This is a genomic window from Flavobacterium galactosidilyticum, assembly GCF_020911945.1.
In the GTDB taxonomy this organism is placed as follows: domain Bacteria; phylum Bacteroidota; class Bacteroidia; order Flavobacteriales; family Flavobacteriaceae; genus Flavobacterium; species Flavobacterium galactosidilyticum.
Map to the genome: position 1 here is coordinate 3,485,858 of NZ_CP087135.1, position 44,538 is coordinate 3,530,395.

The following is a 44,538-nucleotide window of genomic DNA, read 5'->3' on the forward strand; positions in this document are numbered from 1 at the left end:
ACCAAAGCATTTTCCCATTAGCATCAGTCGCATCTTTAAACTGAGTAATATCTAATGATGTTGGAAAAACATTTAATAGTGAAAATGGGTTACTACTGTTAGCGCCATTTGAAGTTCTATTATTGGCTTTTGCATTAGTATATTGTACTTTAGTATCTAAAGTCCAACGATCAGTATCTCCAAATTTAGTTAGCGCTTTAGCCATTAAATTCGTTCTAGCTAATCGAGCTCCAGGAATCATGCTCTCGTCTTCCATTCGGTTCAAAGAGGCATAAATAGAAGTTTTTTGGACTGCTTGCTGAAAAGATATACTATTGTTTTTAGTAATTCCAGCACTATTGAAGTAATTTTCCACGTTGTCGTAAGAACGTAATTGCTCAGTAGCACCATTCCAGTTTGTTACATTTTGTCCTTCAATTTTAGGTCCCCAACTTAAACCTGAAAGCGGTTCAAAAAGATTATTATTACCTTGACCATAACTACTTTGCAGTTTAGGCTTAGTAAAAATACTTTCAAAACCAAGTGAAGAAGAAACAGTGATTCCTAAACCTTTCTGTTTCTTACCTGATTTAGTAGTAATTAAAATCACACCATTACCTGCCCTAGATCCATAAAGCGCTGATGCAGATGGCCCTTTTAAAACCGAAAGACTTTCGATATCTTCTGGATTGATGTCTGATATACCATTACCCATATCAAAACTTGGGTTCCAATAATCATTGTTAGATGCTCCTGTAAAGTTATCCATAGGAACTCCATCTACAACAATTAAAGGTTGGTTATCACCTGTTAAGGAATTAAAACCTCTTAACACTAATTTAGACGAACCACCTGGACCAGCACTTGATTTTACTACTTGTAAACCAGCTACTTTTCCGCTTAAAGCGTTAGCAATGTTGGGTTCTCTAGCTTCAACTAAACTTTGACCTTTAATTTCTTGAACTGCATAACCTAAAGATTTTTTCTGCTTTTTGATACCTAAAGCCGTTACAACAACCTCTCCTAGCTCCTGAGTACTTTCTGCTAAAACGATAGTAATATTACTTTCACCTGCGGCAACATCTACTGATTTAGAAATAAAACCAACTGATGATACTGCCAGAGTAGTTTTACCTGCGGGAACGCTTATGGTAAACTTCCCGTTAAAATCTGTAATGGTACTAATGGACACTCCTTTTACCTTTATGGTAGCGGAAACAACTCCCTTGTTGTCCGCATCTGCGACTACGCCCGTTATAGACCTGTTTTGCGCAACTGCACTAAGGCAGCTAAACAACACCAATCCTAACACTGCTAAAATTCGTTTCATAAGCATTTGTTTTTTTTAGTTTTTGTTTTTGGTTTGTAAAAAATATTGATAAAAAATTTGAACTCAATTTTAGTGTACATTTTAGCAATCTCTATCTTTTTAAAAATTTGATTAACTTTTAAAAAACTACTAAAACGTTTTAGTGTTTCAACAAAAAAATAGAAAATCTTCTTTTTTAAAATTAAAAATACTTTAACTTAAAACTATACGGATTCTCTTATTACTAATTTCCCTTTTTGAAGCACCTTTTCAACAACAGCATCATTTTCATTTGTAATTTGCTTCATTAGCAAATCAACCGCTTTAACCGCAATCGTGTTTATAGGCTGCTCTACCACTGTAATAGCAGGCGAATGCAATCTAAAACTATAATGATCATCATAACTAATGATTGATAAATCTTCTGGCATTTTAATTCCCATTCTATGAAAAGCCTGAAGTCCCGCTAGTCCCATATAATTTGCTAGAAAAAGCACACCATCAATACTTTTATTATTTTCAAAAAAACGAATTACCTCTTCTACTTTTTCTTCTTCCGTACTATGATAATTGATATGTAGGACAAGATCTCCATTATAAAGACCCGCTTTTTTCATCGCATCGATATAACCGTTTTCTCTTGATTGCATTTGGATCATACCAGAATTATTATTAATTACAGCGATATTGCGTCGTCCTTTTTCAATCAAAAGTTCAGTTGCAATATAAGCACCTTCATAATTATTCATAACTACATGACTAACCTCTTGATCTGGGAAATACCTGTCGATTAAAACCACCGGTATTTTCATTTTTAAAAGCTGACCAATACTTTTCTCTAAATTCTCTGTAGGCGTGATAATAAAACCATCTACATTAGCCTGAAGCAAACTTTGTATCAACTCTGCAGCTCGGTCATCGTCATTATCTGTACTACAATAAAAAACTCTATACCCTAACTTTCCAGCTTCTTCCTCAATTCCTTTGGCAAGGACTGAAAAAAATTGATTAGATATATTTTCAATGATAAGACCTATCGATCTTGTTTTGCCGGTCCTAAGACTCGTTGCTGTCATATTAGGTCGATAGTTTAATTTTTCAACTATATCTTGTACCTTTTTAATGACTGCCGCACTAATTCCCATTTTCTCTCCTTTATCGTTAAGCACAAAAGAAACGGTAGAGATAGAAACTCTTGCCTCAATTGCAATATCTTTAATGGTGATTTTTTTCATTAGAATGTTAATTTTTTCTTAGCGCTATCACAAATATATACAAAAAATTATTTCCTAAAACGATTTTGCAACTATTTTTTTCAACTATATGTTTTTTTAAATACTAATAAATAGCAAAATCACAACAAAAACGAACAATCGCAGAAATATTCAAAAACATAAAACTTCCTATTTCGCTTAAAAATCAGCTTTCGACCGATGCTTTTTCAATTTTTTTTAACCAAAAAAACCCAAAACGATTCGTTTTGGGTTTTTCTACTTAATAAAATCTAATAGTTTTACTTTTTAAAAAAGAACTCTCGATCATTACCATTTAATGATTGCACTAGCCCAGGTAAATCCACTTCCAAAGGCAGCTAACACAACTGTATCACCAGGTTTGATCTTACCTTGCTCCCAAGCTTCTGTCAATGCAATAGGAATTGATGCTGCGGTAGTATTTCCGTATTTCTGAATATTATTAAATACTTGATCATCATTTAGTTTAAATTTGTTTTGGATAAACTGAGAAATTCGCAAATTAGCTTGGTGCGGAATCAACATGTCAATATCAGAAACTTGAAGATTATTAGCTTCTAGTCCTTCATTAATCACTTCACTAAAACGAACTACTGCATTCTTGAATACAAATTGACCGTTCATGTGAGGGAAATAACTTTCGTCATCTGGATCGTTATCTTCCAAAATATCAGATACCCAACGACCACCCATTCCTGGTGCTTTCAATACTAATTCCTCAGCATGCTGCCCTTCTGAATGCAAATGAGTCGATAAAATTCCTTTAGTTAAATCCTCTTCTCGGCTTAAAATAGCGGCTCCTGCTCCATCTCCAAAAATTACAGATACACCTCTTCCACGAGAGGTCATATCTAATCCAGTTGAATGCACTTCAGAACCAATAACCAAAACATTTTTATACATGCCAGTTTTGATGTACTGATCCGCAACCGACAAAGCATAGACAAAACCAGAACATTGATTTCGAACATCTAAAGCACCTATAGTTCTCAAACCTAAATCTCTTTGTACTAAAACACCTGGTCCTGGAAAATAGTAATCAGGACTTAATGTAGCAAAAACGATAAAATCAATATCTTCTTTAGCTACTCCTGAACGTTCAATTGCAATTTCAGCAGCTTTTACACCCATTGAAGTCGTTGTATCTTCACCTTTAATGATATGTCTTCGCTCTTTGATACCTGTTCTTTCCTGAATCCATTCATCATTAGTATCTATGATTTTAGATAAATCGTCATTGGTAACTACATTTTCAGGAACATAAAAACCTAGTCCTGTTATTTTGGAATGGTACATATTTCAGTGTTTTATTAGAATTAAAATTTACGAATTAGCTGTTTTACAGGACTTAAAATTAGAATAACTTAAATTTAATTGCAAATTCGTTTGATACTACAAGTTTATGATTTTTTAACTGATTTACAGCTAGCTGTTTCAAATAAAATTCAACAAAAACTATAGTATTAAATTAGAATCTTGAATTTTACATGAAGCGCAAAGGTTAAAAATGTAATTTTATTTCCAAATATACTATCATTCAACTATTTTAGACCAATAATTGCTAACGCTAATTTAAAATCATTCGAACTATGAAGTTAAAAATTCCATTTTTTCTATTCCTTGGATTGAGCTTAACCGCCTTTGCTCAAGAGAATTTAAGTTATCAAAAACCATCTAAATCCATTCTAGAACTGGCCGATTACGAAAGAGCGCCATCTGTTTCTATGGATACTAAAAAAGAATATCTATTATTATCTTACAGAAACACCTATAAATCTCTTGACGATTTAAACCAAGACGAATTGCGTTTAGGAGGTTTACGAATAAATCCTGTTACAAATATTTCCAGCACCGTTACTTACGTCAACAATCTTAAACTCCGAAAAGTAAGTGACAAGAACGAACTTCAAGTTGCCGGCTTGCCCTTAAACCCTAAAATTAGCAATATAACTTGGTCACCAAATGACCAAAAAATTCTTTTCTCTCATACAACAAATTCAGGAGTGGAACTATGGGTGATTGATGTTGCTTCGGCGAAAGCCACAAAACTAACGGAAGCAACTGTAAATGCGAATCTGGGGAATCCTTTTAGCTGGATGAATGACAACGAGACTATCTTAGTAAAAATGCTGCCAAAAAATAGAGCAGCACTTTTAGATGCAAAAAACGATTTACCTACTGGTCCGATTATCTCAAATGCTGATGGGGAAAAATCTCAAAACAGAACGTATCCAGATATGTTGAAAAACAAGAACGATGAGATCAATTTTGAAAACATAATGACCTCTGAGTTGTACAAAGTAAAATTGAATGGAACGGCTACTTTATTCAAAAAAGCAGATATGTATGCTGGAGAAAGTTTTTCACCTGATGGAAATTATTTGATGCTAAATACGATTCAAAAGCCATTTTCATACATTGTTCCACTGAGTCGTTTTCCTATGAAATCAACCGTTTATGATACTGCTGGAAACGAAGTAAAAGTAGTTAATGATGTCCCATTAACTGAAATTATCCCTAAAGGATTTATGGCCGTTAGAAAAGGAAAAAGAAACATGAGCTGGAGAGCAGACAAACCAGCAACTTTAGTATATGCTGAAGCTTTAGATGGTGGAGATCCAGCCAATAAAGTAGATTTTAGAGACGAAGTTTTTCTGTGGAATGCTCCTTTTACTGCTACACCAACATCATTAGTAAAAATACCACAGCGTTACAGCCGAATAATTTGGGGGAACGAAACTGTTGCAATTGTTACTGATGAATGGTATGATACGCGTAACACTAAAACCTATATAATCAATCCGTCGAATCCTAGTCAAGCTCCAAAATTAATTTTTGATAGAAACTCTCAGGATTCTTATTCCAATCCAGGAAACTTCGAAACTAAAAAAAATCAATATAACAGGAATATTTTAGCGATCGAAAATGACAATGCATTTCTTATTGGCGATGGTTTTACTAAAAACGGTCAATTCCCTTTTATCACAGAGTATAATTTAAAAAATTTAGAGTCAAAACGACTTTATACTTCATCGTACAAAGATAAGAAGGAAGATATAATAGAAATTGAAGACTTCAAAAAAGGAACTGTTTTAGTGCAAATTCAGTCTAAAAATGAATATCCAAATTACTACATTAGAAACATTAAACAAAAAAATAAGCTAAAGCCAATTACTGCTTTCAAAAACCCTTTTGAAAGCATCAAAAACGTGAGTAAAGAGGTTATTAAGTACAAGCGTAAAGATGGTGTTGAATTGTCTGGAACTTTATATTTACCTGTAGGTTATGATAAAGCTAAAAAGGAAAAAATGCCATTATTGATTTGGGCATACCCTGCTGAATACAAAGACAAAAATTCAGCAGGACAAGTCACTCAAAATGCAAATGAATTTACATTTCCTAGCTATGGTTCTTTTGTGTATTGGGTAACTAAAGGATATGTGGTTTTAGATGATGCTGCTTTTCCTATCATTGGTGAAGGAACTACTGAACCTAATGATAATTTCATCACACAATTAGTCGATAATGCTGAAGCAGCAATCAATGCAGTAGATGCTTTAGGATATATCAATAGAAAAAAAGTAGCAGTTGGCGGTCATTCTTATGGAGCTTTTATGACTGCAAACTTATTAAGTCATTCTAACTTATTTGCTTGCGGAATCGCTCGTAGTGGTGCTTATAACAGAACGCTAACTCCTTTTGGTTTTCAAAGAGAGCAACGTAACTATTGGGAAGTTCCTGAGGTTTATAATACCATGTCTCCGTTCATGAATGCTGAGAAAATGAAAACGCCTATGCTTTTAGTTCACGGAGAAGCTGATAATAATCCTGGAACATTTACACTACAAACAGAACGTTATTTCCAAGCGTTGAAAGGATTAGGTGCTCCGGCAAGAATGGTGATTCTCCCTAAAGAATCTCATGGATATGCAGCTAAAGAAAACATACTTCACTTGCTATGGGAACAAGATCAGTTTTTAGAAAAGTATTTAAAGAATTAATTCAAAGCATAAAAAACCCCGAAAGTCAAGGACTTTCGGGGTTTTGTTTTTTAAGCTAACATTAAGTCAACTTCTTGATTGACTGCTAATTCCATATCGTGTTCAAAAAAAATAGCTCTTCGTTCAAAAGCTGCTTTGATTAAATAATGACTCCCTTTAAAATAGCATTGTTTTACTACCACTTGCATCATACCATTCTCAACCACTTTTAATTGATGTGGATACAATAAAAGAAGCTGATCTTCCTCTGGTTCAACATCTATCAGTTGTGTTAAGCGCAACTCATTTACTTCCCCAAAAAGAGAAGCGATATATTTAGTAGTTGGATTTTCGTATAATGTTTTTGAATCTCCTTTTGCGACTACTTTCCCATTTTGAACAACAATAGTTTCATCAGAAAAAGACAATGCATCCGTACTATCGTGTGTTGCGATGATACAAGTAACTCCTTTATCTTTTAAGTATCGAAACAAATTACGACGCAAGGAGTTCTTTCTAAAAGAATCAATCTGACTAAAAGGTTCGTCAAGTAAAAGAATTTCAGGTTCTAATGCTAAAACTCTTGCGAGTGCAACTCGTTGTTGTTGACCACCACTCAAGAATTTTGCTTTTACTTTTGCAAAAGCAGTCATTTCGACCATATCTAATAATTCTTGAACACGAATTTTCTTTTCTTCGGGAAACATATTAGACAAGAACTTACCCACATTTTCCTCAACGGTTATGTAAGGCATTAGATCAAAATCTTGTGCTAAATATTTAATGTAATCTTCTCCAGGAACAAGATTGTATTTTGGACCCAAAATAGGCTTTTCATTATAGGTAATTGATCCACTATTCAAATCATATAATCCGTAAATGAGTTTTAGTAAAGTACTTTTTCCACAACCACTTTCACCAATAATAGCGGTGTTTTGACCTTTACCAATGGTAAAACTAACTTCTTCAATAACGGGAGTTTCAGTGTAAGTAAAGGATATGTTTTTTATCTCGAGCATCGTCTTAATTTAAGAGTGCAAATTTACAATGTTTAATTTAAAGTTTGGCACAAAAAAAGGCTGCTTCTTGACGAAACAGCCCTAGTTTTATAAAGTAATTTTAGCTTATTTTTTACTTTCAGCTTCTGCGTCTTTAATCATTTTCTCATTTGCAGTAATTGCAAATTCAACACGACGGTTTTGGCTTCTACCTTCAACTGTTTCGTTTGATGCAATTGGATCAGCAATTCCTAAACCAGTAACTTGAAATCTACTAGAAGAAACACCTTTACTGTTTAAATAATTCTTAACTGCAGCAGCTCTTTCTCCAGACAGTTTTAAGTTATAATCAGCTTTACCAGTACTATCGGTATAACCATAAATAGTTATATTAGTATCTGGATATTCAGCAAAAACAGGAACTAACTTATCTAAATTAGCTTTTGCAGCAGCAGTCAAAGATGATTTGTTAGTATCAAAACGCACTGCATTTTCATTCAAAACTAATTTGATTCCTTCTCCTACACGCACTACTTCAGCACCTGGAAGAACTTCATCAATTTGTCTCGCTTGTTTATCCATTTTGTTACCAATAACACCACCAGCAACTCCACCAACAACTCCACCAAGTACAGCTCCCATTGCTCCTTTACCACCTTTACCAAGATTGTTCCCAAGAACTCCTCCTAGAACAGCACCTGCTACAGCTCCAATTCCTGCTCCTCTTTGTTTATTATTAGTGTTTTTTACAGCTTCACAACTAGTAAACATAGAACCTACAACCATTATTGTTGCCATTGCAACTATCGAAATCTTTTTCATCTTTATATTATTTTATAATTAATTTACTTTTTGAAACTGGTATACTACGTCAGTCATTTTTCCTCCAACATCGATTCTATCAACCAATTGAAAAGAAGATTCTGTTTGATTGGCTAAGTTCAAAACGTAACCATCTCTTACTTTTTTTGCTTTTATTCCAGCATCTAAAATTTTAAGTACAAATTGTCCTTTATCATTAACGAACCAAGTAATTGGTGAACTAAATGCAGCACAATTAGATTTTGTCAAAGCCATTGTTCCTTTGTTATTGTTAGAAACAAACTTCCACGTACTTCCTACAAAACAATCTGAATCTGCTAGTTGGAAAGTCTCTACTTTGATGTACTGTGAACCTGGATAAGTTACTGAACTGATTTCCCAGTTTCCTTTGATTGCAACCTGCGCTTTTCTATCTGTATTTGTACTAGTCGCTGATGTTGATTTACATGCAAACATAAAAACTGCTAACGTGCATACTAAAATTACTTTTTTCATTTCTCTAAATTTTAATGAATTAATACTTACACAAAGATACATTGCATTATGATAAATTTGTTTCAAAATTATATTATTTTTTATCAAAATTAACACTTGCGACAATTTGTCACTTCCCTTACAATTGGTATTCTATTTGAAAGAATAGTAGGCTATAAAACAAACTTAAAAACTCAAAATATGACAACAGGTAAAATTAATGTTTCGGTTGAAAACATCTTTCCCTTAATCAAGAAGTTCCTATACAGTGACCACGAAATTTTTCTACGTGAATTAATTTCTAATGGTACTGATGCAACTTTAAAATTAAAGCATTTAACTAGTATTGGCGAAGCCAAAGTCGAATATGGCAACCCAATTATCGAAGTAAAAATCGACAAAGAAGGGAAGAAATTACACATCATCGATCAAGGTTTAGGAATGACTGCCGATGAAGTAGAAAAATACATCAACCAAGTAGCTTTTTCTGGTGCTGAAGAATTCCTTGACAAATACAAAGATTCAGCTAAAGATTCTGGAATTATTGGACATTTTGGTCTTGGATTCTACTCTGCTTTTATGGTTGCCGAAAAAGTAGAAATCATCACTAAATCGTTCAAAGACGAACCAGCTGCGCACTGGACCTGTGATGGAAGCCCTGAGTTCACATTAGAACCAGCTGACAAAACGACTCGTGGAACTGAAATTATATTACATATTGCCGAAGATTCTCTTGAATTTTTAGAAGAATCTAAAATAAGCGGTTTATTGAATAAGTACAATAAGTTCATGCCTATTCCGATTAAATTTGGAACAAAAACGGAGAAAATTGAACAAAAAAAGGGCGAAGAAGTTGCTGAAGAAGATAAAGATAAAACTTTTACAGAAGTAGAGGTTGACAATATCATCAACAACCCAAATCCAGCTTGGACCAAACAACCAACGGAATTATCTGCTGAAGATTACAAGAATTTCTACCATGAATTGTACCCAATGCAATTTGAAGAACCTTTATTCCATATTCATTTGAATGTTGATTATCCGTTCAACTTAACTGGTATTTTGTATTTCCCAAAACTAGGCTCTGATTTACAAATTCAGAAAGACAAAATCCAATTGTACCAAAATCAGGTGTATGTAACGGATAATGTAGAAGGAATTGTTCCGGAATTTTTGATGATGCTAAAAGGTGTTGTTGATTCACCGGACATTCCATTGAACGTATCTCGTTCTGGATTGCAAGCGGATGCTGCGGTGAAGAAAATTTCGAACTACATTACTCGTAAAGTAGCCGATAAATTGAAATCATTATTCACTGAAAACCGTGCCGATTTCGAACAAAAATGGAATGACATTAAAATCGTTTTAGAATACGGAATGCTTTCTGAAGATAAATTCTATGAAAAAGCAGGAGCGTTTGTTTTGTATCCAACAGTTGACGATAAATTCTACACACTTGAAGAATTAAAAACAAATCTTGCCGCTAATCAAACGGATAAAGACGGAAAACTAGTGGTTTTATACGCTGGAAACAAAGAAGCACAACACTCATATATCGAAATTGCGAAAGAGAAAGGATACGAAGTATTATTGCTTGATTCTCCAATTATCTCCCATTTAATTCAAAAAATTGAAGGCGATAACAGCAACATGACTTTTGTACGTGTAGATTCAGATCATATTGATAATTTAATCAAAAAAGAGGAAACGACCATTTCTAAATTATCAGAAGAAGAGCAAACCAACTTGAAAACGGTTCTGGAAACGATCGTTCCTAAACAAACCTATTCAGTTCAACTGGAAGCTCTAGACAGTAATGCTGCGCCATTTATCATCACGCAACCAGAATTTATGCGCAGAATGAAAGAAATGAGTCAATCTGGTGGTGGCGGAATATTTGGAATGGGCAATATGCCTGAAATGTACAATTTAGTAGTCAACACTAACTCTGAATTGGCAACAAGCATTCTAAACAACAAAGACAAAATCGCACAGGAAAGTTTGGTCAAACAAGCGCTTGACTTAGCGAAATTATCCCAAAACCTATTAAAAGGAGAAGCATTAACCGCTTTCGTAAAAAGAAGTTTTGAGTTAATCAAATAATCCTTCCCTAACCCTTTTAAAGAAGGAAGAACTGAGACCTGCGAGTGCAAACTTGCGGGTCTTTTTTTTTGGGAGCACAACAAGTGTTTTTCATAAGAAGTTTTGTCCCGCTATACGCTGCAATCTTTTTTTAGGCTTCCAGCCTTTGAAAGGCTGGAAGCCTAAAAAAAAGGATTTTCACTGCTATCGGGGCTCCAAAGAACTTTTTATTTTCATAATACTATTTGTTAGATTTTGACATCAAAATTTAAAATGTACGGATGATTTGTAAGAAAAAAAGCAATATATTTGAAACAAATATTGTGTGATTATCATCACACATACCTACCCATTATCGGGTGGCTTTATGTAACTTTGTCAGATATATAAACGAGTTACTGGCTAGTTAACCGCAACTTGGGAGAAATGAATGACAAAATAAATTATTATGAAAAATTTGAAAAATATATTTATAACCCTTCTATTATTATCTAGTATTTATTCAAAAGGTCAAACGAAATATTTTAATACATTCACTTTAATCGTTGATGGACAAGGAAAAGATGTAAAAGATAATATTTACTTAGATTATAGTAATAATAAACTTAGTTTAAAATGTAATACATTCAATTTTAAAAATGCTATAAAAACTGGAAAAAAAGAAACATATATTGATTCGAAAAACGAAGAAATTTTAGCTACCCAGTATAAAACTAATTATTATGAGGTTATTTTAATGAGAAATATCGAACATCCAGAATTTGTTTATTTAAAAATTATTGATATAATTGATAATCAAACTTACCTAATTCACTTGCACAACAAATAGATAAAGATCAAAAGTGTAAATTTGATAAATTATAATTATAAAAAATTTGAAATCTATATGAAAAAAAATATTTTAATCTTATTCTTAATAATGAATATTACAATGATATATTCCCAATCACCTGTAGAAGATGACCATCTTCGTGTAAAAGCTTTTTATGGAGAAAAAGTAATTGTTAATAAAAAAGTAGTATCGTATACAATCACAGGAAAAACAACTTATTCTAATATCAATATCCCATTCAATATTTTTATTACTTCAAATGACCTATCAGGAACTATAAGGATTAATTCTAAAAAATTACGTGAAGATATTATGTTGAGATTTAATTGTATCCATAAAAAAATGACATATCTTGGTCTTATGTATAGTTTTTATGATGATGATGGTGAAGTGGCCTCTTATACAATTCCCAAAGACGGAAGTCATCAAGAATTGTACATGTCATTTAAAGATGGTAGTTCCTATCTTTTTACAATTTCAAAGTATGACCAATTGTAATTTTTTTAATACTTGTCAGTATAATACTTAAAAACGTTCTCCCGACCGCGCCGATATCCTACAATCGTTAGCGCAGTTTTGCAAACTGTGCCCACAATAATGAGCAAACAATAGTGAGCCAATAATACAAATAACACAAAAAATGTCTGCAAAGTATAAAGCCACAACAACCGAAGACGCTTATTTCATCACTATAACTACAGTGGGTTGGGTAGATGTTTTTACACGATTAAACCCGACCGCGCCGATATCCTACAATTGTTAGAGCAGTTTTGCAAACTATGCCAACAATAATGAGCAAACAATAATGTCCCGACCGCGCCGATATCCTACAATCGTTAGCGCAGTTTTGCAAACTGTGCCCACAATAATGAGCAAACAATAGTGAGCCAACAATACAAATAACACAAAAAATGTCTACAAAGTATAAAGCCACAACAACCGAAGACGCTTATTTTATTACTATAACTACAGTGGGTTGGGTAGATGTCTTTACACGATTAAATCAAAAACAAATCATTATCCAAGCACTCCACTATTGTCAAGTTCAAAAGGGCTTAGAAATCTATGGATATTGTATTATGCACAGCCACATTCACTTGCTCTGCAAAGCAACAAACGGTTTTATATTATCCAATATTATGCGTGATTTTAAAAAATATACCTCTAAAAAAATTATTCAAACTATTATAGAAGAACCGGAAAGCAGAAGAGAATGGATGTTGGATTATTTTAAAAAAGCGTGTCAACATTTAAAACAAGAACAACAGTACAAAGTTTGGCAAAACGGCTATCATGCGGAACATATTTACAGCAATAAATTTATAAAACAAAAAATGGATTATATACACAACAATCCTGTAAATGAAAAAATTGTAACGATGCCGGAAGATTATTATTTCAGTTCTGCAAGAAACTATGCTGCATTAGAAAATGAATTAGAAGTGGTTTTATTAGATTTATTTTAGTTGCCTGTTGAAATCGGCACAGTTTGCAAAACTGCGCTAACGATTGCCTGTAAATAAGAGCTATCGGAACATATTTACAGCAATAAATTTATAAAACAAAAAATGGATTACATACACAACAATCCTGTAAATGAAAAAATCGTAACGATGCCAGAAGATTTTTATTTCAGTTCTGCAAGAAACTATGCTGCATTAGAAAATGAATTAGAAGTGGTTTTATTAGATCTACTTTAGTTGCCTATTGAAATGGGCACAGTTTGCAAAACTGCGCTAACGATTGCCTGTAAATAAGAGCTATCGGAATTAGAAAATGAATTAGAAATGGTTTTATTAGATTTATTTTAGTTGCCTATTGAAATAGGCACAGTTTCCAAAACTGCGCTAACGATTGTGTAAATAAGAGCTATCAGGTTAAATTTAAAAAAGAATAAAACCCGTAGTGCTTAAAAATCAGAAAGAGGTACTATCAGAAAACCTTAACTTAAAGAAATGGAGCACGACCGTCCCGCTCATACCTAAAATAAATCGCAACTATCAGAACTTTTTCGCTCTAAAACTAATTCAATATCTCAACAAATTTAATTGTAGTTTTGCGGTTCAAGTGCAGTTGCAAACAGTTAGCACAACATTCTGCTTTAACTTCACAATAAAAAAAAACCAAAAATATGTGGTGGCATTATCTTTTAGTTTTCTTGGGTGCAGTATTATTTGACATAGTACCCTTTCCATTTGCACCAGCTTTTACGATAATGGTATTTCTTCAAATTCTTTTTGATTTGAATGTTTGGGCTGTAATAGTTATTGGAGTCCTAGGTTCCGTTTTAGGTAGATATATTCTTTTATTATATGCTCCATTATTGGCTAACAAATATCTAAAATCATCTAAAAATGATGATATTAAATTTCTAGGTGATAAGATGAATGAAAATAAGTGGAAAGGCGTTTTAGTAGTCCTGGCTTATTCTTTATTACCGCTTCCTACCACACCACTTTTTTTAGGTGCCGGTATTTCAAAAATAAAACCTATTTATATTATTATTCCTTTTTTAATTGGAAAATTCACCAGTGATTCTATAGCTCTGCACTTAGGCAAATTTGCCGTAGAAAACCAACAAGATATTATTGATAATATTTTTTCTTGGGAGTCAATCGCTAGTTTTACATTGGGTTTTGTAATGTTATTTTGTTTGTTTTTCGTTGATTGGCGGACCTTAATTCAAACTAGAAAATTAGCCTTTGATTTTAAAATTTTAAATTAAAACTCTTCTTTTATTTTTTCTCATCGCCGTAAAACATCAAAGTAGGTATTATGATTTAGAATGAAATTCCATCTTTATTACAACTATTTACTTTTGACTTTCCTAACCCATTGACATAGCTAAAAATAAACGGGTTGTTCATTCACTTATAGTTTGTTGCTTTTTTTTTCATAATTTAGTAATCAAATAAAGTCATCAAAAGCTTTTGGTCTAACTTGCTTTTACAAAGCTTTAGACAGCATAAAATAATCATCGGTTTGTCAATCTTTGACATCTAGATCAATTGATTGCCGAAAAGATAGCGCAGCTTGAAAACAAAGAATTTGATTCCGATAATAAATTTCTAAAAGTTAAGAAAAGAAAAATAATCTATTGCGATTCAAAAGGTTAATTTATTAAAATCCTGCTTAAGCCATTTTGCAGGATTTTCTAATTGATACTTAATTCATTAAACCTTTTGAAAAGAAACAAGTCCTACTCACACTTTAAATCATAAGCGATATAGTAAATGCTAATTTTATTACGTTGATTGGCGTACTGAGCGACTACTTTAATTGATTTTCGACATTAATCCAACCTTAAAAATATGGATAATAATATACTTTGGTCATTACGTCTTGGTTTTTCTAGTAAGGAAGCGCAAGCGATTTCAGACTTAGGTTTGAAAAAATTCCTTGAAAGGTCTTTTGAATCCAAACCACAAACAAAGAACCCAGATTTTCTTGAAGATAGTCCAAAAACTATTGAAGATTTCAAGCAAATCCGCATGCAATACAAAGAAAATAATACCGAAGCCAGAAAGCAATTACGAATTACTGAAGCCAAGGTTTCACAAGACATGAAAGCATGGTGGATTGATAAAATGAGAACGGATGAATTCCCTCTTCGCGAAAAGATGACTTGTTTTTGGCACAATCATTTCGTTGCTACTTTTCAAAAAGTAAAAGTCAATTATTACATCTACCAGCACCATCAAATAATAGAAGAAAATGCTTTTGGCAATTTTAAGGAATTGACCAAGAAAATACTCAAGAGTAATGCCATGGTACGATATCTTGATAATACAGATAATAAAAGAGGAAAAAATAACGAAAATTTAAGCCGTGAGTTATTAGAATTATTCACACTAGGTATTGGCAATTATACTGAAAATGATATTAAAAATGGAGCCAAAGCTTTAGCTGGTTTAGGAATTGGACAAGATGGAGCGCAATACCGCAGAGCTCTTGAAGATAATGATTCGAAAACCTACTTTGGAAAAACTGGAAATTTCAAGTGTGATGATTTGGTCGATATTATTTTCGAACAAAAAGAAATCCCTTACCTCCTTACACGAAAAATTCTGGGATGGTTTATTTACGATACGCCAAAAGATGAATTGGTTAGATATTACGGTGATTATTTCCGAGAGATGAATTTTGAAATCAAACCGTTATTAACAAAAATTTTTAAAGAAGAATACAGCAAAAATAATGCAGGTTCTAAGATAAAAAATCCGCTAGAATACATTTTACAATTAATGTCTGAACTACACATTGACAATTCTAATTCCAAAGCGGTTGCTTTTTTTATAAAAGAACAAGGAATGGATTTGTTCAACCAACCCAATGTAAAAGGATGGGTTGGAGGAAATTCGTGGCTGACGTCACAAGTATATTTACAACGAAATAACATGGCTGATTTGCTGTGTAGCGGACGCGGTTTAAATAGAAAAAATTTGAAACCAAACGAAGAAATGACTGGCAAATCATTTAACAAAAAAGGCGCTACAATCGATTGGGATAATAATGGAAACAACAAGAAAATTATAGCTGAACTAAAAGATAGATTGCTCTGTGAGGCAGATGCTGTTTCGCAAAAAGACTTTGAAACGATTATAAAATACGATTTTAATCCAAAAGCAGAAAATGCTAATCAGGTTGTTTTACGATTGTTTAATGCCATGGTAAAAATGCCAGAATATCAGTTGATTTAAATTTAAAACCCCACAAAATGAATAGAAGAAACTTTTTGACACTTACTGGTACATTTACTGGAGGCGCAATGCTTTTACCTGATTTTCTGCATGCTTTTGGTTCACAACAAAACGTAGTTATTGGTGATCAATGTGTCGTTTTTGTGCAATTAAATGGCGGAAACGATGGACTGAATACCTTTGTTCCTTTCGATAATCCTTTGTATTATGCCTTACGACCGCAAATCGCATTGTCTAAAGACGCTGTTATTGGGAAAAATAAAGGAATGGCTTTCCATCCTGCATTAAAAGGCTTTGCAGAAATGCAGCAAAATGGTGATTTATCGGTTATACAAAATGTGGGTTATCCAGAACCAAATCGTTCTCATTTTCGCAGTCAGGAAATTTGGCAAACCGCTTCAGATTCCAATAAATATATTAATGAAGGTTGGTTAGGACGCTATCTAGATTTGCAATGCAAAGACCACCAACCTACCGCCGGAATAAACTTAGACAGTATCGATAATTTATCCTTAAAAGGATTGGAACCGAATTCTATTACTGTAAAAAACCCAAACGTTTTTAAAACTAAAAATCAGAAAGAAGAAGCAGGTACCTTATCCGATAATCCTCAGTTAGATTTTGTTCGAAAAATTGCCAATTCAGTTACAGAAGGTTCAGATGAAATCCAGAAAGCATTGGCTAAATCGACTGCTGAAATCAGTTATCCTAAAACGGGTTTGGCTACAAATCTAGCGTGGATTTCTCGCTTAATCAAAGGGAATTTGAATTCAAAAGTATATTATACTTCGCTAAATGGATTTGATACGCATGATAATCAATTAGCTGTTCAAAATAACAAATTAACCGAATTGAATGATGCTCTATTTAGTTTTTATACAGATTTAAAAAAAGCTTCATTAATGCAAAATGTGACAATCGTTGTGTTTTCTGAATTTGGTCGTCGCGTAAAAGACAATGGTAAAGGTACAGATCATGGAACCGCAGCACCAATGTTTATTATTGGAGGAAACAACCGCGGAAAAATCATCGGTAACAACCCCAATCTTTCCGATTTAGATCAAGGTGATTTAAAATACGAAACTGATTTCAGAAGTGTATATGCTAGTTTATTACAAAAGAAACTAGACTTTGATTACACTAAAATAGGAATTCAGAATAAAGCGTTGCAAGGACTTTTTTAAAGATTTTTGATTGCATAGTAACAATTTTTGATTGCAGATTTAGGGGTTGAACATAAATTGTTTCTTTATCGATATTCCCACATCAGAAATCAAAAATCTTGAATAAAAAATCTTGAATAAAAAATTACTGATTCAAATTTCCTTCGCCATCTTCTTTCTTTTCTTTATTTAATAAATTTGGATCTTCTTTAGCCAATTTATTTTTAGTTGGGATTTTATAATTAATACTAAAACCAAATCGGCGTGAGTCATTTTTATTAGATAATAGCAACGGGGTATTGTACGAACTCACTACAGTACGATTAGAATTGAAGATATCATTAGCACTTACGGAAACTGAAACTTGATCTTTGAAAAACTTTTTAGAAAAAGTCAAGTCTACATTATTTCTCATTGGCTTCTCAACAATAAAATAAAAATAATTCCCTTTTGGAAACATATAATTAAAGTTGGCTACAAATTTAATTCCTTTTGGCAGCACGGTTTGTGACATCAAATTAAACATCCAGAAACCATTAGTATTAATATCTGGAATTTGGTGGTATTGATACGCTGTGTAAACATATAAGAAGTTCATCGTATCTGGATTGACATTCATTTTCATTGTTTCTTTAAGTCCTTCCGTAAATAGCATATACGGAATAGGCAATCCCACATTAAAATTATGAACTTTTATTTGTGGCACATTGACACTTGTATTGACAACAACATCATTTGTCAGCAACACTCTATTTACTACCTGATTTTGGGCTGAACTTACATTATATCCTATAAAAGCATAATCAAAAGCGCTTAATTTCACTTCGTAATTATCAAAAATAGTAGGTTGCAAGTTTGGATTTCCAGAGTAATCTACATTTGGATTTTGATAATTGGTATTATTCGGATTTAAAGCTGAAGTGCTCGGTAAACTAATCTTTTTGTTGTAATTAGCATTAAAATAAATGGAATTACTAAAATTATATTGCGCGCTTGCATTTGGAAAAAAACGAAACTGCTTAAATGGAATTAATTCTTCTGTGTTCGTTTTACCCTTAATGTTATAATCTTCGGCTCTACCGCCAACAATAAAATTGAACTTATCAAATTTAGTTTGAAATTCAGCATAAGCTGCCGCTGTTTTTCGTTGATAATCTAAATTGACAACATTCTCACTCTGCGTTTCAAAAAATAATCCTTCATACAAACCTCCAAAACTTAATTTTCCTTCATCAGAAAAATTTATTGGCTGAGAATAATCAATTTTTGCATTCAATAATTGTTGGTCTGACTTATTATCTAAAACAGTAGTATTGGTAGTTCTTGAATCCAATACGAAATCATTTTTATTGTCATTATAATTAACTTTAAATTCTAATTTTTTAGCTCTGTCCTCAAACTTTTTTTGGTAAGTAACCACAAAATCCTGACGTAAAGCATCCGTGTAAGAGTCATCATCAGTACTGAATCCTGGGCCATTCCCTTTAGTATTGCTACTATTGTTACTGTAATTTAAATCATAATTAAGCAATAATCGATCTTTTCCAATATCAAAAGTCACTCCTGATTTTATGAAATTTGTTCTTCCAATGCGATCTGCATTCGTAGCAGAAACTAACGAATTAACATTGTTTACGTTTTTAGTAACCGTGGTCCACAAAGCACTTTCGTAATAACTTTGTCCAAGATTCAGTTGCCAACCAAAATATTTATTTTTAGCACTCAACAACAAACTATTGTTTACGCGCCATCTCAAATGATCGTAACTAGTAATATTAGTGCTATTAGTGTAGGTTGCGCTTAAATATTTTTTGGCGTTAACATTCGTAATGATATTCATAATAGCTCCACCAGAAGTTGCAGGAAATTCTGCACCAGGTTGCGTAATGATTTCAATTTTCTCAATGGCGTTTGCCGGCATTCCTTCAAGAAAAGCATTCAGTTCATTAGTTGTAATATTTAGAGGTCTTCCATCTAAATAAACATCTAATTGCTTGCCTTGATACATCATTCCAGCCACATCTGAAGCAATGAGTCCGGGTAATTTTTTAATTCCATCTAAGACAGATCCAGAATTTAAACTCGGCTGACTGGCAAAATCAAATATGGTTCTATCTGCTTTTTGCTCTACTGCTTTCTTCACTTTTACAATAGAAACTTCGTTTAATTCGACCGCTTTTTTTTCTGTTTCTTGCGCTGTAAGTGTAGAGACTAAACCTAAAAATAGAAATGCCAGTAAGTGTTTGTTTTTCATGATCCTTTTTATAATACCTATTAAGTCTCATTAATATACAAAACGTTACTAAAAATAGGACTAATTTTCTGATATAGTTCTATTTATTGATGTATCAATATTGATTCCTCACTTTAACCACTGTTTATAACTCATAAGTAGGAACTAAAGCCTATCTTTGCCCGCTTTTTAAAATTTAAAAAATGACAAAGAATAACGTATTAAAAGGAGTTTTTCTAGTAGCATTAGGCGCAACTAGCTACGGAATGTTGGCCACTTTTGTGAAAATAGCATACGGCGATGGTTATACTACTGCAGAGGTTACGACTTCTCAATTTATATATGGAATTATAGGAATTCTAATTTTGAATTTAATTCAGAAGGTTAAAAACAAAAACAAAACTCCAAAAGCATCAAAAAAAAATATTTTTCAGTTGATGCTAGCTGGAACTTCATTAGGAATGACAAGTATTTTCTACTATCTAGCCGTGAAATACATTCCTGTTTCTATAGGAATTGTATTGTTGATGCAAACCGTATGGATAGGTGTTTTACTAGAGTGGTTTTTAGATAAGAAAGCACCTTCATTTCAAAAAATAATTTCGGTATTAATTGTTTTAATTGGTACAGCATTAGCAATAAACATCTTCAAAATCGACTTTAATGATTCCAATAATAATTGGCCGTTAGGGATTTTGTTTGGCTTACTAGCTGCTGCTTCCTTTACAACAACTATGTTTACTGCAAATCGTGTTGCAACTGCTATTTCGCCTACACAACGAAGCTTGTATATGATTCTTGGAGGTGCTGTGATTGTATTTACATTTGCTATATTCACACAAGTTACTCCATTCAACTTTGAAATCTTCGCAAAATGGGGAATTATCATGGCACTTTTTGGAACCATAATTCCACCAATGTTATTGAATGCTGGTTTTCCACTTACAGGAATTGGATTAGGAAGTATAGTTTCTGCACTGGAACTTCCTGTTTCGGTTATGATGGCTTATACATTGCTAAATGAAAAAGTAGATCCATTACAGTGGTTTGGTATCGCTTTAATCATTCTGGCCATTATCATTATGAATGTTAATTTAAAAAAAAAGGCTGAAACACCTGGCCATTAAAACCTTAAAAAACATAAATAAACTCATTGATTTTTTATAAATTCGTAACAAACACTCTTATTATGAATTTACCTTGGCATTTATATGTAATGGCTTTTATTTATTTCGTTGCAGGAATAAACCATTTTAGGAATCCACGACTTTACATAAAAATCATTCCACCTTCTTTTCCAAATCCAAAATTACTGAATATAATAAGCGGTTTGGCAGAAATACTTTTGGGAATTGGATTATGTATTCCAATTATTTCGAATTATGCTGCCTGGGGAGTAATCGCTTTATTGATAGCTGTTTTTCCTGCAAATATTTATATGTTTACCAATCAAAAAGCGAGTATGGGTCTACCCAAATGGGTTTTACTTTTGCGAATACCTTTGCAATTACTTTTAATTTTTTGGGCTTACCAATATACTTAATCGAATGAATTCCTTATTTGACTTTGCATCCGAACCACTATTTCTAGGGTTGCCAGATGCTGAAATTATTTATTATCCTGAATTTTATGATAAGCCAGCAGCTGATTTAATGTATACTGAATTAGTGAAAGACATACTGTGGCAACAAGATGAGATTAGAGTATTTGGAAAAATTCACCCGCAACCTAGATTGACTGCTTTGTATGGAAATGAAGGAAAATCCTATTCCTATTCCAATATAAAAATGCAACCCCATCCTTGGAATTTGCTTTTGCAAAAGATAAAATCAGAAGTTGAGAAGGTCGCCGAAACACATTTCAGCACTGTTCTACTGAATTACTATCGAGATGGAAAAGACAGTAACGGTTGGCATGCTGATAACGAAAAAGAATTAGGATTGAATCCGATAATAGCTTCAGTAAGTTTTGGTGCTGAACGAGTTTTTCAGCTAAAACATAATTCTGATATAGGACAGAAACAAAATATCGTTTTACAACATGGAAGTTTATTATTGATGAAAGGAACAACTCAACATTTCTGGAAACATCAAATTCCAAAAACTGCCAAACCTATTGGCTCCCGAATAAACCTCACATTCCGATTGATAAAGTAATTTACGTACTGAAATTGTGTTATATTTGAAAGTAACTTTTTTTAATTATGAACGAAATCATTTCCTATTTTTCTACCATTCCATCTTCACACAGAAGTTTAATCCTTGTGGGCGGAATTACATTATTTTGGTTGATTGAAAATGCATTTCCGCTTTTTAACTTCAGTTATAAAAAATGGCGTCACGCCAGCATCAATATTTTCTTGACTGCTACTACTATTGTAGTTAATTTTTTCTTGGCTTTCATTTTATTAAAAACTGCCAATTGGACCATTGCTAACGATTTTGGCGTTTTACAATGGCTACCCGAAATGTCTATTTGGCTTTATGCACTTATTGGATTGCTATTGTTGGATTTAATTGGCGCTTATTTAGTTCATTTAGTAGAGCATAAAGTAAAAATATTATGGCGTTTTCATATCATTCATCATACGGATACTTGGGTAGATACTACTTCTGCAAATAGACATCATCCGGGTGAAAGTGTTATTCGGTTTGCTTTTACAACTCTAGGAGTCTTAGTAGTGGGAAGTCCCATGTGGATGGTATTCTTGTATCAAACACTATCCGTCATTGCTACACAATTCAATCACGCTAACATTTCATTGCCTAAAAAATTAGATACTGTTTTGAGTTATTTTATCGTATCACCAGACATGCATAAAGTACATCATCATCACGTTCTTCCATACACGGACAGTAATTACGGAAATATATTTTCAGTTTGGGATCGTTTATTTAGAACATATAAGACACTTCCAAGGGCGGAAATCAAGTACGGAATTGATACTTATCCCGATCCAAAAGAACACAACAACTTAAAAATTTTATTAAAAATACCCTTTCAAAAACCACCAATAAAATAAAAGAAGCAAAAAATATAAAAAAAAATATTTTTTGTCAAAACGTAATTTTTTTTTCTTAATATTGGTACAAATTAGAAATGTAATTTATTAATCATTAACAACTTATTTGAATTAATTTTCACGTGATGAAAAAGAGTAACCGAAAAGAATTAAACTGGGAGCAAACAGAAAAACTTGTTACAATGGCTTTAGAAGAAAAAAATCCTTTTGAAATAATTAAAAAGGAATTTGGTCTGGCCGAAAAAGAGATTCTGGAAATCATGAAAAAGAAGATGCCAGCAGAAAAATTTGAAATGTGGAAAAAGAAAGCCGTAGCAAATAAACCAAAACCGAAACCAGTTAAAATTGATGATTTTGACGAAGATTTGGATGGTAAATACTATATAAAAAATAAACTTGATTAGTTTTAAAGCTCCTGTACTTCAGGAGCTTTTTTTTTAATTGATAATAAAACTGAATTTAGTAAACGAAAAAATCCAATCTATGAAATTACGATTCACAGATTGATTTTTTTTTTATTAAGACTATAATAATGCTAATTGGCTACTTTTTGAAAATCTTGTCTAATTTTCTGTTCTTTCAAAATATTTTCTAGAAAAGGCTTCGTTACATTTTCAATTTCAGTTTCGGAAATAGTTAATGCTTTAGGATTTTTAGCTAATTCTAACCATGGTTTAGGAGCTTTGAAATCATAACTACCAAAAACAATTACTGGTGTTCCTTTTACTTTAACCGTTTCTGGATTAGACAATTCCCATTGGTCTGCGAAATCATATAATTTACGAGCATCTTTTTCTTGAAGTCTCAAACATGAATGGGAAGCGGGATAACCTGGCAAAGTATATTGGTGCCATCCTACACCTAATTTATTTTCGATATTAAAGTTCCAACGTAATTCCCATTCATCATCAAAAGTACTCGTTGTTTCCTCTGCTTTCCAATTTGTAAAAAAGAGACCTGTAGGAGTTTTATCTTTTTCTCTTCCCATATTAGTAGGCCCTGTATAAACTAATTCTCCTTTTTCATAAGCCGCAAATGTTTGTGTGGGGTAAGAAAAAAAGACGATTTTATTAATATCTTTCAGTGCCGAAACGGTTAGCGGGAATGGCAAATAAAATTCAATGTCACCAGTTAAATCATCTGGAATAACTACAGAATCCATTTTTTTAAAATTCGCAGCATCCGTCCTATTTACGGCGTAGGCAATGTGGAATTTAGTACTATCAGTAGCATTTTTTGAGAGCCAGTCTTTGGCACTTTCAAGATGATAAGAAGTTTTTTTAGGTTCATGCCTTTCTTTGACAACAACTTTTTCAGCAGTTGACTCAGTTTTATTTTCTTGCTTACAAGCAACAAATAATAATGCAAGACTAATATTTAAAATCAGGGCTATTTTTTTCATAATGGAATATTTATTTTGATTTTTAAGTTCCGATAAACTTTTATTTTACAAACTTCAGCCATTTAACTGACCTTACTGTTATATAATTAACCCGTATTCTTATCAAATTATGAGATGAGTAAAATTAGTATTTTTGGATTACACCACTATTTTAATAAGTCTGTATTGCATTTGCCACGAAGACACAAAGCCCCAAAAACAATCATTAGATTATTAATAAATCAAAGTTGACAATGCCTTTGTGAGTTCTTGACTTAGTGTCAACAAACATACTTGTAAACCAAACTCTACATAGTATAATCAGTTTTTATGATAATAATCAAAAGTTAATAGTATCATATTTTACTTTTTAATAACAGTTAAAAAAAGGGAATGGTTTAACTTTGTAAATCATATTAGAAAAAGAAAAAATGAACGATTTAAAAAATAAAAATGCACTTATTACGGGTGCCGGAAAAGGAATTGGAAAAGCAGTCGCTATTGCATTAGCTAAAGAAGGTGTAAATGTAATTTTAATGGCAAGAACGCAATCTGATTTAGATGAAGTAGCTAAAGAAGTAAATGCTCTGGGAGTAAAATCCTTGACTTTAATTGCTGATGTAGCTGATATTACTTCAGTAAATACGGCAGTTGAAAGAGCTTTAGGAGAATTTAAAACAATTGACATATTAGTCAATAATGCTGGAGTTGCAGCATTTGGAAAATTCTTAGAATTAGAACCTGTGGCTTGGGAAAACATTATTAAGGTAAATTTAATGGGAACGTATTATGTAACACGTGCTGTTTTACCTAACATGATTGAAAGACAAACGGGCGATATCATCAATATTTCTTCAACAGCAGGATTAGCTGGAAATGCTTTGACGAGTGCTTACAGTGCTTCAAAATTCGCTGTTTTAGGTTTAACTGATTCGTTGATGCAAGAAGTTCGTAAGCATAACATTAGAGTAACCGCTTTAACGCCAAGTACCGTTGCTACTAATATGGCGAAAGAATTAAACCTTACGGATGGTAATCCTGCTAAAGTGATGCAATCCGAAGACATGGCAGAATTAATTATCGCTCAATTGAAATTAAACCGAAGAGTTTTCATAAAAAACAGCAGTATTTGGTCTACAAATCCTTAAGTCATTGTCTTTAAAGATATAAGACAAAGAAGGTAATACTTAAAATAAAAAAACATTAAGAGAATAAGTTTAATTAAGTTTTGTGCTTAATTAAACTTATTCTCTTAATGGTTTAAAACTAAATGACTTATTTTTTTAAATATTTATTTTAAACTAAAGCCGAAATAAAATCCATACGAACGCTTCCATCTTCGTCAATTTTAGTCAAATTAATGTCGTGTAATGTATTCACTAATTCTGGATTCCACGGTGTTTTTACTTTTACGTAATTCTCCGTAAAACCATGAATATACCCTTCTTTATTTTCACTTTCAAAAAGTACTGTTCTATTTGTTCCTAACTGACTTTCATAAAAAGCACGACGTTTTTTAACGGATAAGCCACGCATCATTTTACTTCTCTTTGCACGAACATTAGCAGCAACAACTCCATTCATATCAGCAGCTTCTGTATTGTCACGTTCTGAATACGTAAAAACATGTAAATAGGAAATATCCATTTCGTTTAGGAAATTATAAGTCTCCAAGAAATGCTCATCAGTTTCACCAGGAAAACCAACAATCACATCCACACCAATACAAGCATGTGGCATTACTTCGCGTATTTTATTAACTCTTTCAGTATAAACTTCTCGCTGGTAGCGACGCTTCATCAACTTTAAAATAGCATTACTTCCTGATTGCAAAGGAATATGAAAATGGGGTACAAAAGTTCTGCTTTTTGAAACAAATTCTATCGTTTCATTTTTCAATAAATTAGGTTCTATAGACGAAATTCGCAAACGCTCAATTCCTTCTACTTTATCTAATTCTTGAACTAATTCCAGAAAAGTATGCTCATGCTTTTTATTCCCAAATTCACCTTTTCCGTAATCACCAATATTTACTCCGGTCAGAACAATTTCTTTAATATTTTGTTTCGAAATTTCCGATGCATTTTTCAATACATTTTCCAGTTCATCACTTCTAGAAATCCCCCTTGCTAACGGAATCGTACAATAGGTACATTTGTAATCGCAACCATCCTGCACTTTCAGGAAAGCGCGCGTTCTGTCACCAATGGAATAACTTCCTACATAAAAATCAGCCTCAGAAATCTCGCAAGAATGTACTTCGCCCATATCATTTTTGGACAAATCATTAATATAATCAGTGATTTTAAATTTTTCAGTAGCCCCAAGAACTAAATCGACACCATCAACTGAAGCTAATTCTTCTGGTTTTAGCTGTGCATAACAACCTACCGCCGCAATAAAAGCCTTGTTATTTAACTTCATTGCTTTTTTTACAATCTGCTTAAATTGTTTATCTGCATTTTCAGTAACGGAACATGTATTTATCACATACATATCAGCAACTTCCTCAAAGTCGACCCGATCAAAACCTTCATCTTCAATAGAACGAGCAATTGTCGATGTTTCCGAAAAATTTAATTTACAACCAAGCGTATAAAAAGCAACTTTTTTTCTATTTTCCATATTGACAATCAAGAACTTACATAATTTATTGTTAAATTTACATTGTTGTAAGTTTGGTTTGCAAATTTACAAAGAAAACCCAAGAAATAAAAAATTTAAATTTTATAACTTTTTCACAGTAATGATTAGAACTTTAATCCATTTAAAAAAAAATTATATGAAAAAAACTATTTATTACCTCGTTATATTACTAATTTCAATTAGCAATATGAATGCCCAAATTGTCACCAATCAAAAAACTGTTCCTATTTTAGATCGAGAATTATTTTTTGGTAATCCTGAAATTTCCGGTGGACAATTAAGCCCAGACGGAAAATGGATCTCATTTATGAAAGCTTATGATGGGATAATGAATATTTGGATCAAAAAATTTGATGAACCTTTTGAAAAAGCAAGACCACTCACTAACAGTAAACGTCCAATGCAAGGGTATTTCTGGACTTATGACGGCAAATACATTTTGTATGTAAAAGACGAGAATGGAGACGAAAATAGGAATGTTTTTGCAGTTGATCCTATGGCAAAACCAGTATCCAACAGCGTCCCTATATCCAGAAATATAACTCCTTTAAAAGATATAAGTGCACAAATTGATTTGGTTAGTATAAAAAATCCAGACTTATTGATGGTTTCTTTAAACGATAAAGATAAAGCTTGGCATGATTTATACCAACTTAAAATTTCTACAGGAGAGCTCACAAAAATATATGAAAACAAAGATAGAGTTACAGGTTATATTTTTGACTGGGACGATAATCTAAGAATCCTTTCTAAAACTGACGAGAAAGGAACGACAACCTTCTTCAAAAAGGAAGGTGACAAACTAACTTCCATTTATGAAACTCCAGTAACAGAACAAGCATATGTTGCCACTTGGACTCCAGATAACAAAGAAGCCTATTTTGTAACTAACAAAGGTGATTTAGACCTTTCTTCATTATTTTTAATGGATATGGATACTCAAAAAATGAAAAAAATTGAGAGTGACCCAAAAAACAGAGTAGATTTTGGTTCTTTGAGTGTTAGTGATTTGACCCGAGAATTGATAGCTACTTCTTATACTGATGACAAAACAGAATATCTATGGAAAAACAAAAAATGGGAAAATAATTATAAATTCTTAAAGTCTAAATTCCCTGGTAGAGAAATTTCTTTTCAAAGCCAAACTAAAGACGAAAGCAAGTTTTTAATTGCCGTATCTGGAGATAAATATGCCGCAGAAGTATATTTTTTTAATGCTGAGACTAAAGCATTAGTATTGCAATATGTGCCTAGGCCTGCTCTAAAGAAAGTGGAAAAATATTTAGCTCCTATGAAACCCATACATTATAAAAGTAGTGATGGTTTAGAAATTACAGGATATTTAACCTTGCCCGTAGGTAAAGACGGAAAGAATTTACCAACCGTAATTTTAGTACACGGCGGACCTAAAGGACCACGAGATAATTGGGGATACAATTCTATCGCTCAATTTTTGGCTAATCGTGGATATGCTGTTTTACAGCCTAATTTTAGAGCTAGTGGTGGTTATGGTAAGAAGTTCTTAAATGCAGGCGATTTACAATGGGGAAAACTAATGCAAGATGATATTACTTGGGGTGCGAAATATTTACTCTCAAATGGCATATCAAATAATGATAAAATAGCTATTATGGGTGGAAGCTACGGCGGGTATGCAACTTTAGCTGGACTTGCATTTACACCGGACCTTTATGCATGCGGTGTGGATATCGTAGGGCCAAGTAATATATTTACCTTATTAGAATCGGTGCCTGCTTACTGGGAATCTGGTAGGGCCTTTTTATATGGTATGGTTGGCGATCCAAATACAGAAGTTGGAAAAAAATTGATCCATGCTGCAAGTCCTATTTTTAGTGCGGACAAAATTGTAAAACCATTACTAATTATTCAAGGAGCAAATGATCCAAGAGTTAAAAAAGCAGAGGCCGAGCAAATTGTAGTTGCATTAAGAGACAAAGGGAAACAAGTGTCTTATATTTTAGCTGATGATGAAGGACATGGTTTTGCAAAACCAGTAAATAATATGGCAATGTTTGCTGAAACTGAAAAATTTCTAGCAGGAATTTTAGGTGGCAGGTATCAAAAAGAAATGCCAGAAAATGTAGCCAAACGCTTAAAAGAAATGACCGTCGATGTTAGGACAGTAACATACGTACCTAAAATAAATTAAAAAAATATCCGATATATAATAGTGTCACCACTATTATATATCGGATATTTTCTATTCCATCAATTCTATATTTTAAAAACTCGGAAATTAAATTTCATTCCAGCTTTCTCATTCTTAATATTTGTGCAAGAATTAATTATACAAGAAAAATACTATTAGTTAAAATTTAATTCAAGATAAAACGTCGCACAACCTCAGCCACACCATGATCATTATTTGAAGCAACAATCACATCTGCCCTATCTCTCAATTCTGGATCTACGTTGTCAACCCAAACACCTAGTCCCGCATATTCAATCATCGATAAATCATTACCAGCGTTACCAACAGCAATGATTTCACTTTGGAGAATATTCAGTTTCTCGGCTAAGAATTTCACACTTGCTGCTTTATCAATTCCATTTTGAGCCACTTCTAAGAAAAAAGGTTTTGACATAGAAACACTCAAATGAGGCATCGCCACTTTTAAGTCGGCTTCAACCTTTCTAAGGTATGTTGGTTCTTCCAATAAAATACATTTTACCGCAGATGAAGTAACTGCATCCTTGAAATTACGAACTTTATTATGCTCTAAGCCTGTAATATTTTTTTCTATTTCAATATATTCCGAATCGGTTTCGCTAACAATTTTCCCATCTACGTACGTAATAATATGGGTTTTACTTTTTAAACTGTAATCGTACAACTCATGAATTTGCTGTTGTGTTAAGGTTTGTTCAAACAACACTTTATCTTCTTTTAAATCCGTAATAACAGCTCCGTTAAAAGAAAGCATAAAAGAATTATTAATATCTAATTTCAATTCTTTAGCAAAAGTAGTCATTGCTAATGTAGGCCTACCCGAAGCTAAAACTACATAAACACCTAATTCTTGGGCCTTAAATAACATTTCCTTATTCTCTTCTGATATTTTATGGTCATCAGTCAACAAGGTATCATCCATGTCCAGAACCAACATTCTATATTTCATCTAATTCTTTTAGCAATTACATTTTGAGTTTAGATACTCATTCTAAATTCTTCGATAACCGGATTTACTTTAGCAAACTCTGTTTCTTGAACGAACAGTTCAACTGCTAAATCCGAATTTCCAAAACCACCCAATCGAGCTGACTGTATGTTGTTTTTTACTACTACATCTATTCCAACAGCTTCAATTTTTTGTTGTAAAGCTGTAGCTAAAATTTCACTTCCTGAAAATACTTTCATTAATCCCATGATATTATTTATTTTACTGATTAATATTAATTTCTAAACTTAGCTCCTCTAAATATCTAGCTTTGAAGAAGCGTAAAAAGGTTTCATGACCTTATAAATTAAATTACTTTTCCATAAGCTCCGCAAAGTTTCCTAATTTGCGGAGCGAGTATTATTCTTCTTCTCCTTCTATATCGTCCTCATCTTCTTCATTATTATCCTCTTCATCAAATTCTTCCTCATCTTCGTCTTCCTCATCCATTTCGAATACAAAAGGTTCAAGTAGCATTTTATCAACTAATATTTCTACTCGTTCTGTTAACACATCTGAAAAAACAATGCGTTGCGTTTTACTAATACTATTTGAAATACGCATAATTTTAGTTTCATTACGCAATTTCAAAATAGGATCGGCATCATCCAGAATAAACATTTTTAACCTATTGACGTTGAAACCTGCCGTAGTAAACATATCATTCAATTTAGTTGCAGTTCCAATTAACACATCGACTCCAGTAGAAATATAATTTTTATCATATTCCATGTCGCCTTTATCATGCACCCCAAACACTTGAAGATCCGTATATTTACCATACTTTTCAAAAAGGGCTTCCATTTCTAAAACCTTAGCTTTATCTTCAACAATAATTAAAGCACGTGGAGATTCTTCGGTTTCCTTAGCCAATTGCTGAATCACATTCAATACAATTGTCGTTGTTTTTCCACTTCCTCTTTCGGAAATAATAAGACAATCTGCGCCACTTTTTATTGTCGAAAAAGTTTCTTGCTGTAGTGCGTTAGCTACAGTCAAACCGTTCTCAATTAGACCTTCTTGTAACTTCTCGTTTATTTTTTTTAATTTCATTTTTTTATAGCTTAAAGCTCAATTCAATAATTTATTCGAATGTCATTATTTACTGGCAAACAATTTAACATCACTTTCGGAAATTTCGCTTCCGCCAAGGATTATCAAACGTTCCACAACATTTCTTAACTCACGGATATTTCCCGTCCAATCATATTCTTTTAACAAGCTTATTGCTGCTGCCGAAAACTTCTTCACTGCATTTCCTTGTTCAGAAGCAATTTTATCTGCAAAATGGCTAATCAACATTGGTATGTCATCGCGTCTTTCGTTTAACGCAGGAACTTTTATTAAAATCACTGCTAATCTATGGTACAAATCCTCGCGGAAACGACCTTCGGCAATCTCTACTTTTAAGTCTTTATTCGTTGCAGCAACCACACGAACATCTACTTTTATATCTTTATCAGCACCTACTCTCGTAATCATACTTTCTTGTAAAGCACGCAACACTTTAGCTTGAGCCGAAAGACTCATATCCCCAATTTCATCTAAGAAAATAGTTCCTTTGTCAGCCGCTTCAAATTTTCCTGCACGATCTTTCACTGCTGATGTAAAAGCTCCTTTTACGTGACCAAACAATTCACTTTCTATCAATTCTGATGGGATTGCAGCGCAGTTCACTTCGATTAATGGGAAATTAGAACGTACACTTTTTTCGTGTAATTGATGCGCCACTAATTCTTTTCCAGTTCCGTTTGGTCCTGTTATTAAAACCCTAGCTTCAGTTTCTGCTACTTTATCAATCATCACTTTGATGTGATTTATCGCTTCACTTTCACCAATCATTTCGTAGTTTTTACTAACCTTTTTCTTTAAGATTTTATTCTCTACTACGAGTTGTTTTTTGTCTAAAGCATTACGAACCGTATTCAATAAACGGTTTAAATCTGGTGGCTTTGAGATGTAGTCAAATGCTCCCAAACGCATCGTATAAATAGCCGTTTCCATATCGCCGTGACCGGAAATCATAACCATAGGTATTTCAGGTTTGATTTTTTTAACTGCTTCTAAAACCTCAACACCATCCATTTTTGGCATTTTGATATCACACAAAACTAAATCGTAGTCGTTATTTTTTATTTTTTCAAAACCAACAACACCATCTTCTGCTTCTTCTACTTGGTAAGTATCGTTTTCTTCTGAAAGTATTTTGCTGAGTACTCTTCTGATTGCAGCTTCGTCTTCTATTATTAGTATTTTTGGCATGTTTTTATTTATTTTTTTAAGGCGAAAAGATTACAAATATTCTAATTATTTCTTATCACGGCCATTCTTATATCAAAGAATATGCCCTAGCCCCGATTGCAGTGAAAATCCCACGCTTTTAGGCGTGGATTGCAGCGAAAAGCGGGAAACAGCTCCTTAAATTAATTAAACTTTATCGAAAAATCAATTAGTCAAGCTTTAATATTTTAACCATTTGTATAATTCACCCCAACTCGGTTTTTTTCCATACATCAATATTCCTATTCGATATATTTTTGCAGCAAACCAAACTACTGCAAAAAAGCTAGCAAATAATAGCGTTACTGATATGGCTATTTGCCACAAAGGTACGCCAAACGGAATTCGCATTAGCATTACGATAGGTGAAGTAAGTGGAATCATTGAAAAAACCACTGCTACCGTGCCGTGTGGATCATTAATAACGGTAAAAAAACCGATGTAAACACTCAACATTAATGGCATAATTATAGGCAAAAGAAACTGCTGCGAATCAGTTTGATTGTCAACTGCCGCACCAATTGCCGCATAAAACGAGCTGTATAAAAAATAGCCACCAATGAAATAAACGACAAAACCAATCAGGATACTTGCAATGGGCAAATTCCATAATTCCTTAATATACATTTGCGCAGTGCCAGATATTTCTTGCTGCGCAGCTTGCATTAATTCAGGTGAAATTCTCGCCGTTGGTCCAACATTTACACCTAAAAATACCGAAGCTGCAAACATGAGCGAGAGTCCGATTATTGTCCAAATGAAAAATTGTAGTAAACCCGCTAATGATGTACCAATGATTTTCCCAATCATCAGTTGGAATGGTTTTACAGATGAAATAATAATTTCGACAATTCTGCTGGTCTTTTCCTCTATTACACTTCGCATTACCATATTGCCATAAATGATAATAAACATCATGATCAGATAGCCAAAAGCACCTCCAATACCAATTTTTATTTCATTTAATCCCTTCACACTTTCTTCTCCCGATGTTTTTGTCAAGTTGATATTTACATTGGCCTTTGCTTTATTAATAGCTAAGGTGTCTAAATTAGCTTTGATCAGATTATCTTTTGTTAGCTTAGAGGCAATTTGATCTTGGATGTTTTCGATAAATGAAATGCTTGGACTGTCATTTGAAATGAACTGAATCTTACTTTCAAAATCCCTTGAATTGCTAACTTTAGGAATATACAGAAGTCCTTCATAACTTTCGCTAATGATACTATCTTTTAACAACTTTAAATCGACAAGAGATAAATCAAGGTATTTATATTCTCCATTTTCCTGATTTTTAGTTGTAAATTCTTGAACAAACAAACCAGACTCATCGTGAATTGCAATACTTTTTGTATCGGCTTTCATAGCACTAAGGTATGCTACGAATCCCATTAATGCCACAAATAATAATGGACTTAAAAAAGTCATAACTATAAAAGACTTGTTACGAACCTTCGAAATAAATTCTCTTTTTATGATTAATGAAATTATACTCATATGTTTTAATTATCAAATATTAAATTCCAATATTTGGAAGATTTGGAATTTTAAAAATCAGGACTTATTTATCGCTTACCGTTTGAATGAAAATATCATTAACGCTTGGTATTTTTTCCACGAAATGATTGACTTGACCTCGTTTTGTTAAGATATTCAACAATTCGTTTGGTGTTGCATTTCCTAATTGGATTTCTAATTTTAATGAATCATTTAATGACTTAAACTTAGCGGGACTAACTGTATATTTTTGTGTAATATCATACATCAAGCCTTCAACATTGTCTGACAAAATGCCAACTTCATAACTATTGGTTTTGAATTGTCTTTTCACATCATTCAACTTTCCTTCAATCAACTTGTTTGATTTGTGAATTAATGCAATGTGATCGCATAATTCCTCGACACTTTCCATACGGTGCGTTGAGAAAATTATAGTAGCTCCATCTTCACGAAGTTTTAAAATTTCATCCTTAATAACATTCGCATTTACAGGATCAAAACCAGAAAAGGGTTCATCAAAAATCAATAATTTAGGCTTGTGCAACACACATACAACAAACTGAATTTTTTGCGCCATTCCTTTAGATAATTCTTGAATTTTCTTGTTCCACCAACCTTGAATATCCAATCTTTCAAACCAATACTCCAATTGTTTTTTGGCTTCAGCCTTAGAAAGTCCTTTCATCTGCGCGAGATACAAGCACTGCTCTCCTACTTTCATAGTGTTGTAAAGTCCTCTTTCTTCAGGAAGATACCCTATATATTGTACATGTTTAGGTTGTAATTTTTCACCATCAAGAATAATTTGACCACTATCAGGTAAGGTAATTTGATTTATAATTCGAATAAGAGATGTTTTTCCAGCTCCATTTGGACCTAATAGTCCGTAGATACTCCCTTTTGGGACAGCTAATGTAACTTCGTTCAGCGCTACATAATCACCATATCGCTTTACTACTTTATTAACCTCAAGTATATTACTCATGCTTTGTTTTTAATTGATGTAAAAGTAAATAATTAGTGCCGAAATACTTATAATTGTTACACAAAAAACCCATCCTTGTCTAATTAAGGATGGGTTTTAGATTATTTATAAGTTTGCTTTAAATTGCAAACCTATTTATGAAAACATATCTTTTACTTTCTCGAAAAATGATTTGTCTGATTTTTCTGGATTTGGAATAAAGTTATCATCCGTTAAAGCATTTTCAAAAAACTGTTTTTGTTCTTTATTTAATGTCTTTGGAGTCCAAACATTAACATGAACTAACAAATCTCCGTTGCCATAACCGTTAATACTTGGAATTCCTTTCCCTTTTAACCTAAGAATTTTACCTGATTGAATTCCTTCCTCAAGTTTGATTCTTACCTTACCATTAATTGCCTCGATATCCTTAGAAATTCCAAGAACCGCTTCAGCAAAACTGATGTATAAATCAAAATGTAAATTTTCACCTTCGCGTTTCAAGAACTCATGTTCTAGTTCTTCAATGGCAACAATTAAATCTCCTGGAATGCTATTTCCTGGAGCATCATTTCCTTTACTCGAAACTTTCAACTGCATTCCATCAACAACTCCCGCAGGTATTTTGATAGAAACAGTTTCATCTTCAAGAATCATCCCTTGCGAATCCGCATTAGACGGTTTTTTATCTAAAATTTGACCTGAACCACTACAAGTAGGACAAGTTGAAGCAGATTGCATACGTCCTAAAATAGTATTAGTAACACGCATTACTTGCCCTTGACCGTTACAAGTAGAACAGGTTTTATAAGTTACGCCAGGCGCTTGAACCTTACGCTTTACTTTTACTTTTTTCTCAACACCATTAGCAATTTCTTCTAGTGTCAATTTTACTTTAATACGAAGATTACTTCCTTTAGCACGACGAACTCCGCCTCCACCTCCACCTCCGAAGCCACCAAAACCGCCTCCGAAAATATCACCAAATTGACTGAAAATATCATCCATATTCATGCCACCGTGTCCACCACCTCCGAAGCCTCCTGAACCATCAAAAGCTTGATGACCGTATTGATCATATTTCGCTTTTTTCTGCGGGTCGCTTAAAACTTCGTATGCTTCAGCAGCTAATTTAAATTTTTCTTCTGCCGATTTGTCTCCAGGATTTTTGTCAGGGTGATGCGCTATAGCTTGCTTTCTATATGCTTTTTTAATTTCGGCAGCATCAGCACTCTTTGTAATGCCTAATATTTCGTAAAAATCTTTTTTCATTTTTATTTTTCTTTCAAAAGTTCAGACGCAATGAATTGCTTCTTTACTTATACGTATTACTGACCTATAACAACTTTTGGGAAACGAATAATTTTGTCGCCTAGTTTATATCCTTTTTCAAGAATATCAACAATTTTACCTTTCATCTTATCAGATGGAGCTGGTATTTGAGTAATAGCTTCAGCAAAATCAGCATCAAATGCATCACCTACATTTACATCAACTTGCTCTAATCCTTTAGCAGCTAGCGTAGTCTTTAACTTTTCATTTATAAGCGCTACACCCTCTAGTAAAGGTCCATCATCCGTTTTACTGATTTCTGTAATCGCTCTATCGAAATCATCTAATATTGGCAATAACACCAATAAAACTTCTTGATTCGCCGTTTTGAACAACTCTATACGTTCTTTAGTTGTTCTTCTTTTGTAATTTTCAAACTCAGCAAATAATCGAAGATATTTATCTTTCTCTTTAGCTAAGTCTTGCGTTAATTGCTCTTCAACACTTAATTCCTCAATAATAATTTGCTCTCCATTAGCATTCATCTCTATCGTTGCATCATCTAATTCTTGATCGATTTCTGTATTTTCAGTAGTCATAGTACTCTTATTTTTAAAAATATTCTTAAAGTTCATTATTAATCTTTTTTCTGGATTGCAAAAGTACTGCCAATTCTTTTTAAATGTCAAATTGTCACCTTTTGTTAACTTTATTTTTTAGCCTGCTACTAATTGTTAAAATTATAAATTTTAAGATTATTTTAAGAATATATATGTGTTGTTTTTCTATTTTTGTAAACTTAGACAACAAATTTTATTAAATGTAAAAATTTAAGCCTTTAGTCTAAACAATTATTAATTCACCCCCGTATTATATAAAAAAGCTTCGTTTTGTACAAAACGAAGCTTTTTTTATGTTTTAGAACTCTACTCTTTACAGCAAAGCAAGTTTTAACTGTTCGAAATCAAGTAAAAGCTGTTCACCGCTACTTAAGTTTTTAAGTGAATAAGAATTTGTTTCCATTTCTTGCGCTCCTATTATAACCGCATAAGGAATTCCCCTTTTAACTGCATGCTGAAATTGCTTTGCAACCTTAGCATTATCGGGATATAATTCTACTTTGATTCCTGATGCTCTTAATTTTTGTATCGCTTGCATTGCGTATAAAGCCTCATTATCACCATAATTAATAAACATGGCTTTTGATGTTGCTGTAACGGTTTCTGGAAATAAATTTAGTTCGTCAATCACTAAATAAATTCGGTCTAATCCAAATGAAATCCCAACACCACTCATGTTTTTCAACCCAAAAATCCCGGTCAAATCGTCGTATCGTCCACCGCCTCCGATGGATCCCATAGCAACTGATTTTGGAGGAGCAACTTCAAATATAGCTCCAGTATAATAATTTAGTCCTCTTGCCAAAGTTACATCAAGATCTAAAATAGCGCTACTTAATCCTAGTTTTGCCACATTATCACATATAAAACGAAGTTCCTCTACTCCTTTCATTCCTTCATTAGAAGCCGAAAGTAAATCAGATAGTTTTTCGATTTTCTCTGAAATACTTCCAGTAAAATTGAATAAAGGCTGGACTTTTGTAATTGCATCTTCTTCAATTCCCTTTTCGATCATTTCTTTTTTAACACCATCCTCGCCTATTTTGTCCAGCTTGTCTAGTGCAACAGTGAAGTCTATTAATTTATCTGAAGCGCCTATTACCTCAGCAATTCCTGATAAAATCTTTCTGTTATTAATTTTAATTGTTACACCTTCTAATCCTAATGTTGTAAAAACAGTATCATATAATTGTACTAATTCTACTTCCTGCCACAACGACTTAGAGCCTACAACATCAGCATCACACTGGAAAAACTCTCTGAAACGTCCTTTTTGCGGTCGGTCTGCACGCCAAACTGGTTGGATTTGATATCTTTTGAAAGGAAATTCAATTTCATTTTGATGTTGCACCACGTAACGTGCAAAAGGAACGGTTAAGTCATAGCGCAATGCTTTTTCGGAAATACTTGAAGTTAACTTTGTACTATCCTTATTTACTAAATGTGTCACATTGGCTTTCGCCAAATAATCGCCTGAATTCAAAATTTTGAAAATCAGACGGTCGCCTTCCTCGCCGTACTTACCCATTAGAGTATCCGAATTTTCAAACGACGGTGTTTCTATAGGTTGAAATCCGAATTTTTCGAAATTACTTTTTATAATTTGTATAATATACTGACGTTTTGCCACCTCGCTAGGTGAAAAATCTCTAGTTCCTTTTGGAATACTCGGTTTTGATGCCATTTTTATGCTATATGGTTTTTGATATTACAAGTAAGATTTGTATGCTCTTCTTAATAAATCTCAATTTGTAAATTATTCTGCAAATATCTTATTTTTTAAATTATTCTAATTACTTAATTCATCATTTTATTGCAAGCCTCATAGCCCCGATTGAAGTGAAAATACAGTTGTAAAAAATAATATTGTTTTCTTGCATAAAAGAGCGACCAGAGGAAGCTACTTTTAGGCACTTGAAAACAAATTATTCTTGCTGCTGGATTGTAACGGAAAGCGGGAAATAGCTCCAGATAAAATCTATTACAAGAAATTAAATTTTAGCTTAAGAAAAATTGTAACAAAAATTGTATTTTCGTGTCAAACTTATATGATGTTTAAATTATTTAAAGAAAACGTACGCATTGCCCTAGGTTCTATACGAACGCAATTGCTGCGAACTGTACTTACAGTAATGATTATTGCTATTGGGATTACAGCTTTAGTTAGTATTCTTACGGTTGTTTCGGCGCTTGAAAACACTATTTCATCTGATTTTGCATCGATGGGAGCTAACACTTTCAACATCAAGCAATACGAAAACACGACTAGAAACCGTGGCGGAAACGAACGAATTATTGTAAATCCAATTATTTCTTATCCTGAAGCAGTTGCTTTTAAAAATAAATACAATTTTCCATTTACGGAAACTTCACTTTCATTTACAGCGACTAGCAATGCTGAAGTAAAATACGAATCGACTAAAACAGATCCCGAAAATTCAATTGTAGGAGTTGATGAATATTTCATGTCTAATTCTGGGCTAGAAACGAGTTCTGGTCGAAATTTTACTGGATTTGACATTGACAATAATGCGTATGTATGCGTTGTGGGTTCCGATTTTGAGAAAGGATTATTAAAGGATGTAAACCCAATTGATAAAGTCATTTCTATACGAGGCGCGAAATTTAAAGTTATTGGTGTCTTGAAAGAAAAAGGTTCCACTTTTGGAAACAGTCAGGATTTACGAGTTTTGATCCCTATTCAAGTGGCGCGTTCTTTATTTACAGCTCCTAACATCAACTATACTGTGAGTGTTATGGTAGACAAAAAAGAATTACTTGAACAAGCGCTGGACAATGCGACAAGTACCATGCGTAGAGTTCGTAAGTTAAGCCCTGTAAAAGAAAATAATTTTGGGGTTGTACGTAGCGACGATTTAATCAACCGAATTTTAGGTATTACAAAATATCTTGGACTTGCTTCTTGGCTTATAGGTATTATAACGGTGCTAGGCTCATCGATCGCATTGATGAATATAATGATTGTTTCTGTCACGGAACGCACGAGAGAAATAGGTGTTAGAAAAGCATTAGGAGCTAAAAAAACTACAATTGCAATTCAATTTTTTATTGAAACTTTACTGATTGGTCAACTAGGCGGCCTTGTAGGTATTATCTTTGGAATCCTTATTGGTTTTGGAATAGCAACAGCAATGGATTTTGCATTTGTGATTCCGTGGGGAGCGATAATAGCAGCTTTTATTACTAGTTTTATTGTTGCTATTGCTTCTGGGTTATACCCAGCAATTAAGGCAGCGGTATTAGATCCTATTGAAGCTTTGCGATACGAATAATGAAGGTACGAGCTAGCAAAAAAAGCACAAACTATTTAATTTCCAAATCGTTAATCTAAGAATAAAACTGTCTCTTTTAAACCTATTAGAAATAGATCTACGTTTTAGTTTTAGATTGAATAAATGGACTTATAAGTAGTATCGCAACATTGCAGTTTTTACTTTTCACTTCGAATCATTCTATCATTGCCATAAATATCTTTTCGCAATTCGATATTTTTAAAATTCATTTCTTCTAGTAAATTAATCATTTCTTGACCTAAATATTGATTAATTTCAAAAAACAACTGGCCGTTTTCCGAGAGGTTCTTTTGAGCTAGTTCTGCGATTTTTCTATAAAAAATTAAAGCATCATCATCTTCTACAAAAAGTGCTAAATGAGGTTCATTATCTAAAACATTTTTCTTGATTTCCTCCTTTTCGAGATTTCTAACATAAGGAGGATTTGAAACGATTATATCATATTGTAGCTCTAAGTCAACTGTCTCAAGAATGTTTTTATTTGTAAAAGTAACTTCTACTTTATTACTTTCTGCATTTTTTTGGGCTGTATCCAAAGCATTTTCAGAAACATCAATAGCAAAGACCTGAGCATTCGGAATGTAGTTAGCTAAAGAAATTGCGATGCAACCGCTACCTGTGCCAATATCAAGAATCTTTAAACCTTTTGAATTATGATCAACTTGATTGCTTTTGATAATCCAATCGACCAATTCCTCCGTTTCAGGTCTAGGAATCAAAACATTAGTATTTACTTCGAAATCTAATCCGTAAAAACTAGTTTTCCCAAGTAAATATTGAACTGGAATTTCATTTTTTAATTGTTCTAAAATCGCATTCCATATTTTTATTTCATCTTCAGAAAAAGTCAAATCATGCTGTAAAGCCAAGTCAATACGCTTCAATTGCTGTTTATTTTCTAATATTAAATAGAAAAAACTTTCAGCTTCGCCTTCATCAAAAATTGGCGTTAATTCTTGAATAAAATAAGATCTATATTCTTTAATTTTCATTTGTTGATTTATATCGAGAAATAAATTAGGGCTAAAAAGTGTAACTATTACGTTATAATTTTTTCAACATCCAGACCGGACAACTTACATGGCCAGTGCTTCCCATTGGTTCAGCGATAGTTTCAAAGCCAGATTTCCTATATAGTTTTTGTGCGTCAAGCATGAAGGGCATTGTTTCCAAATAACAACTTTCAAAACCAAAAGAAATCGCACTTTGCATACACAAATCCATCATTTCACTACCTATTCCTAATCCACGAACTTCAGGCAAAAAATACATTTTTTGAAGTTCACAAACTGTTTCTGCCTCATTTTCTAAAGGCGCTATACCAGCACATCCAACTATTTTTTCATTATGCTCCACAACATAATAAACCGCTCGAGGCTTATTGTACTCTTCAAACATAGAATCCAAATAAGGATCCGCGTATGCTGTACCCACTTTTAGAATATCCATTTCGTCAAAAACAGCGCGTATCAATTGAGCCACTGCCTGATTGTCTTCCTTATTAATTTTTCTGATGTTGTAATTCTCCATTTTATAAAAAATCTATTTGCACTCACAAAAATAGAAATTGTTTGGTGTAAATATCAATAGTTTTCAAACTAAATCATAAACTCAAAAATTACTACTTTTGCAATGTGAAAATACAGGAAAAATATATAAAAAGGTGCATCGAATTAGCCAAAAATGGATTAGGTACAACCTACCCAAATCCAATGGTAGGTAGCGTGATAGTTTATGACGGGAAAATTATTGGTGAAGGTTGGCACAAAAAAGCAGGAGAACCACACGCAGAAGTAAATGCTATAAATTCCGTTAAAGACAAGTCGCTTTTGCAAAAAGCGACTATCTATGTGAGTTTAGAACCATGCAGCCACTTTGGCAAAACACCACCTTGCTGTAATTTGATTATCGAAAACAAGATTCCGAATGTCGTTATTGGAACAGTTGACTCCAATGTGAAAGTAGCCGGAAACGGAATAAAAAAATTAATAGAAGCCGGAATTCAAGTGAATGTTGGAGTTTTAGAAAAAGAATGTCACGACTTAAACAAGCGCTTTTTTACCTTTCACGAAAAGAAACGTCCTTATATAATATTAAAATGGGCTCAAAGCCAAGACGGTTTTATTGCACCATCTGAAAAATTAGAGAAAAAACCAGTTTGGATTACCAATCCGTATTCTAGACAAATGGTTCATAAATGGCGAAGTGAGGAACAGGCGATTCTAGTAGGAACGCAAACAGTGATTGATGATAATCCAAAATTAGACACTAGAGATTGGGCAGGAGATAATCCAATTCGATTGGCTCTTGACCAAAACAATCGCATTCCAGAAAACAGCCAAATTCTGAATAACCAAGTTAAAACTATCCTATTTTCCAAATCTAAAACAGCTGTTATAAAAGAAAATACTACCTTTGAGTGTATCGATTTTCAAAAAAATGTAGCTAAACAGATTGTAGAATCACTATACGAGCACCAAATCCAATCTGTTATCATTGAAGGCGGCAGCCAAACCCTACAGACATTTATTGATGCTAACCTTTGGGACGAAGCTCGAGTCTTTATTGGAAACATCCATTTTACTAACGGAAAAAAAGCCCCTCAACTCGTGAGTAAAGAAGCAGAGAAACGATATATCGGTGCAGACGAACTTATAATTTCAAGAAACCATGATTAACACTATAATTTTTGATTTTGGAGATATTTTTATCAATTTAGATAAAGAAGCGACCATTACTGCTTTTAAAAAATTAGGATTAAGCGAATGGAATACTGATTTGAATAATTTGAACATGCAATTTGAGACTGGAAAAATTTCCCGCGAAAATTTCCTTTCGGGAATTCAAAAACACATTCCAAATGCTAGTATTCAAGAAATTGAAACTGCTTGGTGCACAATACTTCTTGACTTTCCTCTCTATCGCTTAGAGTTTCTTCAAATACTTTCTCAAAAATACCGTCTATTTTTACTATCAAATACAGATGCAATTCATATCGAGTCATTTGAGCAAAAACATGGAATTTCTTTTTATAGCGATTTCTATCAATGTTTTGAAAAAGTGTATTTTTCGTATGAAATTGGTTTACGAAAACCTGATTTAGAAATATACAAGCATTTAATTAACAATCATGAATTAGATCCAAAACGCACATTATTTGTTGATGACAAAAAAGAAAACACTGATGCGGCTCATAGTTTAGGATTTAACGTTTATAATTTACAAGTAGGAGAAGAAGATGTAATCCATTTATTAGACAGAACAATAATTTAGAAATAGAACACTTTTGGACATTAAAGACACTTACAAAACCATTGATTTTTCACCAGAAGAGGTGCTTTTCAAAGAAAAAAATAGTAAGTTTTTTGGATACGCATTTCCAATCCAGTCGGAGGAAGAAGTCAAGCCACTAATTGATACTCTACGTAAGCAACATCCAAATGCTGGCCATTTTTGTTACGCCTATCAGTTAGGCACAGATATTATTTCTTATCGTGCTAATGATGATGGAGAACCAAGCAATACTGCCGGAATGCCTATTTACGGCCAAATTCAATCTTTTTCAGTAACTAATATACTAATTGTAGTGGTACGGATTTTTGGCGGTGTTAAATTAGGAGTCGGTGGATTAATTTCTGCTTATAAAACAACGGCACAATTAATTCTTGAAGGTTGTGAGATTACTGAAAAAACCATCGATATTCATTTTACAATCTCATTTGATTACAAAAACATGAATAAAGTAATGCGAGTAGTTAAGGAAAAGAAGCTCGACATTGTGAATCAAGAAATGGAAATAAATGAAATTTCGGGACTTCCAATAGGCAAAATAGAGATAAAAACACGAAAAAAAAATGCCGAAATGATCTTCGACATTTTCAATTCAATGTTTGAGATTGAAATAAAACGAATTTAAATTCAATCGAAACAGTATTATTTTGAACTTTATTCAAGTGTTTTGAACAACTCTAAAATATTATCTGGTGGAGCTGTCGGTCTTCCCGTTTTTAAAGACACAAAAACCAAAATAAAATGGGCAGTTGTTAATAACTCATCAGACTCATTATAAATAGCGCAGTCAAATTCTATCTTTACAGCGGACCTACTTTTAAAAGCAGTATGAACTGTTAGCAGCTCATCATAGCGCGCTGATTTCTTATAATTTATATTCATAGAAACTATAGGAAGTGCAATTCCATTTTCTTCCATAGATTTATATGAAATCCCTTTGTTTCTGAGCCATTCGACGCGTCCAATCTCAAAATAAGGGATATAATTCCCATGATATACAACACCCATTTGGTCTGTTTCAGAGTATCTAACCCTAACTTCTATTTGATGATTTTTCATTTATTATATATTAAAAAATTTAATTCTAAATAACCCCTTACGACAATAATTCGTAAAATTATACCCCCTTTAATTTTTTTTTACAGAAAATTGTTCACATATTTGTTACCCCGATAATAGATAACAAAACTACTTTTATTTAGTAAGATAAAAATTACCAATTAAAAAACAATTTAATAGAATAT

At 32.9% G+C, this 44,538-nt stretch carries 41 protein-coding genes (1 of these 41 running past the window's edge); 20 read left to right on the forward strand and 21 right to left on the reverse strand.

Annotation, left to right across the window (positions count from 1 at the left end; translation table 11 throughout):
• From LNP27_RS15005 to LNP27_RS15015, 3 genes are all read right to left on the reverse strand, one after another.
• A protein-coding gene (locus tag LNP27_RS15005; RefSeq protein ID WP_229942457.1) for a SusC/RagA family TonB-linked outer membrane protein crosses the window boundary here: on the reverse strand, nt 1–1,309 show its beginning. The gene continues 1,808 nt to the left of window position 1, outside the view; the window shows 1,309 of its 3,117 coding nt (coding positions 1–1,309); the start codon lies at nt 1,307–1,309; its stop codon lies off the left edge, out of view.
• A 203-nt stretch (nt 1,310–1,512) separates the two neighbouring features.
• Complete coding sequence (locus LNP27_RS15010) at nt 1,513–2,523, reverse strand: LacI family DNA-binding transcriptional regulator (protein ID WP_229942458.1); 1,011 nt, start codon at nt 2,521–2,523, stop codon at nt 1,513–1,515.
• A 306-nt stretch (nt 2,524–2,829) separates the two neighbouring features.
• Nucleotides 2,830–3,837, reverse strand: a complete 1,008-nt coding sequence (locus LNP27_RS15015) for a 3-oxoacyl-ACP synthase III family protein (RefSeq protein ID WP_229942459.1) — start codon at nt 3,835–3,837, stop codon at nt 2,830–2,832.
• Nucleotides 3,838–4,130: 293 nt separating this feature from the next.
• On the opposite strand from LNP27_RS15015, the gene LNP27_RS15020 reads away from it, so the two are divergent.
• A complete protein-coding gene (locus tag LNP27_RS15020) occupies nt 4,131–6,542 on the forward strand; it encodes a S9 family peptidase (RefSeq protein WP_229942460.1) in 2,412 nt (803 codons plus the stop codon).
• Nucleotides 6,543–6,592: 50 nt separating this feature from the next.
• Here LNP27_RS15020 and LNP27_RS15025 read toward each other — a convergent pair whose 3' ends face one another.
• From LNP27_RS15025 to LNP27_RS15035, 3 genes are all read right to left on the reverse strand, one after another.
• Complete coding sequence (locus LNP27_RS15025; protein WP_229942461.1) at nt 6,593–7,540, reverse strand: ABC transporter ATP-binding protein; 948 nt, start codon at nt 7,538–7,540, stop codon at nt 6,593–6,595.
• A gap of 105 nt (nt 7,541–7,645) precedes the next feature.
• On the reverse strand, nt 7,646–8,341 hold the full coding sequence (locus LNP27_RS15030; protein ID WP_229942462.1) for a YiaD family glycine zipper/OmpA-like lipoprotein: 696 nt from the start codon (nt 8,339–8,341) through the stop codon (nt 7,646–7,648).
• An 18-nt stretch (nt 8,342–8,359) separates the two neighbouring features.
• Nucleotides 8,360–8,836 (reverse strand): lipocalin family protein, encoded by a 477-nt coding sequence (locus tag LNP27_RS15035; protein ID WP_229942463.1) that lies wholly within the window; start codon nt 8,834–8,836, stop codon nt 8,360–8,362.
• A 180-nt stretch (nt 8,837–9,016) separates the two neighbouring features.
• Here LNP27_RS15035 and htpG point away from each other — a divergent pair, with 180 nt between their 5' ends.
• The 8 genes from htpG (at nt 9,017) to LNP27_RS15080 (ending at nt 17,613) form a co-directional block, all read left to right on the forward strand.
• Nucleotides 9,017–10,918: a molecular chaperone HtpG gene (gene htpG / locus LNP27_RS15040; RefSeq protein ID WP_229942464.1), complete on the forward strand. Its 1,902-nt coding sequence runs from the start codon at nt 9,017–9,019 to the stop codon at nt 10,916–10,918.
• Nucleotides 10,919–11,345: 427 nt separating this feature from the next.
• Nucleotides 11,346–11,726, forward strand: coding sequence for a protein kinase family protein (locus LNP27_RS15045; protein ID WP_229942465.1), 381 nt, complete (start codon nt 11,346–11,348; stop codon nt 11,724–11,726).
• A gap of 102 nt (nt 11,727–11,828) precedes the next feature.
• Nucleotides 11,829–12,227, forward strand: a complete 399-nt coding sequence (locus LNP27_RS15050; protein ID WP_229942466.1) for a hypothetical protein — start codon at nt 11,829–11,831, stop codon at nt 12,225–12,227.
• Between the two features lie 413 nt (nt 12,228–12,640).
• Entirely contained in the window at nt 12,641–13,195 is a 555-nt protein-coding gene (locus LNP27_RS15060) for an REP-associated tyrosine transposase (protein WP_229942467.1), read from the forward strand.
• A 102-nt stretch (nt 13,196–13,297) separates the two neighbouring features.
• Nucleotides 13,298–13,429 (forward strand): hypothetical protein, encoded by a 132-nt coding sequence (locus LNP27_RS15065; RefSeq protein ID WP_346432391.1) that lies wholly within the window; start codon nt 13,298–13,300, stop codon nt 13,427–13,429.
• Between the two features lie 458 nt (nt 13,430–13,887).
• On the forward strand, nt 13,888–14,454 hold the full coding sequence (locus LNP27_RS15070; protein WP_229942468.1) for a hypothetical protein: 567 nt from the start codon (nt 13,888–13,890) through the stop codon (nt 14,452–14,454).
• Nucleotides 14,455–15,040: 586 nt separating this feature from the next.
• Nucleotides 15,041–16,429, forward strand: a complete 1,389-nt coding sequence (locus tag LNP27_RS15075) for a DUF1800 domain-containing protein (RefSeq protein WP_229942469.1) — start codon at nt 15,041–15,043, stop codon at nt 16,427–16,429.
• 17 nt (nt 16,430–16,446) lie between these two features.
• Nucleotides 16,447–17,613, forward strand: coding sequence for a DUF1501 domain-containing protein (locus LNP27_RS15080; RefSeq protein ID WP_229942470.1), 1,167 nt, complete (start codon nt 16,447–16,449; stop codon nt 17,611–17,613).
• A gap of 124 nt (nt 17,614–17,737) precedes the next feature.
• Here LNP27_RS15080 and LNP27_RS15085 read toward each other — a convergent pair whose 3' ends face one another.
• The gene (locus LNP27_RS15085) at nt 17,738–19,846 is read right to left on the reverse strand and encodes a TonB-dependent receptor domain-containing protein (protein ID WP_229942471.1); all 2,109 of its coding nucleotides are present in this window, start codon (nt 19,844–19,846) and stop codon (nt 17,738–17,740) included.
• Nucleotides 19,847–20,028: 182 nt separating this feature from the next.
• Between LNP27_RS15085 and LNP27_RS15090 the strand changes: the two genes are divergently transcribed.
• From LNP27_RS15090 to LNP27_RS15110, 5 genes are all read left to right on the forward strand, one after another.
• On the forward strand, nt 20,029–20,952 hold the full coding sequence (locus LNP27_RS15090) for a DMT family transporter (protein ID WP_229942472.1): 924 nt from the start codon (nt 20,029–20,031) through the stop codon (nt 20,950–20,952).
• A 62-nt stretch (nt 20,953–21,014) separates the two neighbouring features.
• On the forward strand, nt 21,015–21,368 hold the full coding sequence (locus tag LNP27_RS15095) for a DoxX family protein (protein WP_229942473.1): 354 nt from the start codon (nt 21,015–21,017) through the stop codon (nt 21,366–21,368).
• Between the two features lie 4 nt (nt 21,369–21,372).
• The gene (locus tag LNP27_RS15100; protein WP_229942474.1) at nt 21,373–21,981 is read left to right on the forward strand and encodes an alpha-ketoglutarate-dependent dioxygenase AlkB family protein; all 609 of its coding nucleotides are present in this window, start codon (nt 21,373–21,375) and stop codon (nt 21,979–21,981) included.
• A 47-nt stretch (nt 21,982–22,028) separates the two neighbouring features.
• The gene (locus LNP27_RS15105) at nt 22,029–22,847 is read left to right on the forward strand and encodes a sterol desaturase family protein (RefSeq protein ID WP_229942475.1); all 819 of its coding nucleotides are present in this window, start codon (nt 22,029–22,031) and stop codon (nt 22,845–22,847) included.
• Between the two features lie 125 nt (nt 22,848–22,972).
• Nucleotides 22,973–23,251 carry a DUF2805 domain-containing protein gene (locus LNP27_RS15110; protein ID WP_346432392.1) on the forward strand — a complete coding sequence of 93 codons (279 nt, stop codon included), beginning with the start codon at nt 22,973–22,975 and terminating at the stop codon, nt 23,249–23,251.
• Nucleotides 23,252–23,382: 131 nt separating this feature from the next.
• Here LNP27_RS15110 and LNP27_RS15115 read toward each other — a convergent pair whose 3' ends face one another.
• The gene (locus LNP27_RS15115; RefSeq protein ID WP_229942477.1) at nt 23,383–24,249 is read right to left on the reverse strand and encodes a L,D-transpeptidase; all 867 of its coding nucleotides are present in this window, start codon (nt 24,247–24,249) and stop codon (nt 23,383–23,385) included.
• Between the two features lie 410 nt (nt 24,250–24,659).
• On the opposite strand from LNP27_RS15115, the gene LNP27_RS15120 reads away from it, so the two are divergent.
• Nucleotides 24,660–25,376 carry a 3-ketoacyl-ACP reductase gene (locus LNP27_RS15120; RefSeq protein ID WP_229942478.1) on the forward strand — a complete coding sequence of 239 codons (717 nt, stop codon included), beginning with the start codon at nt 24,660–24,662 and terminating at the stop codon, nt 25,374–25,376.
• 148 nt (nt 25,377–25,524) lie between these two features.
• On the opposite strand, the gene mtaB is transcribed toward LNP27_RS15120, so the two are convergent.
• Nucleotides 25,525–26,853, reverse strand: coding sequence for a tRNA (N(6)-L-threonylcarbamoyladenosine(37)-C(2))-methylthiotransferase MtaB (mtaB, locus tag LNP27_RS15125; protein ID WP_229942479.1), 1,329 nt, complete (start codon nt 26,851–26,853; stop codon nt 25,525–25,527).
• 157 nt (nt 26,854–27,010) lie between these two features.
• On the opposite strand from mtaB, the gene LNP27_RS15130 reads away from it, so the two are divergent.
• Nucleotides 27,011–29,044, forward strand: coding sequence for a S9 family peptidase (locus LNP27_RS15130; protein WP_229942480.1), 2,034 nt, complete (start codon nt 27,011–27,013; stop codon nt 29,042–29,044).
• A gap of 166 nt (nt 29,045–29,210) precedes the next feature.
• On the opposite strand, the gene LNP27_RS15135 is transcribed toward LNP27_RS15130, so the two are convergent.
• The 9 genes from LNP27_RS15135 to hisS all read right to left on the reverse strand — a co-directional run bounded on the left by LNP27_RS15135 (nt 29,211) and on the right by hisS (nt 38,373).
• A complete protein-coding gene (locus tag LNP27_RS15135; RefSeq protein ID WP_229942481.1) occupies nt 29,211–30,014 on the reverse strand; it encodes a Cof-type HAD-IIB family hydrolase in 804 nt (267 codons plus the stop codon).
• A gap of 29 nt (nt 30,015–30,043) precedes the next feature.
• The gene (locus LNP27_RS15140) at nt 30,044–30,262 is read right to left on the reverse strand and encodes a putative signal transducing protein (protein ID WP_229942482.1); all 219 of its coding nucleotides are present in this window, start codon (nt 30,260–30,262) and stop codon (nt 30,044–30,046) included.
• A gap of 151 nt (nt 30,263–30,413) precedes the next feature.
• The gene (locus LNP27_RS15145; protein ID WP_229942483.1) at nt 30,414–31,106 is read right to left on the reverse strand and encodes a DEAD/DEAH box helicase; all 693 of its coding nucleotides are present in this window, start codon (nt 31,104–31,106) and stop codon (nt 30,414–30,416) included.
• Nucleotides 31,107–31,151: 45 nt separating this feature from the next.
• Nucleotides 31,152–32,315, reverse strand: a complete 1,164-nt coding sequence (locus LNP27_RS15150; RefSeq protein WP_229942484.1) for a sigma-54-dependent transcriptional regulator — start codon at nt 32,313–32,315, stop codon at nt 31,152–31,154.
• Nucleotides 32,316–32,513: 198 nt separating this feature from the next.
• Nucleotides 32,514–33,830 (reverse strand): ABC transporter permease, encoded by a 1,317-nt coding sequence (locus LNP27_RS15155; protein ID WP_229942485.1) that lies wholly within the window; start codon nt 33,828–33,830, stop codon nt 32,514–32,516.
• A gap of 64 nt (nt 33,831–33,894) precedes the next feature.
• On the reverse strand, nt 33,895–34,818 hold the full coding sequence (locus LNP27_RS15160; RefSeq protein WP_229942486.1) for an ABC transporter ATP-binding protein: 924 nt from the start codon (nt 34,816–34,818) through the stop codon (nt 33,895–33,897).
• Between the two features lie 135 nt (nt 34,819–34,953).
• A complete protein-coding gene (gene dnaJ, locus LNP27_RS15165) occupies nt 34,954–36,069 on the reverse strand; it encodes a molecular chaperone DnaJ (protein WP_229942487.1) in 1,116 nt (371 codons plus the stop codon).
• A 56-nt stretch (nt 36,070–36,125) separates the two neighbouring features.
• Nucleotides 36,126–36,704: a nucleotide exchange factor GrpE gene (locus LNP27_RS15170; RefSeq protein WP_229942488.1), complete on the reverse strand. Its 579-nt coding sequence runs from the start codon at nt 36,702–36,704 to the stop codon at nt 36,126–36,128.
• Between the two features lie 298 nt (nt 36,705–37,002).
• Nucleotides 37,003–38,373 (reverse strand): histidine--tRNA ligase, encoded by a 1,371-nt coding sequence (gene hisS, locus LNP27_RS15175; RefSeq protein WP_229942489.1) that lies wholly within the window; start codon nt 38,371–38,373, stop codon nt 37,003–37,005.
• Nucleotides 38,374–38,737: 364 nt separating this feature from the next.
• On the opposite strand from hisS, the gene LNP27_RS15180 reads away from it, so the two are divergent.
• Complete coding sequence (locus LNP27_RS15180) at nt 38,738–39,982, forward strand: ABC transporter permease (RefSeq protein ID WP_229942490.1); 1,245 nt, start codon at nt 38,738–38,740, stop codon at nt 39,980–39,982.
• A gap of 158 nt (nt 39,983–40,140) precedes the next feature.
• On the opposite strand, the gene prmC is transcribed toward LNP27_RS15180, so the two are convergent.
• Both prmC and LNP27_RS15190 read right to left on the reverse strand, forming a co-directional pair.
• Nucleotides 40,141–40,995, reverse strand: a complete 855-nt coding sequence (gene prmC / locus LNP27_RS15185) for a peptide chain release factor N(5)-glutamine methyltransferase (RefSeq protein ID WP_229942491.1) — start codon at nt 40,993–40,995, stop codon at nt 40,141–40,143.
• 52 nt (nt 40,996–41,047) lie between these two features.
• Nucleotides 41,048–41,533, reverse strand: coding sequence for a GNAT family N-acetyltransferase (locus LNP27_RS15190; RefSeq protein WP_229942492.1), 486 nt, complete (start codon nt 41,531–41,533; stop codon nt 41,048–41,050).
• A gap of 104 nt (nt 41,534–41,637) precedes the next feature.
• On the opposite strand from LNP27_RS15190, the gene ribD reads away from it, so the two are divergent.
• The 3 genes from ribD to LNP27_RS15205 are packed head-to-tail and all read left to right on the forward strand — an operon-like array spanning nt 41,638 to nt 43,919.
• Nucleotides 41,638–42,681 (forward strand): bifunctional diaminohydroxyphosphoribosylaminopyrimidine deaminase/5-amino-6-(5-phosphoribosylamino)uracil reductase RibD, encoded by a 1,044-nt coding sequence (gene ribD / locus LNP27_RS15195; protein ID WP_229942493.1) that lies wholly within the window; start codon nt 41,638–41,640, stop codon nt 42,679–42,681.
• Nucleotides 42,674–43,276, forward strand: coding sequence for an HAD family hydrolase (locus LNP27_RS15200; protein WP_229942494.1), 603 nt, complete (start codon nt 42,674–42,676; stop codon nt 43,274–43,276). The genes ribD and LNP27_RS15200 overlap by 8 nt, the downstream gene beginning before the upstream one ends.
• A 13-nt stretch (nt 43,277–43,289) precedes the next feature.
• Complete coding sequence (locus tag LNP27_RS15205) at nt 43,290–43,919, forward strand: IMPACT family protein (protein ID WP_229942495.1); 630 nt, start codon at nt 43,290–43,292, stop codon at nt 43,917–43,919.
• A gap of 29 nt (nt 43,920–43,948) precedes the next feature.
• On the opposite strand, the gene LNP27_RS15210 is transcribed toward LNP27_RS15205, so the two are convergent.
• On the reverse strand, nt 43,949–44,353 hold the full coding sequence (locus LNP27_RS15210) for an acyl-CoA thioesterase (RefSeq protein WP_229942496.1): 405 nt from the start codon (nt 44,351–44,353) through the stop codon (nt 43,949–43,951).
• Nucleotides 44,354–44,538 lie beyond the last annotated feature (185 nt).

Bases quoted from the DNA above. Each gene is read 5' to 3' on its own strand.
- LNP27_RS15010 (WP_229942458.1), bottom strand. From the start codon at position 2,523: ATGAAAAAAATCACCATTAAAGATATTGCAATTGAGGCAAGAGTTTCT.
- LNP27_RS15015 (WP_229942459.1), bottom strand. From the start codon at position 3,837: ATGTACCATTCCAAAATAACAGGACTAGGTTTTTATGTTCCTGAAAAT.
- LNP27_RS15020 (WP_229942460.1), top strand. From the start codon at position 4,131: ATGAAGTTAAAAATTCCATTTTTTCTATTCCTTGGATTGAGCTTAACC.
- LNP27_RS15025 (WP_229942461.1), bottom strand. From the start codon at position 7,540: ATGCTCGAGATAAAAAACATATCCTTTACTTACACTGAAACTCCCGTT.
- LNP27_RS15030 (WP_229942462.1), bottom strand. From the start codon at position 8,341: ATGAAAAAGATTTCGATAGTTGCAATGGCAACAATAATGGTTGTAGGT.
- LNP27_RS15035 (WP_229942463.1), bottom strand. From the start codon at position 8,836: ATGAAAAAAGTAATTTTAGTATGCACGTTAGCAGTTTTTATGTTTGCA.
- htpG (WP_229942464.1), top strand. From the start codon at position 9,017: ATGACAACAGGTAAAATTAATGTTTCGGTTGAAAACATCTTTCCCTTA.
- LNP27_RS15045 (WP_229942465.1), top strand. From the start codon at position 11,346: ATGAAAAATTTGAAAAATATATTTATAACCCTTCTATTATTATCTAGT.
- LNP27_RS15050 (WP_229942466.1), top strand. From the start codon at position 11,829: ATGATATATTCCCAATCACCTGTAGAAGATGACCATCTTCGTGTAAAA.
- LNP27_RS15060 (WP_229942467.1), top strand. From the start codon at position 12,641: ATGTCTACAAAGTATAAAGCCACAACAACCGAAGACGCTTATTTTATT.
- LNP27_RS15065 (WP_346432391.1), top strand. From the start codon at position 13,298: ATGGATTACATACACAACAATCCTGTAAATGAAAAAATCGTAACGATG.
- LNP27_RS15075 (WP_229942469.1), top strand. From the start codon at position 15,041: ATGGATAATAATATACTTTGGTCATTACGTCTTGGTTTTTCTAGTAAG.
- LNP27_RS15080 (WP_229942470.1), top strand. From the start codon at position 16,447: ATGAATAGAAGAAACTTTTTGACACTTACTGGTACATTTACTGGAGGC.
- LNP27_RS15085 (WP_229942471.1), bottom strand. From the start codon at position 19,846: ATGAAAAACAAACACTTACTGGCATTTCTATTTTTAGGTTTAGTCTCT.
- LNP27_RS15090 (WP_229942472.1), top strand. From the start codon at position 20,029: ATGACAAAGAATAACGTATTAAAAGGAGTTTTTCTAGTAGCATTAGGC.
- LNP27_RS15095 (WP_229942473.1), top strand. From the start codon at position 21,015: ATGAATTTACCTTGGCATTTATATGTAATGGCTTTTATTTATTTCGTT.
- LNP27_RS15100 (WP_229942474.1), top strand. From the start codon at position 21,373: ATGAATTCCTTATTTGACTTTGCATCCGAACCACTATTTCTAGGGTTG.
- LNP27_RS15105 (WP_229942475.1), top strand. From the start codon at position 22,029: ATGAACGAAATCATTTCCTATTTTTCTACCATTCCATCTTCACACAGA.
- LNP27_RS15110 (WP_346432392.1), top strand. From the start codon at position 22,973: ATGAAAAAGAGTAACCGAAAAGAATTAAACTGGGAGCAAACAGAAAAA.
- LNP27_RS15115 (WP_229942477.1), bottom strand. From the start codon at position 24,249: ATGAAAAAAATAGCCCTGATTTTAAATATTAGTCTTGCATTATTATTT.
- LNP27_RS15120 (WP_229942478.1), top strand. From the start codon at position 24,660: ATGAACGATTTAAAAAATAAAAATGCACTTATTACGGGTGCCGGAAAA.
- mtaB (WP_229942479.1), bottom strand. From the start codon at position 26,853: ATGGAAAATAGAAAAAAAGTTGCTTTTTATACGCTTGGTTGTAAATTA.
- LNP27_RS15130 (WP_229942480.1), top strand. From the start codon at position 27,011: ATGAAAAAAACTATTTATTACCTCGTTATATTACTAATTTCAATTAGC.
- LNP27_RS15135 (WP_229942481.1), bottom strand. From the start codon at position 30,014: ATGAAATATAGAATGTTGGTTCTGGACATGGATGATACCTTGTTGACT.
- LNP27_RS15140 (WP_229942482.1), bottom strand. From the start codon at position 30,262: ATGGGATTAATGAAAGTATTTTCAGGAAGTGAAATTTTAGCTACAGCT.
- LNP27_RS15145 (WP_229942483.1), bottom strand. From the start codon at position 31,106: ATGAAATTAAAAAAAATAAACGAGAAGTTACAAGAAGGTCTAATTGAG.
- LNP27_RS15150 (WP_229942484.1), bottom strand. From the start codon at position 32,315: ATGCCAAAAATACTAATAATAGAAGACGAAGCTGCAATCAGAAGAGTA.
- LNP27_RS15155 (WP_229942485.1), bottom strand. From the start codon at position 33,830: ATGAGTATAATTTCATTAATCATAAAAAGAGAATTTATTTCGAAGGTT.
- LNP27_RS15160 (WP_229942486.1), bottom strand. From the start codon at position 34,818: ATGAGTAATATACTTGAGGTTAATAAAGTAGTAAAGCGATATGGTGAT.
- dnaJ (WP_229942487.1), bottom strand. From the start codon at position 36,069: ATGAAAAAAGATTTTTACGAAATATTAGGCATTACAAAGAGTGCTGAT.
- LNP27_RS15170 (WP_229942488.1), bottom strand. From the start codon at position 36,704: ATGAACTTTAAGAATATTTTTAAAAATAAGAGTACTATGACTACTGAA.
- hisS (WP_229942489.1), bottom strand. From the start codon at position 38,373: ATGGCATCAAAACCGAGTATTCCAAAAGGAACTAGAGATTTTTCACCT.
- LNP27_RS15180 (WP_229942490.1), top strand. From the start codon at position 38,738: ATGATGTTTAAATTATTTAAAGAAAACGTACGCATTGCCCTAGGTTCT.
- prmC (WP_229942491.1), bottom strand. From the start codon at position 40,995: ATGAAAATTAAAGAATATAGATCTTATTTTATTCAAGAATTAACGCCA.
- LNP27_RS15190 (WP_229942492.1), bottom strand. From the start codon at position 41,533: ATGGAGAATTACAACATCAGAAAAATTAATAAGGAAGACAATCAGGCA.
- LNP27_RS15200 (WP_229942494.1), top strand. From the start codon at position 42,674: ATGATTAACACTATAATTTTTGATTTTGGAGATATTTTTATCAATTTA.
- LNP27_RS15210 (WP_229942496.1), bottom strand. From the start codon at position 44,353: ATGAAAAATCATCAAATAGAAGTTAGGGTTAGATACTCTGAAACAGAC.